Here is a 57,671-nt window from a genome sequence, read left to right on the forward strand (position 1 = left end):
TCTTTGTTTAATGGCGCTGCGTGTACCTGACTGATCACAGTGTCGGCAAGCGTATTTAGGTCGAACCGTTTCAAGGACTTTAAGCTGAGCGGGGATAAATTCCAGCTTTTCGGACGTGTCTTCACCCATTTTATGCAACTCACCCTGACAGCAATCACAGACTTTTTCCTCTTCTGGGATATCTAGAATGATCGTCTCACGAGGAAGATCTTTGGGCAGAGGTTTACGCTTAGGTTGAATGCGCTTTTTAGCCACCAAACGGTTTTCTTGTTCATCATCCACTTGCGAGTCGGGTTCAACGTCCGATGTTTCATCAAACAAATCCCCTTGACCCGGCATGACTTCGGAGCTGTTACCAAACTGTCGCTGCTGAGCTAAACGCCATTGTTCCAGAATGTTCTGATACTTAGATTGCCACTGAACAAGCTCTGAATCTTTTTGTTTAAGGGCAGAGTCTTTTTGACTGATTTCAGAGACCTTTTGATCCAACAACGCTTGCTGCTCAAGCAAGAGTTTTTTGAGTGATTTAACATCGTTTGGAAGGGGGGCTGATATCGTTTTCATAGCGATGGATTATACCAGATTCATTGTGATTAACAGTCATGATAGCGATAAATTATTTCAGGATGAGCGCCTTCTACCTCCATAGGTAGACCTTCCAACAACCAATTTAGCTGTCGGGCAGAGATGCGAATTGATAATGTATTGTCTTCAATTCCCGGCCACTTAAATGTGCCTTTTTCGAGCCGTTTGTAATGTAACCAAAAACCATTGGCAGACCATTGTAAAATTTTGAGTTTATTGCGAGTACGGCCACAAAAGACAAAGAGATGTTCAGAACAAGGCTCCAACGCCAGATCATAAGCCACTACCTCACATAAGCCATTAATGGCTTTACGCATATCGGTTGGACCACAAATCAAGGTAATAGAAACTTGGGGGGAGGATGTAAACATGAGAGATGACTCCTTGAGGAAAAGAAATCATCACTTTATGTGAATCGAAATTTGATTGTTATGTGTGGTTTGCTGGACGCTTACTTTCATAAAACTCACCTATTCTGCAATTTTTTGGGCTTGTAGCGTGTTTTTAGTAAGATTTAGGCATTAACTCTCTTATAAAAATATCAAAAAATCAATCAGTTGGGAATTTTTCAGGGACGACCAGATAGGGTTGGATAGGCGCTTACGATAGCCTAGAAGCTCTGCAAAAAGATCTGGACGAATGGATGGTCTATTACAATAATGGCCGAGCTCATCAGGGAAAAATGTGTTGCAGAAGGAGCTCACTAGATACATTACTTGATGAAAAAGCGATTTGGGTGGAAAAGAATTTAACCCAGATCTAAACTGACAGACACCGATTCAAAATAAGGTAACTGTCAGATCAGGTCTGAGCTAGAGAAGACTATTTATTGTTTTTATATACATTTAATTTTTTCTTAACATTTACAATAGTACCTAACTCAACGCCTTTTGATTTTTGAATATCAGCCACTTTAATAATCAACTCGTTAAGTCTATCCAAAGAGGCTTGGATAGACTTGTAATGAGATTCATCTAGTTTAGATGAATCCTCAAGAGTTTTTTTAGTTTCGACATTAAACTCAGATATAACTAGCTTTGCTTTTTCAATATCATGCTCATCGATTGTATGCTCTAGTTCTTTTAGCAAGTCGCTCATTTTTGCTATGTAATCAATTAGCATTTGAATCGATGCCGTTTTCATTCAATGTTTTTTCACGAACTGCATGAGGAATCTCATCCCAAGCAGACTTAATTTCCTTCATAAGATTAATAACTTCATCTACAATCGCCATATCATTTTTCAAATTGGCTTCAATTAAGCGATCCACCATATAAGTATATAAAGCATATAGGTTGTCAGCAATTTCACCTCCGATATCAAAATCTAAACTTTCTCGTAACCCAATCAGAATCCCGGATGCCTTAGATAGAAAATCACTTTTTGCTTCAGCATTTTTACTTTCTATCGTCACTTTAGCCATAACCATTTTCTCTATGGCTCCCTCCATTAATATCTGAATAACTTCATAACGGTCTGCCCCCGCTATTCTCATTTTCAGCGCTTCTTTTTGATAATTTTTAACTTTGGGATTGTACATAACTAAACCTATTGACTATATCCGTTATTCAAGAAAATTCCACATCAGAATGAAAAATAAACTCATTTTCAAAAACTAAAAGCACTCATAAAAACACTCAAGATAGTTTTTATAAGGCCAATATACTTCTGTTAGAGAAGTCTAAAGTTAAAAAACTATTTATATATTACAATCAATTCACTCTCAATATTTGATTCATAACCTTTAATTCACCCATAATGAAAATCGGGTACCATATCAAAAACTTAAACTTTTTCGTCAAGCAAGACACCTTTACCTTCAAGCTTTTCAGCGAATTCTCCTAAAGCTTTAGCTATTTCACGGAATTCTTTTGAGGGTATTTCCCTGATGAGTTCATTACTTTCTTTATCAAACACTTTGATAAAAGGAGATGAGTCACGCTCATCAAATTCAAACACTAAATTTGTAGAAGTAACCGGTATATATTGATTCAAGCGAGTCAAATTTTGTTTAAGCTCTTTAATGACCTCATCTTGATTTTCTTTTTTTTCCTCCATGATTATTTTTTCAGAACCCGATTCAATACCTTTGACTTCTTTTTGAACCAACTCTTCGACGTTCTTTTTTGAGTCGATCGGTGTTTTTAAAACACCTAGATCACTAATACCATCAATACTTTTCATACCCCCTCCAAAATTTCTAACAATTTTCAAGACGATCAACAAAAGTAACAATCTTGAATTATATTAATCTAGTAACTAAAATGTCGCATAAGGAAACTAATACATCTAACTTAGAATAGCTTAACTCATCTTTTTCAATAACTCACTTCTGAAATTGAGCACATCAAATACTACCTGCATTAGTCTTCCAATATTCTGTACACAGCCTCCTCTTTACCTAACTGTTAGGAACGGCTACGGGATACCCCTACCCAGTAACATTCCCTTCGAGGTCTCTAACCCTAGATTTCTCTATACAAGCTTATCGCCAATCGAAAACGAAACTTTAATTAAACTTGGTATTTTTTGCCCAATCAAGCAAAAAAAAACCATAGATGCGGCAAAAAAATGCCTCCCTCCAACCAAAGTAAAGCAGAGCTAAACGACGACATCTAGTTACCTCACACCCTACCCGATACAATTCAGATAAAAACTCGTTGTGAACAGTAGATATCAGACAAAGATAATGTTGAACCCTCTCTAAATACCCAAAAAAAACAAAAAAACAACCGCAATAATTACTTATTAGCATATTCATTAGTATTGGCATGTTTCATGCTTTATATAGTTGGTATGTATTTATATATAAAATAGAATGCATACAGGATTTTTAATGCCTCCGCTTTAATCATCCTTTTTTTGGCGCCTTTGTAAATACCCCATTAGACAAAGGCGCCTTCCTCTTATGCAATTAAACACTCCTCTTTAGCTACTAGTCAGTCACTATCCTCTTGTCAAAACGCGGCAGCTAAAATAAGAAAAACATTTAAGGCTAAGTTGAACTCGTTAAGTCTATTTGGAGTGCATTATAATTTTTACATGGAAACACTCAGAGAAAAGAAGGCATTCATGAAAAGTAATCAAAATAAATGGTTAATAAATTGAATGCCATGAAGCTGTGGGTTTACTTCTGAAACAATCTTTACATCACTACGCTTTGAACTGGAGCTGTCCACAGATATATCGACTACAGGAATAAAAGCATTCTGAGCAACACTAAACACCTGTCTAATTAACGAAGGTTGATTGAGCTTATTTAAGCTAATTACAAAACCGATTCGACCATTAGATAATGAAACACATGATCCGACAGGGTATTCCCCCATACTTTGAACAAATTTTTCGACTAATTTTTTATCGAAAGCCAAACCAGCTTCTTTAATCAAGCGCTCACATGCTTTAACCGGCCCCATAGAAACTTTATGCTGCTGCTCTGATGTCATTGCGTCGTAAGCATCAATAATTGCTGCCATTTTGCCATAAATAGAGATTTCGTCATCTTGCTTTCCTACAGGGTAACCTGTTCCATCAATTCTTTCATGATGATCACTAATCATTTGGTAGATTAATTTCACCAATCCATCAGAGTTTTTTACCGCACTAAGAGCAAAATCAATATGCTTACGAAATAGATCTGACTCTATTTGAGTCAACTTACTTGATTTAGAAGACAAAGCATCTGGTAATCGGAAGCGCCCAATATCAAACAACAAACCACCCAATGCGATGGCAGAAACATAAGAGTCAGACAAACCAATTACACGAGCAAAATGAACACCCAGAACTGCAGAGCTTAAAAGGTGTTGCAATAAATAAGACTCACTCTCTTTAGCATGGCGTAATGCAAGCAAAGCAAAAGGGTTCCTATCATAGGATCTAATCAATTGATTGCAATACTTTTGCAATGCAGTCACATCAAAAGGAGCACCGACTTTCATATTCTTTACCTGTTCAGTCAGTAAATCTTGACCTTCAAGTAATAACAAGTTAGCCCTCACAACCTCATCAATAAACTCAGTAGGCTTAATTCTAGATTTAATTTCAGTTTTTTTCTTAGGAAGTTCTTCAATTTGAGACTCAGGAAGAGTTTCATTTTTTAGATCAGACGCTGCAGAACGAGATGCTACTTCTTTTTTGTCTTTTCCATCATCTGCCGCCTCCTCCTTAAACGATAAAATAACGCTACGAGTATGATCATTTAGAAGTGAGCGAAAATAACGAAATAAGCTTCTACCTTGATTTGAAAGAACTCTTAATTCTTTTGTACCATACCCATCCCCTAGCTTACGAAGTCCTTTAACAGATTTACCTAAAGCAATTGAAAGACAAATTTGTAAAAGCCTCTCTTCAGCATCGTATAAACGATCCGCCACAGAAGATAAAGTTGTTTTTTCATGGAAGTAAGAATCATAAGGCATAACACCTTTGTCTAAAGCAGTTTTAACAATGTCCAACGCCATTTGACGCTTTGCAATCTGAATAATTCGGTGTCGCTTCCCGTGCTCCTTAACCAACTGTACTATTCTTTTGCTACGCTTAATTTCAGAGCCGATTTGCAAAGCATCCAAAAGTAAATCTACATCGAAATAATCGAAGGAAATATCGACACCAAAACACAGATCCGCTTTAAACAATGACATTTAAATACCTACAGCGCATTAAACAATGAAAGATTAGTGACTCTGGTAAATAAAAGCTGTGACGCATCTATCGCCTGCTGCGCTAGAGCCAATTCGGCAGATGCAGCAGGCAAATCCAAACCTGAAATCGCATTTTGGGCTGACTGATTAGTTATTTTTGAACTGGAGCTGTAATTTTCAACTTGAGAAATCGTATCCAATCCAGCCCCTATTGCCGACCTACCAATCCCTATTGCCTCTCGGGTATTACGAATACTGACAAAAGCATCCCTAAAGGCAAACTCTTTATCTTTTAATGTCAAAGAGTCATCCCTTAATGTATTAATGAAAGAGCTCATTTGATTTAGAATATTATCTCGGGCAGGAGGATTAATATCTAAAGCGACCGTACTACCAGCAGCACCATTCAACGAAACTTCCATCCCAAGAAACTTCATTGCTTGGCCAGAAACATAATTCCCAGAAGCCACCACCCCACCACCAGAATCTACAACGGAAAAAGTATCAGGTGCCCCCACAGCAGTGGTTAATGTGTATTGATTATTTGCAGGCGTAATCGCATCATAATTATCAGCTACAAAAACATCAAAAGCACCTTGATCACCGACTCTGACCCCACCTAAAGTCGCTGGGCCAGCGGTTACAGTACCAGCAAAGTCATTACGTACTTTTGCAGATTCAAAAAGCTCTTTACCAGAGTTAGACACATTAATGGTTACCGTTTCTGACAGCTGAGACTGCACCTTACCCTCATCCCCTCTAAAAACATAAGAGCCGTCTGTTTGCTTTTGAAAAGGAGGGTTATCAGAGTCAAAGCCAGCAAAGACGTATTTACCATCAGATCCTTTTGAATTCATCAAATCAGCTGATGATAAAACCAGAGACTCCAGTTCAGAGGCAATTGAATTTAAATCACTCTGATCAAAAGCCGAGTTTTCCGCTTCAATTCTAAGTATATCCATTGCGTCTAAAATATTTCTTAAACTCGCCAATGAAGCGTCTTGATATCCTAACCTATTTTTTGCGAATGTCGCATTCTCCGAGTATTGTTCTATCAATAAGTTGCTTGCTTCATACTGCAGCAGCTGACCTGCTCCAACAGGATCATCACTGGGTTTAACAATTTCCGATTGCTCTATGATCTTACGATTCACATCCAAATATCGCTCATTGGCTTTCGTTAAACCTTCAATAGACTGACGATAAATAAAATTATTGGTAATTCTCATGATCTACCTCACTGCGCTTAATAATGTTTGAAACGTGTCTCTGGCCGCTGTGATAACTTGCGCTGAAGCGGAATAAGATTGTTGAAACCTGACCAACTTAACAGCCTCTTCATCCATACTCACCGCAGAGATCTCATCCCTTCTATTTAAGCTCTGTTGCAAAACGGTATCACTGGAATCCATATTCAATTTCAATGAATGGGTTTGGCTACCAATGTTAGTCACCATCGCCGTATAACTTTGAGTATAAGACCTTCCGCCTTCAACCAAATTCTGATTTTGTAGGTCCGCCAATTTTAATCCATTAAAATTATCCCCTGATCCAGAAGAATTAAACGACATATCAAAAGAATCACCAGGAGTAGGTATAGACGAAACAGACACATCGTATCCAGCAGAGTTCAACCCAGCCTGCTCAAGTAAATTATTATAGTCAGTGATATTAGATACAGTCGCCAAAACATTCCCGCCACCATCAATCACTTCATACTCATCTGCTAACGTAAATCGAATTGATTGCGGTGCCGCTGCATCCAGACCACCACCAGCAACAAAACCAGAGGTTGCAAAATCGACATCAGTAATATCTGACAGACTAATCTCTGCGTTCGAGATATTTGTTAGCGCACTTGAAACAATAATCGGTGCATTTAATGCCAGTTGTTCACCCGTACTTGCAGCAACAGAGATACCTCCTGCGGCACCATCAGTGGGAGTAAACTGATAAAAATCGCCGTTAGCAAAGGTTACATTTGGATCTTCTTGTAGCCTAACTTCAATGCCGAGACCAGGTATTGACACATAACCATCGGCAGATGGAACCGCCGTGCTTAAATCAACACTAACGAGAACACCGTTTGCATTACCATTAGAATCAAAACCTGTTACATCAAATGTGGTTGCCGATCTCATTGTTAAACTGTAAGTATCTGTCGTTATTTCATGAGATTTTCCAGTCTCAGGGCGAATATTAACATCATGGAATAAGCTTGAATTTTCAGAGCTTTGATTGATCTGTATCGATGTTAAAGAAAGCAAATCTTTACCATACTCACCGTTATAATCTAGGCCTAATGCATTTTGAGAATTCATGCTATCAGCAAGAACGATGGCCTGCTGCCCCAAGCGTCGATCCATTTCCGTTAGCATATCATTGCGATAGTCCATTAAAGCGCCTAACTGTCCACCCAGAGACTCGTTATTCAAGCCTATCTCATAACGACCAAAATCTAATTTCAGATCAAACTCTGAAGGATTTTGCTCATTAGGAGACAGTATCAACTCTTTCGCATCATCCTGTAAAACTAATGGCTGGCCATTTTTTAATTGAAGCTCCATTAGACCATTAGAGTCATACGATAATTTCACATCGATCATCTCACTAATGCCTCTTGCCAATTCTTCTTGCTGATCTCTCAATTCATTAGCAACACGACCACCGACAGCTTCTTGAACTGAGATCTTTTCATTCAAATTAGCGATTTGACCTGCTATTTCATTGATTTCATTAATCACTGTGCCGAGTTGACCATCCACTAGATCACTTTGACTATCCACAAAACCAGCCAACTCATTAAACTGGCTCACCATATTGGTTATATTCGTATGAACGATATCTCTCGTTGCCAAATTGGTCGGCTCTGCGTTTGCCGCTTGAAGCGCAGAGAACATATTATCAAGGTAAGTATTTAAAGAAACAGACTGATCACCGACAATTTCATCAGCCGTTGTCGCCAACTGATGATATTTTTCATAATAATTATTGGCAGATGTATCCGCCCGAACCTGCTGATTTAAGAATTGATCAACTACACGATCAGTATCACGAATCGCAACACCGCCATTTAGCGTGGAAGTAAGAATCGTAGTTTGTCGATTAAACCCAGCCGTATTAACGTTCGCTGTATTCTGCCCAGTTGTAGTAATAAGGGCACTACTGGCTTGAATACCGGACAATCCAATTGAATATAAGCTTGCACTCATAACGACTCACCTCGATTTCACTTCAATTTTTTTATGCTAATAGGTTAGCAAGGATATTAAGTCTATCGGTTAGGCATGCAAAAACTTGACCAATTTATGAAAAGTACTAAATCAGATTAAAGAAGTGTTTCAAACCATTTACTAGAAAGGATACTGTCTATTTTCTGACTGTAATTAGGATCGGTGGCATACCCACCTTTTTGAAGATAAGCGGCAAACATTGCCGCATTATCGCCAACTAATAAGGCATCTTTATACCGCTCACTGGTTTGAAGAAAATTAGCATAATCATTAAAGCTTTCCGCAAAGGATTCATACGCTCTGAAAGGGGCTTTTTGCTTTTTAGCCACACCATTATCGTATTCAAGCGTTGTAACAACAGCCCTCTCTCCTCCCCAACGTGAGTCCGCTTTTATACCAAACATATTAAAACTTGCCGTTCCATCCGCCTTAGCAATAGGGAATTTCCCCCACCCTGTCTCCAAAGCCGTCTGAGCTAAAATCGCTTTAGGATTGACCCCAAGCTGTTCTCCAGCTTGCTTTGCCAATGGCCACAGCTGCTCAACAAACGCTTCGGGTGACTCAAATATCACATTTTTTACAGGAACAGGAGCGTATTGAGCAGAGCTATTCGCAGCGACATTCCCTATAGGTTGGTTATTTGAAACACTCTCTGCCTCGATGCGCTCAGACTTGTCCAATAAACGCCGACTCGCCTCTTGAGCCAACAATTGGATTTTAGCCAAGTCTTGAGTCGCTATATTTTGCAGTAACTCCGTATCTCCCCCAGAAGAATCAAACTGAGCAATACCAGACGTACCACGTCCTTCAAATTGCCTAATCAACGCATCAGCCAACCCAACACCACCAGATTTCGCCATTGATTGTGCCATTTGAGAATCTAACATTTCTTCATATTGACGAGTTTGATTACTAGAAAACAAATCACTCCCACCAATCAGCTCATTAGAACTGCGCATGTTTTTTAGTAGCATCCCAATAAAAATTGACTCAAACTCTTGAGCAACTTTTTTCAACGCAGCCCCAGGGTCCTTTTGAGCTTGCGTTTTCAATGCTGCCAATGAAGAGAAATCAGCATAAAAATCATTTGAATTAATTTTATTCATAACTTCTCACCACCTAAATATTATGCATCCAACTCAGTTAAACAAACATCATATTACAACCAAATCAGCATTCAATGCACCCGCTTGCTTTAACCCTTCAAGTATCGCCATTACATCACCAGGGGCCGCACCCACTTGATTAACCGCCCTTACAATGTCATTGAGAGAAGCACCTGGGTCAAATAGAAACATATGACCACTGTCTTCATCAACCGTGATTTCGGTTCTTGGAGCAAGAATCGTCTCCCCTCCAGCCAATGCGTTGGGTTGACCGATTTCTGGATTCTCTTTAATTGTTACCGTAAGACTACCGTGAGTCACGGCTGCTGGGGTTACTGTTACATTTTGACCAATTATAATGGTTCCCGTACGAGAGTTAATCACAATTTTAGCTCGCTCTTTTCCAAGCTCGACTTCTAAGTTTTCTAAAATTGATAAGAAAGCCACTCGTTGGCTAGGGTCTCTCGGGGCAGAGACACGTATAGACGTAGCATCTAACGTTTGAGCAACACTCGGCCCTAGTAAGTTATTAATGCGATCCGTCACATGCTTGGCTGTCGTAAAATCAGGTCGATGCAAATTAAAAGTCAACGTATCACCACGATTAAAGCTACTTGGCACAACTCTTTCAACCGAGGCGCCATTTGGAATACGACCTACTGTAGGTATATTAACTGATAGCCTAGAACCATCCGCACCTTGCACACCCAACCCACCAACAACTAAGTTGCCCTGAGCAATAGCATAAACCTCACCATCAGCCCCTTTCAGAGTAGACAACAACAATGTGCCCCCCCTTAAACTGCTCGAATTGCCTATAGAAGATGCCGTCACATCAATATTCTGCCCCGGTTTTGAAAAAGCAGGCAATGTTGCAGTTAAAGAAACCGCAGCCACATTATCTGAATCTGTTGACACTCCTTCCGGCAAAGTAATACCAAATTGGGACAACATACTGGCAAAACTCTGCTCAGTGAACGCAGTGCTGTCTCCAGTGCCGTTTAACCCAATAACCAAACCATATCCAAACAATTTATTATCACGAACTCCTTCCACAGAAGTGATGTCTTTTAATCTTTCTGCATAAGAAAAGCTAGAAACAATCAACAATAGAAAAATAAATAACGATCTCATAACATCAGCCTAAGTAGATTTCGTTAGAACGGCATCCAGCTTGAATTAACAAACCGACTTAACCACCCCTGTTTGCTTCCTTCAGCAAGCTCACCCGTACCGGAGTAAGCAATCCTTGCATCCGCCAAGCGAGTTGAGCTGATTGTATTATCAGCACCAATATCAGCATCTCTAACCAACCCAGAGACCCTTATATATTCTTGACCCCGATTAAGTGTAATCCATTTCTCACCACGAACAGCAAGCAACCCATTTGGATAAATATTGTAAACAGTAACCGTAATACTTCCTGACAAACTGTTGCTTTGGTTCGCATCCGCGCTACCAGAAAAATCTGTAGAGGTACTAGGTAAGTTTGTATCCAGACCGATAGGAACCCCTAATAAGGTTGGATTCGTAATAGTAGAAGAAGACGATTTAGATAAACTGGACGCATTCGATTTGGTTGATCGAGTACTTTCACTCAAATTAACAGTAAGAATATCACCAATTTGCCTTGCTTTTTTATCACCAAAAAAGATGTCCCCCATCCCAGCCTGATAAATACTACCATCCGCCCTATTATTCGCCTGAATACGCTCCTGAATAACTGGCGCATAAAATGGATCATCTGATGTTGGGGTGGGTTCTACGACAGCACAACCAACTAAAAACACCATAAAAACAGTTAACGTAAACAGTTTCATAATACCACCTAATCTCACCTTAGAGCTGCTGAGTAACAAAACCAAGCATAGAGTCTGCCGTCGAAATTACTTTAGAATTCATTTCGTACGCTCTTTGAGTTGTTATCAAATTAACCAGTTCTTCAACAGAATTCACGTTAGATGCTTCCAACATCCCTTGTCGCAGCCCCCCCAATGAATCCTCTCCAGGAACACCAACAATCGGCGCACCACTGGCATTGGTTTCGGTAAATAAGTTTTGACCAATAGCAGTAAGGCCCGATGAATTGATAAAGCCTGCAATATTTATCGCTCCAACTTCTTCCGTATCAGTTTGACCCGCTCTTAACACCGAAACAACGCCATCATCACCTATAGTAATCTCAACTACGTCTGGATCAATCGTCACAGCAGGCTCAAGCAGTAAACCATTCGGAGTAACAATTTGCCCATCACTGTTTAACTGAAAACTACCATCTCTTGTATAACCAACAGTTCCGTCAGGTTGCAAAACTTGAAAAAAGCCGTCACCTTGAATTGCAACATCAAGCTGACGATCAGTCACATTATAGTCACCTTCTGAAAAATCTTTCTGCGTCGCTGTGACTCGCACACCTGACCCAATCTGCAAACCCGACGGCAACTCATTGTTTTGAGAACTTAATCCTCCAGGTTGTCTCACCGTATGGTACAAAAGATCTTCAAATACAGCCCTATCTTTCTTAAAGCCAACAGTAGATATGTTTGCCAAGTTATTTGAAACAACAGACAATTGCTTATCCATTGCACTTAAGCCTGTTCTACTAATCCAGAGCGCTGAATGCATACTATTACCTTCTTATTAATTTATCTAAAACAATACGGCGATAATTTATTTTGTGCTTATTTTGCTGCTATTTTAACCATTACGCTGCAATATGCGTGCCGCAGCATTTTCATTATTTCTAACCGTATCCATAACTTTGATATTAAGCTCAAAACGCCGAGATAAATTCATTATATGAGTCATCTCTTCAACCGCATTAACATTACTGCCTTCGATAAACCCCGATATTATTTTTGCATCAGGGCTCTGATCAAATACTTGACCATCCTTCCCATATATCAAACCACTGCTCCCCTTTTCCAATTGCTTTGTATCCGGAGAAACCAGTTTAACTTGATTAATCACAGCAATTTCAGCCAAGGTTCCACCCTGAGGAACAATCGAAATCGTACCGTCATCACCAAAATTAATCTGATCTAGAGGAGGCAGAAAAATTGGCCCATCATTCCCCATAACAGGCAATCCTGTTGCGGTTACAAGTTGGCCAGAGGATGTAATTTGAAGGTTACCCGCACGAGTATAAGACTCACGCCCTAATTCATCTTGAACGGTAATAAAACCTTTATCTTGGATGGCTATATCCAGATTACGATCTGTTTGAATCAATCCACCCGATTCAAAACGCGTACCAGGATTTTCTGTCATTGCATACACACGAGAAGGAAAGTGCTCGCCATTAATTTGCATTGAACGCGCTTGTTCAAAATCAGAACGAAAACCTGTTGTACTGACATTTGCCAAATTATTAGCATGGACCGTTTGAGCGTGCATAGTCTGTTTGCCACCGCTCATGGCAAGGTAGAGTGCTCTATCCATTCAACATACCCTCAAAAAAAAGAATCTATACAGACAATACAATAAGTATGCCAGTATAGATTCTTTTAGAAAGGTAGCTTATTAATGCACATAGAACGACATCAAGCTAAAGAAGATCAATTAAAAAATCGATCTAAATAATCATTATAAGTTAATAATCGTCTGAGTTACCGTGTTTTCTGTCTCTAGGGTTTTCGAGTTTGCCTGATAGTTCCTTTGAGCTTCGATCAACGCAACCAATTCAGAAGTTAAGTCCACATTCGACTCCTCAAGAGCACCGCCTCGAATACTACCAAGCGTCCCAGTGTTCGCTCGGCCAACGTTTGCCGCCCCAGAGCTAGAGCTTGCCGCCCACGCCGTATTCCCCACAGGACTTAAGCCATCTGTATTGTCAAACGTTGCCAAAGCCACTTGCCCCAAAATTGCAGTTTGTTGATTAGTATAAGTTGCCAACAAAGAACCGTCCTCATCAAAAGACACTCCTTGCAACTCACCCGCAGCAAAACCATCCTGCTCAAATTCATCATTACTGTCCAATGCATATTGAGTTGAACCAGTCAGATCCACAGGAATCTCTGCAGTTGGATCAGTAGGATCAAAACCTGTAATAGAAAGCTGAACAGGAGACGATATTGCAAATGGTGGAAACCCTTCAAACGTTCCCGACAAATTACCCGACACATCAAACGTTACCACAGTATCTTCAGGTACAAAACGAGTTGGAAGCCCTGTAACGGGGTCATTAAACGTTTGCCTTCCATCAACCGTTACTTTTAGTTCATACGTGTTTGCTTCGCCTTGCTGAATAAAATAATAACCAAGCGTATGGACATCTCCTAAAGCATCATAAATATTTTTTGTATTTCCATAATTGTAACTTGAAGGATCAGCTGGATCGAAAGCATTCCTACTAACATTCGATGGTTCAATCACATTTGCAACAACCAAGGAATCAGCAATGGCGATACCATTTAAATTACCTGCCAAGGAAAAATTCGCCTGATTCAGAGCAGCAACATCTGAAACCTGAGGTAAATTTGTGCCAGAATAAAGAACCTGAGACCCACCAGGCTGTACCACCCCAAGAGCATCTCGATAGCCATCCTCACCATTAAAAGTAATAAATTGATCCGTAAGCCATTCCGCTCCACTATCATCAGTCGGAGAACCATCAACCGTCGCGTACACCTGATACGTGTTCGGCAACTCTGATTTAGCATAATAATAAGTGACTATATGATTTTGCGGTGGAACCTGACCATCAGCAACTGTCTGTGTTTGAGTATAATTAAACGTTTCAGGATCAGTCGGATCGAATACATCAACTATAAACGCAGGCACATCATCCGATCTAAAATCCAACTGGACCTCAATAGCCACCTCAGCAGTAGCCTGCGGCGCAATACGCTCTGTTGGTACAATAAGATCCTCAAGATTACCCCCGACAATACCATCTACAGCATTATAACCTTGTACATTCGCGCCATCATTAGTAACCAAGAAACCCTCTTCGTCCAACTTAAAGTCACCAGCCCGAGTGTATATCTGAGTACCACCTTCATCCAAAACAAAAAAGCCATTCCCATCAACTGCCAAATCTAGGTTACTACCTGTATCCGAAATATTACCCGGGGCAAATTGCTGAGCCACATTATTGACACTGACACCCGAACCAATGGCATTATTGCTCCCTGCACCAACCACACTGGTATTATAAAGATCACCAAACTCCACTCGGGAACGCTTAAAGCCAGTTGTATCGGAGTTTGCAATGTTATTACCTGTAGCGCTCAAAAAATCTGCAGAAGCCTTGATACCTGAAAGTGCTGTATTAAATCCCATAACGCCCTCCGATTAACCTATTATTTCCAATCCACCTGTCAGGCTAATTTTGCCATGACCAGCTACATTAAGCTCAGTGCCATTCGCACCATTAATTGTGACCCCCTGAATTCGCGCAGGGAGCAGAGTACTTAAATCCAAAGTATCACCATCAAACGTTTTTCCAGTTGCTGAGAAAGTATAATTGCCAGACGGCAATGAATTGCCATCCTTATCTCTACCATCCCATTTAAATTCTTTTGAGGTTAGTTCAAACTCATTAACCACACTCCCATCTGCATTAGATATTTTCAAGGTGGTCCCCTGAACATCGTCAGGTATGCCCACTCTCAAAGAAACATCACCACCCTCAACAAGCTCTGCCGAATTCTGAGCCACAAACACAGATTTACCCACCAGCGTTGACGCTCCAAGAGCCTGACTGGATGTTAAAGACGCAGCCATAGCTTCGATACGCGTTGAAATGGTCGTCAACTGCTCAACCTGATTAAATTGAGACATTTGAGCAACCATGTCATTTGTATCTTGAGGAGCAGTAGGGTCTTGATTTTTTAGCTGCTCAATATAAAGAGTCATAAAGACATCTTGATCCCCAATGTTCGCTTTTTCAACTGCAGTTTGCTCATCTACCCCAGAGCTTTTCTTAGCTTTATCGGTGCCATATTGAGCAATTAAACTACTAAAACCACTGTTTATTTCAGACATACATCACCCCTAAGACTGACCAAGTGTCAAGACTTTCTGCATCATGCTTTTAGCCGAATTCATAATCTCAACATTCGTCTGAAAAGACCGAGAAGCCGACATCATATCCGCCATCTCTTCGACTGGATTTACATTCGGGTAAAAAACAAAACCCGTTTCATTTGCCATAGGATGATCAGGCTCATATCTAGGCTGCAAAGGGGCGTCAGATTCAACAATACCCTTTATTTGCACCCCAATCCCAGCACCCATCCCATCATCATTTACATTGTTCCAACCATGAGACTTCATAGACTCATCAAACATTTCAGCGAAAACAGGCTTACGAGCACGATACGTCTGATCGACAGAGCTTGAAACACTGTCCACGTTCGCAATATTACTTGCTACTGTATTTAGACGAACAGACTGAGCACTCATTGCCGACCCAGCAATGGCAAAAATATTATTTAAAGACATTACTAACGCCCTCCTGATAGAGCTTTTTTCATACCGCTAATTTTTCGATCCAGAAACAAAAAACTAGTATCGAACTGCAAAGAGTTTTGAGCAAACTCAGCTTGCTCTCTTTGCATATCAACCGTATTACCATCCAAAGATGGCTGACTAGGCGTACGATACAAAAGAGCGTCCGCATCAATAGAAGTAAATCCTGAGGTCTGAGAAAGATGCTTTTCATTCGTTACGTCCATTGATAATTGACTGCGCATAGATTGACTCATCATTGACTCAAAACTAATATCACGAGCTTTATAATTAGGTGTATCTGAATTGGCTATATTATTCGCCAATACAGCAGAGCGAGCACTTCGAAATAACAACGCTTTATCATGCCCTGCAAGCGCACCTTCAAATGTAATCGCCATCTACACACCCCAAAAATCAAACAATTAATAACCCTAATAGAAACTAAGCAAAATGGATGCCAAAAAAATAAAACATTGAATATCAATAAGATAGAAGAAATAGAAAACAGAGACGGCAAAAAGCGGCAATAAAACAACAAAGGCAAAAACAAAAAAGGAGTATTAAGAAGGTAATTAGCTAAAACACTAAAGAAAAGAAAACCAGAAGATAAAAACAGGACCGACCCGCTAAAGAAGGTCCTTTATACAATTCATTTAACACGATAGACAATACCAGGGTGGCACTGAACAATTTCAAACATAGAAGACAGACCACTTAACGCTTCCGACCCCCCTAAAAACAAATACCCACCAGGATTAAGTGATTTATGCATTCTGGTCAATATATCCAGCTTCAAGTTAGGGGAAAAATAAATAAGAACGTTTCGACAGAAAATAACATCGAACTTCCCTAGGCTTGAATATGAATCAATAAGGTTCAAATAACGAAAATCAACACGACTACGTATAGGCGCTTTTATTTTCCATGATCCAGAATCTAATTTATCAAAGTAGCGTTTTTTCAAATCATCACTGAGACCACGAACAATTGCAAGACTGTCGTATTCAGCTTGTTTAGCATGCTCCAAAATATTAGTACAAATGTCTGTAGCTATAATTTTCTCACCCGATCTTAACTTACCTGGACACGAGGACTTATATTCATCGATTACCATACTTATTGAGTATGGCTCTTGTCCAGTTGATGACGCGGCAGACCAAATCCTAAGAGGGTGACTAGAAAACTCCGGTAGAATTTTTTCTTTCAATATCTTAAAAGGATGAATATCACGAAACCACAAAGTCTCATTCGTTGTCATGGCATTAATCACTTCTTCTTCTAATGCCCCATCACTTCTTTCCAATAATGAAACTAGATCTTCTAACCTATCAATTTCTTCTCTTTCTAGCAGCTTACCTAACCGACTGGCAACTAAGTATTGTTTATTATCACTCAACATAATGCCACATACTTTTTCTAAGTATTGCTGAAACTTTGCATACCCCTGTGGCGTTATTACGTCTGTACTGCTCAACATTATTGCTCCAAATAAGCATACTAATCAGGTTAAGTAAGTGCTCTATAACCGCCGAACTATTCAGGCTCTTTTGCCTGTACGGTTTCTATTGCTAAACGAGCTAACTCATCAGGCTGGAATTTCGCAAGGAAACCATCGGCACCCACCTTTTTCACCATAGCCTCATTAAACACACCACTTAATGAAGTGTGTAAAAGAATAAATAGATCACTCAATCTACTGTCATTCCGTATTTGAGTAGTTAAAGTGTAACCATCCATTTCAGGCATTTCGATATCTGATATAATCATTGAAAACTCTGTGGTTACATCACCGCCTTCATCAGCAATACTCAAAAGATACTCTAGAGCCTCACGACCATCACACAACACAGTCGTTGCAAAACCAACGTCTTCCATGCATCGTTTGATTTGTTTACGAGCCACACTCGAATCATCAACAATAAGAATATGGTACTGTTTCGCATTTTCCTGCACCGAGTCTGTGACAATTCCCACAGAGATGTCTTGTTTTGTCGGTGCTACTTCAGAAAGAATTTGCTCAACATCAATAATTTCTACCATCTCTTTTTCAACCTGACAAACAGCGGTCAAATAATTATCATGAGACAATCCTTTTGGAGGTGGCTGAATATCGCTCCAATTCATGTTAACAATTCGTTCGACTCCTTTGACCAAAAAACCCTGAATTCGACGATTGTATTCTGTAATGATGACAAAGCATTCGCTTATATTTTCAATTGGTCGATCACCCGTAGCAAGGCCTAGATCAAGTATCGGGATTGTGCCTCCACGAATATGGGCAACACCTCGAACTACAGGACTACTGTGAGGCATCGTTGTCAGCTTTGGACACTGCAACACTTCTTTTACTTTAAAAACGTTAATTCCGTATATTTGCTTCCCATTCAAACGAAACAACAACAACTCCAGACGGTTCTCACCAACAAGTTGAGTACGCTGGTTAACTGTATCGAGAACTCCGGCCATAACTAAATCTCCTATGAACCTTACTATGTCGCCAAGGCGAACCTCAAAAAAATATGTAAATATCACCCAATCATAGAGTGATATTTGTTATTTTACTAATACCTTATGCAAGCTTAGAGTCAAAATCGCGAGATATTTATCTATTATGAATAAAAATCTATTTTTTCGAGCATTAATACTATGCACTTTGCCTTCTGTTTGTCATGCAACCAATCTTCAAGACTATATTATTAATTTCATTGAACAAAATGAAAAACCTCGTTTAGCCACGCTTTATCCTAAGGCAGAAATACATATTGAATTAGGAAACCGAGCGAATTTTAGCTACTTGCCAAGTTGTCCAAAAGACAAACTGTCCATTTCTAATTCTCGCCGTGACGCTCAAAAAAGAACGACATACACAGTTCAATGCATTACACCAACATGGAAAATTTTTATTCCAGTGAATCAACAAATATTATTGAGCGCTTACACCGCAATTACACCCATATCAAGAAAACAACCAATAACAACAAACAACACTGACTTAATAAAGGTGGATATCACCAAATTACGAGGGGACATTTATAGTCAAGACAACCCACCATATGGGCTTATTGCCTCACGAAACATTAATATCAACACAGTCATAACAGACAAAATAACAGAACTACCAATAATAATAAAAAAAGGCTCTCGAATCGTGATAAAAGCCCAAAGTAGCACTATCAGTATAAAGATGAACGGAGAATCACTTGAAAATGGGGTGTTAGGCCAGCAAATTCGAGTGAAAAACACCAGTTCTGGTCGAATTGTGTACGGAAAAGTTGTATCCAGCAACGAGATTCTTGTAAACTATTGAAACGAGCAAAAAGAAATCGCCATTTAGAGTATTTTTTATAAAAATGTCTAAAGTTTATATATAGACGGTCGATAAGTGGAGTAGGTGGCAAAATTCAGAGCAGGTAAGCATCATGGCAATTAATCTTGGTAATATCTTAAATCAGTCAAATGTCAGTAAAAATGATCGTTTGCAAAAATCTTCAGGAGAAACTGAAGGTGTCAAATCAAAAGTACCTTCTAATAAAGAAACATTAGCAGAAGACACAGTAAAGTTAAGTGGCACTGCTCAAGTATTAAAAAATCAGGAAGAGAAAATATCGAATCTTCCTGACATTGATATGGATAAAGTGGAAGAAATCAAACAGGCTCTAGCCGCTGGCGAATATAAAATCGACACGCAAAAGCTAGCAAGCAACATGCAAAGTATTGATGCTCTATTTTCGTAATAAAAATTAGCCTTAATTAAGGAAAAGTAATTCTTCTTATGGTACCTGTTGAACCTATATTTGCTCGCAACAAAGAACTACTCGATTCATTATCAACACTACTAGATAATGAGCGAGACGCACTTGCCAAACTTAGTTCTGAAGCCATATTAGAAATTGCAGCACAAAAACGTGCAATTTTAGATGAATTAGACGCTTTAAATACTAAAAGACATTCGTTATTGATAAAATTTGGAATCATTAATCAAAAGCAACCAGAAGAAGGCCAGTTTAAGGAGTGGTTACATACTCAACATAAGGATGTGAAATTAATCGAGCTCGTTAGCCTATGCGAAAAGCTCCTAGAAACCTGTAAAGAAAAAAATCACACTAACGAGCAAATACTGAATATCGCTCAAAAGCGTAACAAATCTTTCCTAGAAATACTCAAGGGTTCAGACAAAAAAAGTCGCATATACACGGCAAAAGGCAGCACTAGACCAATCAATAGTAAACACACGATTGGCAAAGCATAACCGACCTCTTTAAACATGTCACAATAACATTACCTTCATTTCAAATATGAAAATAACGCTTTGATTTGCCGATCAATAAAAAATAAGGTATAAAACCACCTGCTTTCGAATTGATGGTTAAAAGCACCAATAATCTATTAATTTTAAAATTATCAATACTAAAAAACTCTCATGTCTCCATAGGTAAACAGGATATACCTGCCGCCTCCTAAGCGGCTATTCCAGGTTCGAGTCCTGGTGGGGGCACCATCTTTTTTACAAAATTTTTTTATATGATTGAACTAGTTAATAGAGACTGGGTCTGACGTTATATAGTTAAAAAATGGTTTAGTTTATATATTTATGCTCGATACCTTACTCAGTTGGTCGCACAACCCCTACATCATTATGCTAGGGATCATTTTTATCTCCTACTTATTAGAAGATGCCGCGATTGTTGGTGCAGCGCTTTTGTCTGTTGAGGGAACCTTACCTATTCATTTAGGTATACTTGCTGTATTTATTGGCATTGCGTCTGGAGACATCATTTTATTTTACATTGGCCGATATAGCCATAAATTTAAATGGGTCCAGCTACGCCTAGCTCATCCAAAAGTAATAACAATCCAAAAAAAATTACAAAAAAATGCGTTTTTAAATGTATTTCTTATTCGGTTTTTACCCGGCCTGAGAGGTACGGGGTATCTAGTATGTGGAGCATTGCATATTAAACCCATGACATTTTTCTTCTCTGTTGGGCTAGCCACATTACTCTGGTCAATTGTAGTCTATACCTCTGTTTTTGCTTTGGGCGATGCACTATGGTTAGAAGGCGCTTTGTGGCGTTGGGTCCTAGCGCCTCTTTTAATTGTTGTTATTATGCTAATAAATAAAGTAATTAATACTTATCTTCTGGAGGAACGCTCCGTTTGAACATTCGAAAAGTCCCCTTGCCGCAAGGTATAAATGAAGGCATGCCACCTCTTGAACTTACAGAGAAGCCTGTTTCTTTTTTTGAATTCTGGCCTGCTTGGGCGATGTATGCTCCAGTCATTATTCAATGTGTTGGATTGAGTATAAAATACAGAAGTATCGGTTTGCCGTTAATTTCAAACCCTAAAATACCATTGAGTGGCATGGTCGGTGAATCTAAAGCCGACATATTAGATCAACCCAAAAAAGAAGTTCGATCTTTTCTCTGTGAATATGTGACTTCTACAAAAAAAGAGAATCTGACATCGAAAGAAAGCACAAAGCTCTTGCTTGATCAATATTTTGACAAAGGCCTGTCCTTACCTGCTGTAGCGAAACCAGATCTTGGATGCAGAGGTGTTGGTGTTCGATTAATTGAAAACGAACAAGAGCTATCAGATTACATTGAGCTTTTTCCTGAAAATGCACGTTTTTTACTGCAAGAAAAATCCAAGTACCAAGCCGAAGCAGGAATTTTTTATATTCGCTACCCTGGAGAGAGAAAAGGAAAAATTACCTCCATCACACTAAAGTACACCCCCTGGGTTGTTGGTGATGGTGTACAAACACTTAAAGAGCTTATTTTAGCAGACCCACGAGCAGGGCTTCTTTCTCACATTTACCTACCAAGACACAAAGAAAATCATGACAAAGTGATCCCTGAAGGAGAGGCTGTACGAATTGCCTTTGCAGGCAGCCACAGTGGCGGTAGTATATTTCGTGACGGTAATCGCTACATTACTGAAGCACTCACACAGTCATTAGATACTTTTTTTGATGGTATGCCAGAGTTTCATTTTGGTCGTCTCGATGTCAAGTTTAAACATATTGATGAACTCATGGACGGTAAAAACTTTCAAATCCTTGAAATCAACGGTGCAAGCAGTGAAGCCACTCATATATGGGATAGCAAAACAAAATTTCCAGATGCAATTAAGGCATTATTATTTCAATATCGAACTTTATTCGAAATTGGACATCTAAATCGAAAAGCGGGTTACCAAACACCGTCTTTGCTATCATTGTATCGCGCTTGGCGAGAAGAAAAGAGTTGGGTAGTTGATTACCCATCAATGGATTAATATATGAAAACGACATCAGAGTTCAGCCCTTTTTTACTTCCTAGAACAAAATCTATGAAGTGGTTTGCTCCGATATTAGAGAATATAACGGGGCTAAAACGACTGCATCAGCATTACTTAATGCGCCCTAAAAACTCAGATACCAACACCTTTTTAACCCACACTCTTGACGCCCTTGGTATCAGTTTCCATTCATCTGGAGAACCTCTAAACACAATACCTAGCAGCGGGCCTTTACTTATTGTCGCAAATCACCCTTTAGGGGGCGTAGAAGGCGTCATTCTCGCTAAAATGCTTATGGAATATCGTCCTGATATTAAAGTGATGGCCAACCTCTTCCTTAAACGCATTCCAGAATTAGACAACTTATTTATTGGTGTTGATGTCTTCGAAACAAAGGAAGCCCGTAGAACCAATATGAAAGCAATTAAGGAAGCAGGGCAACACCTAACAACAGGGGGAGCATTGCTTATTTTCCCCGCAGGTGAAGTATCTACATTTGATGAAAACAGCAACTACCTTCAAGATAAAGAATGGGGGAGGCTTGTAGGTCGATTAGCACGCTCCAGTAAAGCAACATGTTTGCCCATTTTTATAGAAGGTCAAAACTCCCCTTTCTTTTACAAAGTAGGGAAAATTCATCCTCGATTCAGAACTGCTTTACTTGGCCGCGAATTATTAAATAAAAAGAACAAATCAATTGGAGTGCGCTGTGGTTCAGTCATAGAGCCCAATGAAATCGCGAAAATGGACAACGATCAAGACATCACAAACTATTTACGCTTGAACACCTATTTATTAGAGCAAAATCACTTAAAACAAAGTGGTACAACACTCACAGGATCCTATCGACTACTCACGCCTATTTTAAAGGACATCAAAACAGATATTTTGAATCAAGAGATTCAAACTCTACCCGCTACGTCTATCCTTGTAGAACAAAAACAGTTCAATGTCTTTATCGCAAGCGCCCATGAAATCCCTAATATTTTAAAGCAGATCGGTGTCATCCGAGAACGTAACTTTAGAGAGGTGGGTGAAGGTACAGGAAGAGAAATTGATATTGATCAGTTTGATGATGTGTACTTACACCTCTTTATTTGGGATAAAGATCAACAGGCAATTGCAGGGGCTTACAGGCTAGGTCTAGTAGATTCTCTTGTACAAAAGTCAGGCATTCACGGTTTATACAGTCGCACCCTCTTTAAGTTTGACCAAGCATTCTTAGACACACAACCAAACGCAATAGAAATGGGACGATCTGTTATTGATAAACCTTATCAAAAAAACCTGTCTCCTCTTATGCTTCTATGGAAAGGCATTGCCACTTTTATTTCTCGCAATCCCAAATACACGACGCTTTTTGGCCCAGTCAGCATCAGTGGTGAATACAAAGAGCTGACACATCAATTAATCGTCAGCAGCCTTACCGCCCATTTTTACGATTCAAACCGATCAAAGCTAGTGGAAGCAACTCACCCTATTCCAATTGCGAGTAAACCTTTTTGGTCTGTAAACTTACTTTCAGGGCTTGCCGACATCCAACTTTTATCAAACGTTGTTTCTCGCCTTGAAAACGGGGCAGGCGTCCCTGTATTAATTCGCCAATATTTATCTCTTCAGGGCCGTTTTATTAGTTTCAATGTTGATCCAGACTTTAATCAAACAGTAGATGGGCTTATCACTGTTGATCTAACCCAACTATCGGAAAGAGTATTAGGGAAATACATGGGCAGAGAATCCGCAGAAAGCTATCTAGAGTTCCATAACACAAACACACAACGGCCTGACACTCAGGAGGAGACATGATACCTGTTATAAAAGGTAACATAGAAACCATTAATCAAGCTTTGGCTTTACTTGACACAATTGATAACAAAGCGTACTGCCATATAAGTGCACCTTACATTAATAGCAGTATAGGTCAACATGTTCGACATATTATCGATAATTATTTAGTTATCGTGAATGGCGTGTCCCAAGCACACATTAACTATAATATTCGACGTCGTGGCGCGGCTGTTGAATCCTGTATTGAAACAGCAAAAAAAGAATTAAACGACATTCAGACTTGGCTACACACTATAGAGAGTAACGCTCTAATGACTTCAGTGACCATTTTTTCAGAAGTTTGTTTAGAACAGGAACAATCAGACCATTTAGTATCAAGCCTTCATAGGGAGCTCATATTTGTTGCTAGCCATTGCATACATCATATGGCACTTATTGGCGTTGCCGTGAAATTACAAAATATAGAAACACCAAAACATTTCGGCTTGGCTCCAGCGACCGCGACTTATGTACGTCAGCAAGAGTCTCAAGGTGCAGCTAACTCCTAATTATGTGTACGATAAGCTGGCTATACAATCATCAAGGTTACCAAATATTTTTCAATAGAGACGAACAACGCCGACGCGAAAAAGCACACCCTCCTGAAGTATTTCAATCGAAGCTAAATAACAGCCACTACATTATGCCTGTTGACCCTCAAGGGAATGGATCTTGGATGGGAGTAACCTCTGACGGCGTATCCATATGTTTACTCAACTATTATCAAGGCAACTTACCTAAAGGGCAGCTCACCAGTCGAGGAATGCTCGTTAGAAACTTACTTGAATTAACGTCTTATAAAAAAGTAGAACAATACCTAAACACTATGGATTGTATGCAATATGCACCATTTACATTGCTTATTTTTTCCCGATCTAAAAGCCATCCTTTAAGCGTATGTTGGGATGGGCAGACAACGCTTAAAAACATTCAGGCCACCTCGCCATTTACTTCTTCTGGTGTCGACTTCCCTTCCGTTTCAAATCACCGACAAGAAAGTTATGCAAAACTTCTAAAGCATAATAATGGAACAGTAGACGATCATCTATTACTTAAACTCCACAGATCTCACTTACCTGAAAGATCAATGAACTCTGTTTGTATGCACAGAGGGGATGCAAAAACCGTCAGCTTAAGTCACATCAAGATCGATCAACACCAAGCGGATTACACGTATTGGGATGGGTCACCTTGCGCAACGGCAAAAGTTCATAAACAAAGATGTAAAATTTCAGAACGAATAGAAGACTAACACTTCGCCCTGAATCTTTTACAAGACCCAAGGCGAAATAAAAGCTTACTCAGCGTCAATAACAGTAAAACTATGGGTAATTTCAACACCACCGCGTTCAAGCATTAAAGACGCGGAGCAATACTCTTCAGCCGATAACTTCACAGCACGCTCAACTATTTTTTCTTTTAACTTACGGCCTGTTACTACAAACGTAATATGAATTTTGGTAAAAACAGCAGGTATAGCATCCGACCTTTCTGCATCAATTTCAGCGACACAAGAAACCACATCTTGACGCGACTTTTGTAAAATTTTCACCACATCATAAGACGTACAACCACCAAGACCAGCTAAGATCAACTCCATTGGTCGAGCGCCTTTTTCTTGATTACCATCGATTTCTATTTGAAAACCAGAACCCGTTTGTGCCGTAAAATGCACATCTTCTTGCCAAGCCACACTTGCTTTCATATTCAATTCTCTACTCTCAAATTTAAAAACGTTAACGTTTGAGATAAGATACTTTCAAGCATCTTTATCACAATAAAATATTAGTTTTTGAATAGCTCTGCTAACTTTTCACCAGGCTGATCCGCCCTCATAAAAGCCTCACCAACAAGAAACGCATTCACATTTTTTGCTCTCATGGCTGCCACATCATCCATAGTGTGAATACCACTTTCTGTTACGATAAAGCGCTCATCAGGGATGCTATCGAGTAAATCAAATGTATTATTTAAACTCAAATCAAACGTATGTAGATCTCGGTTATTAATCCCCAAAAGCTCACTCTTTGAATACTCTAACGCCAACTCAAGCTCTGCGCGGTTATGGACTTCAACCAACACATCCAAACCCAGCTCGCGTGATAACTTATCTAAACTAAATAACGCTTCACCTGATAAACATGCCACAATCAAAAGAACGCAATCAGCCCCAATTGCACGGGCTTCATAGACCTGATAGGGATCGACAATAAAGTCTTTTCGAATAACAGGAAGCTCGCAAGCATTCCGTGCTTCAATAAGATAATTTTCGTGTCCTTGAAAAAAATCTTTGTCCGTCAATACAGACAAGCACGCTGCGCCACCTTGTTCATAAGATTGAGCAATTTCATTAGGTATAAAGTTATCTCTTAAAACACCTTTGCTCGGAGACGCTTTTTTTATCTCAGCAATAACACCCGGTTCACCATTGGCCACTTTCGCTTTTAACGCCTTGGCAAACCCTCTAACGGGGTTGTTTTTATTTGCAGCAAGAGCAGACGCCTTAATGTCATCAAGAGAGATATGTTTTTTTCTTTCTGATATTTCTTCGTGCTTTCGAGCAACAATTTTTTTCAATATCGTTGGAGTTTCAACTTGCATAGTAGACCTTATCTATTTATTCGAACACACATTAAAAACAACGAGTAAAACTCGCAAGTGCAGAGAACTTTTCTGTCGCTAATCCACCACCCATCACATCCTCAGCCATGGATACCCCTTCATAAAAAGAAGACGCAACACCGGACACATAGATCGCCGCACCTGCGTTCAAAGAAACAATATCACGGGCAGGGTTTACCTTACCTTTACCAGCTAATGCTTGTTTAACAAGAACAAGACTGGCTTCTGCATCCTCAACTTGTAATGTGTCAATTGATTGGCGAGGAATATCATAATCTTCAGGTACAATCTCATACTCAGTAATGACACCGTCTTTTAACTCTGCAACAAATGTTGGCTCAGCAATGCTTATTTCATCTAAGCCATCTTGAGAATGCACAACCATAACGTGTTTACTGCCTAAACGCTGTAACACTTCAGCCATAGGTCGAACCCATTGCTTATCAAACACACCCAATACTTGATTTGTTACCGTTGCAGGGTTGGTTAATGGCCCTAACAAATTAAAAATTGTGCGTACTGCCATTTCTTTGCGCGGCCCTATAGCGTGTTTCATAGCAGAATGGTGATTAGGAGCAAACATAAACCCTAAACCCACCTCATCGACACATCGTGAAACTTGCTCTGGTGTTAGATTTAAATTAATACCTGCATGCTCAAGTAAATCCGCACTGCCCGATTTTGAAGAAATAGAACGATTGCCATGTTTTGCAACATAAGCACCTGCAGCGGCCGCTACAAACGCCGTCGCAGTCGACACATTAAACAACTTGCCACCATCACCACCTGTACCGCAAGTATCCACTAAATGCGCTTGATCAATGACCACTTTACTTGAAAGCTCACGCATCACCTGTGCGGCCGCCGTAATCTCATCAACGGTTTCGCCTTTCATTCGTAAACCAATAAGAAAGCCGCCAATCTGAGCCTGACTCGCCTCACCCGTCATAATAATACGCATCACTGCGCTCATTTCTTCTATTGTAAGATTTTGCTTATCGATGACTGTGGCAATGGCCGTTTGAATGTTCATCAACAACTCCTATTGAATCAAGTAAAAAGTTACCGATATTCTACACTCCTGCATCTTTACTGTCTGTAGCATAGAAAGTGCAGTAATTACGAACTCTAAATATTAAGTAACATAGATATACCTTATAAGGTTGAGTCTACAAGCCGTTCCAACTGCTTTGGTAAACACACTCGTGTTAAATCAAAGTTCTGCTGAATCGTTTGACGTACTTGCTGTCGAATAGACATCATATCTTCAGGATGGGACAACACCCAATTGACACATGCTGACCGTTCTTCGGTATACAAAAATGGGCAAACCATTCCGACCATTTTCAATGACATCTTCTACAGACTCAATACGAGACGCAATAACTGGAGCAGCACAGCTCATCACTTCTAACATGGATCAAGAAAGTACGAAGGGATAAGTCAAATAGGTGTGGGCTTTACTTAACTGCAAAGCGACCAAAAACACATAATAAGATACAAACCTTGCACTTTCTTAGCGTCACCAATCTCTCCCGATTGAACATAGAGATCCCATGATACAATTAGATCCATAGAGACGAGAAAATCGATCGAGCTTCTAGTTTGTCGAAGATCTTTATCAAACATTTCAACTAGCGATAATCGTTGTGACAGTGGCTCTGTTTTTAATTGGCATCATACAAAAAGGATAACTACGATAATACAAAGGCAAGTAGCACCCAACCCAGCTTTCGATGCTTTAAAGGCTTATCGATATAACATGATCAAACACATTTCCTCCATATTATAAATTGAGTGAACACCACTGGGATAATTTTCCCAGAACATCACGCATTAGGTTCTCTGCTTTCTCAGGTGAATCCGACTCCACATAACAACGCAATTCAGGCGCATTTCCTGAAGGCCTAATATGAACAACATCCGCATTTTTTAATGTTAATCGTAAGCCATCTAAAGAATTACTCTCTTGCAATTCTGATGCTAAATGCAGATCAGTAAAAGCCAAACTAGGATCAGAAAACCATTTCTTCAATAAATTATTCATACGGTTTACATCAATATTTTGCAATCGATCACTTGCCGTATGTCGTGTAAGAAGCTTTGAAACCAAACTTGATACAGATACTTTTTCTAATCGTGATTTTGCCAATACAGCAAGCGCAGGCAGAATGGCGTCGCGCGTTGGTAAAGCCGCTAGAGGATTACCGCCTAAATACAGCCCCTCACCACATAAAAAACCTCCATTCGCTTCAAAGCCTGCAACAGAAGCATAACCTTGAGCTAAAGATTCCATTCCAGCAATCACATAGGGCGATCCGATACGTGTTCGTTCTATTTTTTCAAAACCAACGCTATCGACAGAAGTATTAGAGTTAATCGGTAACGATACCACACGTGCCAATACCGCTTGGGCACACAAAATCCCTAATACGTCGCCTTTAAGCCAAACGCCATTTTCATCTGATAATAACGGTCTATCCCCATCACCATCCGTTGAAAAAACAGCATCCAATTGATGCGTTTGAATCCAATCAAGCGCCTTCTTCTTATCAATATCAGACACGGCTTCTGTATCAATTGGAACAAACGAATCTGACCGTCCTAGAGAAATCACCGTAGCACCAAGCGACTCAAAAACCTCACGATTGAGATCACGTCCAGCCGCAGAATGTTCATAAATACCAATTTTAAAACCTTTAAAAAGAGTATTCGAAAATGCTGTTATATAACGGTTCACATAATTTTCTTTCGCCAGCGACAATTCATTTAATTTAATGGCGGAAAAAGCAGGCAATGTCGTTGCATCTGATAAAATCAACAACTCATCGGCTTTGGTTATTTCACCATCCGGCCGATAAAACTTGATGCCATTACGGTCAAACGGAATATGACTGCCCGTTATCATGATTGCAGGCATTTCATCTGACATCGCCTGTAAAGCTAAGGCTGGAGTAGGCAATACACCATAAAATAATACATCGTACCCAAGAGCAGACAATGCCCCTGCACATGCTTGTGCCATAAAAAGGCTGGAAGGCCTCCTATCCATTGCCAAGGCCACTTTTTTAAATGAATACTCTTGCCTCATTGCATTCACAAACGAAACAGAAAACGCAGCACACACGTCCTCTGTAAATTGCGTATTCAACCCGCGAGCTCCGCTTGTTCCAAAAGAAATACCACTTTCTTTAATAATTCTACTTATCATCTTTACTCACTTGAATTCAAGTCACAAAAAACGGATATACATGTAATTGTCGAACCAAATAAAGCCCCATATCGGAGCCAAGGTCGATTCTTATTGCCCCCGTGAATTCAGGACCATCAATTAAAAACGACAAAATCACTTCACCCGCCAACACATTCACTGTAAACATATTATCAACATGAAATTCAGAGTGTGCTTTGGTAATGTAATACAACCAAACAACACCTGAGCAAGGTGTTTTTAACGTCACCCAAAACCAATAACGTTGAGAGTACAACTTTACTCCCATCGGACTATTATACGGATTAATGTAAGAGGCTAAAGAATCGTTGATAGCGGGCATAGGGTCTTCTACCATTGTTAGTTTTGGGGTAAAAAGGTTCAACCACCTCTTTTGGATCGTCAATGATTCCAAGTTGTCGTACACGCCAAAAGTTTACAGATAGGCTTCTTTGGTCAGTTCCGCAAACATCATAACCTTGTTCTAGAAGGTGCTGCGCTAAATACGCGCCATCCTAACCCGTAATCCCCATCAATATTGCTTTCATCCGTTGCATTTTCCCCATTATTAAAGCTCTTATCCACTTTATTCGCAGTAAACACATTCAAATGGCGATCGGAAATAATCGGCCAATTATGATCCATTAGCCATTTTTCACGCTCCACTAGCAGGGAATCGTAGCCATGTGCTTTTATACGCCCAATAAAAGTACTTAAAAATTGCGCTATATTCTCTGAGTCATATCCATTTAGAGAGTGTGTAACATCCCTTACTTCATCAAAAATAGGCGCTGGGGTCGTTGCAACATGTTTACAACTAATAATTGCATTTCGCACGGCGCCACTACACGATTCAAGCGTAAATTGATAAGGTAAGATAATAACGTCACAACCTGACAATTTTTCTTCGCATTCTTCACTTGGCAAAAAATCAGAATACCAATCCACATTATTTTTTACATTCAAGTCTTCTATTAGTTTTTCACAACGTTCTTTTTCATAAAAAGAAGTACCATCAGGACGCACCGCATTCACTAATCTTAATCGACTACCAACAGGTATGGTTTGTTGCTGTAACGCAGAAGAAAACCCTTTTATTAAAATGTCAATTCCCTTATGAGGCATTAAAAAACCAAAACTCCCAACAACAAATGGCTTATCATTAATTTGATTATTACTACCATCTTCTAATAGAGGGTATTTTACACCATGAGGCATAAGCATCACATTATCCACCAGACCTAACCGCTTTAACGTATTTAGATCATCAAGCGCATGAACAAAAATCCGTTCAAAAAAACTTAGGCATTTGACCGCAATTTGCAAATTATTCTTGTCATAAGAAAGTAATGGTCGAGTCGTATGGAGAGTGATATAAATGGATTTACCTTGTTGACGCTGAAACTCAACCCCTCGAACAAGCTTATGAGTCAGACCATAAAAAGCAAAATGGTGTTGTAACCATATCACCCCACCTTCAATCTTACGATCCAAAAGGTCAGGACCATCTCCTCCATATACCCAACTGTCTACAAACTCTAGTTCGTTATCCAGCTCATTAGGAATTACTCGCCTTTTTAAAGGATGATGAATTCGTATAGTAGGCTTTTCAGGTAACATTGAATAAATCAAGGATTGACTGTATTCCGCAATTCCGCATTCCTCACCCCATGTAGAAAACAAATCAACTTGAGGCTTTAAATCACTTTTATAAAGTTGACCTATCGAGTCCTTTTGATCGATTGCCTTTTTTTGCTGATATTGCTGAATTTCCCAAATGCCTAGAAAAAACCGTTGCGTTGCATTTTTGTCAAAAAATATTTTTTTAACATTTTGATAAAGTTTTTCTGATTTCTCTTTGACCGATGAATCACCTTCTTTAATTTTAGCAGACAATAAAGTCAGTGCTTCTGCCAGTTTAGGTACGCTCACTTCCGCCCATACAGACTGCCCACCATTCACATGCGTGTCAGCCTTTGAAAAACGATAATCAAGAAGGTGAGCATTCTCTTGGTTCACAAAATCCATGTGTGCACCATACCCAGTAACAACTAAAGGTTTTTTATATATTCCAGCCTCAATTGCGGGCAAATTCAATCCCTCACCCCTAGTGGGCAGTACAACAGCATCAGCACCTTGATACAATAACGCCATTTCATCCGCACTCATATCACACTCAATAATCTCGACTCTTGCTTGCAAATGAGGACGTACACATTGCTGTAACCAGAAATGGATTTGATTATGAGGATTAGGGAATGTTTTAATCACTAAAGAAATGGATTCATCTTGCTCTGCAGCTTGGTCAAAAGCGTCCAAAAGCAGATCGACCCCTTTCCTAGGAAAGCAAGATGAGACATGCAAAAACGTTACTTTATTAGACTCTTGCGATTTCGTGACTAATTTTTTGTCAGAAAAGGGATAGGCCTCAAGAGGAAGTGGAACCACTTGAATCGGTATGGTACAGCCACTGTCTATTAATACTTTTTTAACAAACCAAGTTGTGACCAAAACACCATTGTATTGCTCATTCAGTTGATCAATGATCTCCTGAGAAACGTTAGACTCTTCCCAAAAGAACAAAGCAATGGAGACTTCATCATCTAAGTGAGGGGTAATAAGAGGGTAATGATGGTAAATAGAAACATTTCCATTGGAGCCAAGCAAAGCGTTTTTTTTACTTTTTAAAAAATGATTCAAATAGTCAACTTCGCTCCGGCCTTTTGGTGTATCAAAAACCCTAGGTGCAATTTGCCCCTCATAGGGCTGAATTTGCCAATCTATCTCAGGAAAATCAGAAGTGCATCGATTCAGAATATGACGATTCACTGACGCCAAACTATAACTGCCATTAAAATGCCCTGTTAACCGAATGCTTTTGATATCTTGAATAACGCTTAACTCGTCATTTTTTGCCATAAGAGAATCAATATCGGCAGAATGGCTCACTGATGTAATTGCTTCTAAAATATCCTCATAATCTTCGAGATTTCCGGAGTTTCTTTTAATTGGCGTAACATTGTGCGGTACAAATGCGAGTAAACGCTGCAAGCGATGTTTAAAAAAAGGCAGTCGATTTAAGATTATCAAGGCAAAAGAACGCAACCATGGAACCCCCATTAGTACCCTAATAACACTCACAATGTGCTCTCTAAGCTTTTGTTGAACTAAAGAGGAAATATCTTGTTTTTTATTCAGTAACGGCATTATGACTTATTTCCAACAGCGCTATTCATATATGTGTTTTTCATTTTGCATTGATGAAAGAATAAAATGGCACCATTGCCATAACATTTTCAATAACATTAACATTCTGTAGAGACCTTTATTCTCTGAATTTAGGCGTTTATTCGCCTGTGAAATATTTTTAGGTTCGACAGACGTTTAAAATACGGTTTTTCTCAAACTCTTCCCAACAATCAGAAACATACCCCAACAAATCATCATTAAAGGCTTTTACAGAAAATCGCTCCGCATTATTAGCACACGCATCACTGCTCCAGTCACGCGATTCAAAAACGTTAATGGCGTCTATGATTGACTTCACACTCGATTCATTAAAAAACAAACCGGTTTCACCATCAATAATGGTTTCTGTCACAGCTCCTCGACCAAAAGCAATAACGGGCGTTCCGACCGATTGAGCTTCAATTGGTAAAATTCCAAAATCTTCTTCTGCTGCAAATATTAGAGCTCTAGCTTTAGCCAAATATTGATATAACGCATCATCATCTTGAAAACCCAAATAGCAAATGCATTCCTTTTCTTTTGATGTCAATCTGTCTATTTGTTTTTCCAAACGAGCCCTTTCAGGCCCTTCACCTATAATAATTAACTTACGACCACCCATTTTAGCCAACGCATCTGCAATGAGGGGAATTCGTTTATAGGGAACCAGTCTAGACGCGGCCACATAATAGTCCTCTTTATCTACAAAGGGGACAAAATATTGATTTACAATATGAGTAGAAACAGGAGGGTAAACAACTTTGCTACGACGGCGATAACACTTATGAATGCGTCGGCCGATATATTTAGAAATCGCAATGATATGATCTGGTCTTAAGCCACTCTGAACATCCCATTTTCGTAAACGATGCAAACTATAACGCATCAGCCACTCTGACAACACATTAGGTTTGCTTTGTGCTAAATATTCCCCTTGTAAATCCCAAGCGTAGCGCATAGGAGAGTAACAATAGCTTAGGTGAAGCGTGTCAGGGCCTGTAATAACACCTTTCGCTACCGCATGACTGGATGAAATCACCAAATCAAACTTAGACAAATCGAACTGCTCAACAGCAAACGGCATTAAAGGCAAATAGTGACGATAACACTTTTTTCCAAATGGCATTTTCTGAATAAAAGAAGTATGAATGGTTTTTCCATTTAATGCAGAGGGTAAAGGTGATTCAAATGAATTGACCATAGTGAAAACTTCAGCATGAGGCCAAATCGTCAACATTTGCTCTAGCACTTTTTCAGCACCAGACCACGCGACCAACCAATCATGGACAATAGCGACATTTAATTCTGTTGAAGTAACATCTCTTCTACTCAATACTCCTCCTGAACAATCCGTAAAATAATACTGAAGTAGAACATACTTACAATAAAAACGATCACCAGAATGATGATACTAATGTAAAGAATGCTAACATACTTTAAAAAATGGTTTCTATTAATGTACTGCAATACTCTTTTATCGAATTAAAAAGTTCGCTAATAAATCATGACCGGACTGAGTTAAAATTGATTCAGGGTGAAATTGCACCCCCTCTACCATCAATGTTTTATGACGCAATCCCATAATTTCATCTAAGTGCCCATTTTCGTCCAGAGTCCATGCCGTTACTTCCAAACATTCGGGTAACGAGTCCTGTGAGACAACCAAAGAGTGATAGCGAGTCGCAATATGTGGGTTTGGCAATCCTGAAAAGACAGAGTTATTTTTATGGTAAACACTGGAGGTTTTTCCGTGCATCACTTTTTTAGCGCGTATAACATCACCACCGAAGACTTGCCCTATGCTTTGGTGTCCCAAACAAATACCTAATATTGGTATCTTACCTGCAAAATGACGGATAACATCCAGTGAGATACCCGCTTCAGTCGGCGTACAAGGGCCTGGAGAAATAACTAAATGAGTCGGTGCAAGTAACTCAATATCCTCAATAGTGATTTCATCATTTCGATACACAACAACCTCTTTCCCTAACTCACGTATGTATTGCACTAGGTTATAGGTAAAGGAATCATAATTGTCTAACATGAGTAACATTTAAAACATAAACCTTTGATTTTACTTATAAAATAATAAATTAAATAGTTTTTCTGCCCCCTTCCCTTACCCTTTCGACAAAACCGTTATCATTTTTACGACTCTGAAACAGAAAGAAGGTCTATTATCGCAGCGATTATACCCACGAAAACCATAGCGGTACATCAAACCAATCACGAAACTATATCAATCATATTTTCAATCATCTTGATAATCGATTCCTATTTGTCTTTTTCTAGATTTTGAACAACGATATTAAACCGATATAATATTTCACATATTTTTTCATCGTACTCATTGTCTAAATACTCAAGAGGCACACTTAACAACCGCTCCATATTTCGCAGGGTCTCAAGGCTCGGTTTATTCCCCCAACTCCCACGCTTTTATCATCCATGCGAGAAAGGAACATTTCTTTCCGTGTTTTACGACGTTTGTTGTTGAATTCGCTGTCGGCAAAAATGAGTGGGTGTGACATAACGAAGACTCGAAGGGGTAAATAGGAATTTACTCATGTTAAGGACGTATTCGCATATTCCCTAAACAACGCAATATTTCTTTTAATACAAGGCCTTATTTACGTATTCAGGTTGCATTTAATACACTCATCATCATAACCTGTAGCATAACAACGCCGAAAACGACCATTAAATTCACTCATGAGGAGCAAAACTATGCAAAATAATATTGCCGAATTGGTCGACACCCTCATTGAAGAAGATTTATCCAAAAAAGACATTAATCGAGCCATATCTGATTTGGAGCCAGAAGAGGTTGCTTTAGCATTAGAATCCTTACCACTTGATCAACGGATGCAAGTTTGGGAAACAATTGAAGAAGACGATCGTCTGGACATTTTTGTTGAACTTCGTGGAGAAGCTCGCAAACTCATGCTACGAGAGTTAAGTGAGAACCATATTGAACTTCTATTCAAAGATATGGAAGCCGATGATCTCTTAGAAATTGACGATACATTACCTGATAAATTAGTAGACATTGCGCTTAAGCGCATGAGCAAAAAACAACAAGAATACTACCAACAAGCCAATACGTACGGTGATGAAGAAGTGGGTCACTGGATTGATCATGATATATTGGTTGCCTCTCAAAGCATTAAGGTCTCAGAAGCACTGAGATTATTGAAAAAAGAAATCTCAGAATACAGTGATGTTATTTATCTCGTTAACCGAACAGGTCGCTGGACGGGTTGCGTAAAATTTCACAGTCTCATTGCTGCCCAACCTCATATAAATGTCTCTGAACTCATGGAAGAGGATTATCCGTCACTTACAGCATCAACTGACGTCGTACAAAGTGCCGAAACAGTCGAGCGATCCAGCCATATTGCACTGCCCGTTCTTGATGAGAATCAAATATTATTAGGACGATTTGATATTGGATCGGCAATGGAAATACTAAGAGAAACCTATGAAGGGCAATTAATGTCCACAGCAGGTTTGAACGAAGAGTCCGATCTCTTCGCGCCAGTAAAACGCAGTGCTCGTACACGCGGGATGTGGCTCGGTTTGAATTTACTAACCGCCTTTCTCGCCTCTGCTTTTATTGGTATTTTTGAAGCCACTCTACAACAAGTCGTGGCACTTGCAGTACTGATGCCAGTTGTTGCATCAATGGGCGGTATCGCAGGGAGTCAAACACTCACACTGATTGTTCGAGGTTTAGCACTCGGTCAAATCACCCGCAGTAATTTATTCTCACTGTTGGATAAAGAGTTAAGAATTGGGGGATTAAATGGTATTGTTTGGGCCATTGTTATTGGTGTCATTTCCGCTTGGTGGTTTGATAGCTTTGCTCTTGGCATTGTTATTGGTCTAGCCATCATTGTTAATATTACAATAGCGGCACTATCTGGCGTATTAATTCCAGTATTATTAGACAAGCTAAACCTTGATCCAGCTCTATCTGGCTCTGTTATTCTAACAACCGTTACTGACATTGTTGGATTTGTCGCATTTTTAGGGCTCGGAACGTTACTACTCATCTAAACCGCCATAAATTCAATTACTTTTTATAATGAGAACCATGAAATGACTTGGGAACAACTACAAGAATTCGTTGGCTTGGGACAAAGCGAAATACACTGGATCACCAAAATATTTTTCGCTGTCTTCGCCACACTAATTCTTAACTTTTTAGTTAATCGCGCATTTATTCGCCTCGATAAACAATTAGAACGCACCTCCACTCATTGGGACAATGCTTTAATAAACGCAGCCCATAAACCGATTACTTCCTGTATTTGGTTGGTCGGCTTCGTACTAGCCGCAGAGATATCTGAAGAAGAGCTGGCCCCAAAAGTAATACATGCAATTCATAATATCCGCCAGATTGGCTTGATTGTGTTAATTACATGGTTTGTAAATCGACTGATTAAAAACAGTGAGCACATTCTAGTTTCTTCAAAGAAAATGAAAAAGCCGATGGACTTAACAACAGCATCGGCGGTCAGTAAACTATTAAGAATATCTATCATTATCACCAGCTTATTGGTGATTCTACAAACTCTAGGCTACAGTGTTTCAGGCGTCCTCGCTTTTGGTGGCGTTGGCGGCATTGCCGTTGGGTTTGCTGCAAAAGATTTATTAGCCAATTTTTTTGGCGGTTTAATGGTGTATTTGGATCGCCCGTTTTCAGTCGGAGATTGGGTTCGATCACCGGATAAAGAGATTGAAGGTACGGTTGAAAATATTGGTTGGAGACAAACACGTATTAGGACTTTCGATAAGCGACCTCTCTATGTACCCAACTCGACTTTTTCTGTCATTTCAGTTGAAAACCCCTCTCGTATGACCCATCGTAGAATCTATGAAACCGTTGGCATTCGCTACGATGACGCAGCTAAAATCACCAACATAATAAAAGACGTTAAGACCATGTTACATGAGCATGAAGAAATAGATGAAACTCAAACGTTGATCGTCAATTTCAACCAATTTAGTGAATCGTCGCTAGATTTCTTTATTTATACTTTTACCAAAACCGTGAATTGGATTCATTATCACGAAGTTAAGCAAGACGTTTTATTACGCGTGATAGATATCGTCACCTATCACAATGCAGAAATGGCGTTTCCAACTCAAACACTTCATATTGCACCTAATGAAAATACTTTAAGCATACCGACAGAGAAAAACAGTCTCTAAAAACACACACTTCCATCAAAAAAGCACCTTTTTCTTAGTGAACAAGGTGTTTTTCTAAATGGGACAAAGCTCTAATTCAGATTAAGTAAACAGTTCCGTAAAATCATCTGCTATAAAATCCGCTCCCAAAGACGGTAAATCAACACCTTGATGATACCCATAGGTCAGCAACATGCTTTTAAAACCCGCCTCTTTTGCCGCTTGATGATCCGTAATAGAGTCACCAATCATCAGGCAATTTTGAGGTTCGGCATCCAATGCTTCACAACAATGCAGCAAAGGCATCGGAGAAGGTTTCTTTTCTTCCAATGTGTCACCACCAATTAACCAAGAAAAGTAATCACTGATCTCAAAGTGAGTCAAAATAGGACGAATAAACACACTGGGTTTATTGGTCACTAAAGCCATTGGCACACCCGCTCTTTTAAAGGTTTTTAATAATTGAATGGCATTTGGGTATAACGTGGTTTTGGCAGTAAGATTGTCTCGATAGTGTAATAGAAAATCCCGATAGCATTGCTCCATTAAATCACTTGATACATCAGCCCACTGCATTGCTTGCTCTATCAGCTTTGCCGCCCCAAAACCAACCCACGTTCTTACTCGATCTTCACCTGCAGTCTCAGCACCCGCATTAACTAATGCATAATCAATGGCCTGAGCCAGATCGGGAACACTGTCCACCAAGGTTCCATCAAGGTCGATGCACACTAATTCAGGCCAACCCTCAAACCACTGATCTAATTTTGCAGGTGTTCTCATGATATAACCGTTTCTAACGCAGTGCGCATTTCATCAATCGCTTGTCTGTAGTCAGGCTTACCAAAAATCGCCGAACCCGCAACAAACGTATCTGCACCAGCTTGTGCAATTTCAGCAATGTTCTCTTGGGTCACACCACCATCTACTTCTAAACGAATGTTGTAACCACTGGCATCAATCATCGCACGAGCTTCTTTTAATTTATCCAACGTTTCAGGAATGAATTTTTGACCGCCAAAACCCGGATTAACCGACATCAGCATCACCATGTCTAATTTATCCATAACGTGTTTCATATGATGTAATGGCGTTGCTGGATTAAAAACCAACCCTGCTTTACAGCCACTTTCTTTAATCAGCTGCAAAGAGCGATCTATATGCTCAGACGCTTCTGGATGAAATGTAATATAACTTGCTCCAGCAGCAGCAAAGTCCGCTATCATACGGTCAACAGGTTTTACCATAAGGTGAACATCAATCTCCGCAGTAACACCATATTCACGAAGCGCTTTACAGACCATAGGTCCAATCGTTAAATTGGGTACATAATGATTGTCCATCACATCGAAATGGATCATATCTGCCCCATCGGCTAGAACTTGGTCAACTTCTGCTCCAAGCCGAGCAAAGTCAGCCGCTAAAATAGAAGGGGCAATGATAAAATCATTCATAGTAAACTCCGAAATCAATTTGGGCTAAGAAAGTGAATCACATTCTAACAAGGCAAGTCAGATAAGTATTTATGATCGCGATTAAAAAAAGCAGCTTTTTTCTCTCCATACTTTTATTAGTGGGCAGCTCCATGGCAATTTTCGCTGCCGATGAAGAAAGTGATACCCCTACGCCCGCAACTGCCACACCGCCTGCATCCAATTCACGTGAAGCCATCCCTTTATTAGGCCCCCAAGAATTGCGAATTAAGGCACTGATGGATTCCATCTCGATTAACCGTGCCCATGAAATTGAGATAATCGAATCCCCTAACGACCGATTTTTATCACTCTTTCGCGAATCTACGGCAGGAGAGCCTCAAGGCTGCATAATGCTAATACACGGCGATAATGAACACCCAGATTGGCCTCAGGTTATTAGCCCAATCCGCAATACATTGATCGAAAACAGTTGGTGTACTCTATCCATTGAAATACCCGACACAACAAAGCGTTTTGAATTGCCCACATTACCAACAATCAATAACACTCAAGAAAACACAACAAATCAGACAGAGCAAGAAACGAAATCACTGCCTAATGAAGAAATCATTTACAGCCGAATGGATTCTGCAAGACAACACTTAAGCGACAAAGGATATCGAAGAGTTATATTTTTGGGGCATGGAACAGGAGCCGCTTACGCGCTTAAATATGTGGTTGACCAAGGCATTTCTGGCAGCGCATTAGCAATAATTGACCCCTTCACGCCACTGCCTTTTAACGATTTTGAAATGGCGAATCTCATTGAATCACTGCGTTTACCTGTTCTAGATTACTACTTTAATAGCAACATCAAACAATATAGAGCCGCTCAGTATCGAATGTCGGCATCCAAAAAAAGATTGTCTACAGCCAATGCTTATATTCAAATCAAAGCACCACCAGATAGACGTTATGATTCAATAAGTGAAAAACGTCTGACTCAACGGGTTTGGGGGTTTTTAAAGCAAAATACACATCAAATGACCCAAACCAGACCTCTGCCTACCCTTGAAAAGGGTCTGTTTAGTGAAGACCCTATAAAAAAATAGTCATAGCTAAGTGGGGGTTATTACAGTCAATGATTCCTGAACTGGCATATTATCTATTTACGCTCTTTTTTAATTAATTCGTAAGCCGCTTGTATCTCTTGAGTCCTTTCTTTAGCGATAGTAAGCATTTCTTCAGGTAAGCCTTGAGCGGCTAATTTATCAGGATGATTTTGACTCATCAGTTTGCGATAGGCTTTTTTAATCTCACCATCACTCATATCAGGCGTTGCACCAAGTGCTTCATACGCGGAGTTCAATAGCTCTTTCGGATTAACGTGGCCACCAGCTCGACCCTGATTAAATTGCGCCTGTTGTTTAATTTGAATGTGTAGGGCTTCAAATTCAGCCACACTGATTCCTAAATGAGCACAGACTTGAGAGACAAACGATTTTTCTTCGACACTAAAATGACCATCCGCATACGCAGAAACCAATAAGACCTCTATCAATTGCCTTGTTAAAATACTTCTAGGGCCAATCACTTGTTGGAAATGATTTAGCACACTAACAAGATCAAAATTAGCAGACTTACCTTCATTAAATAATCGTTTTGCTTCTTTCTGAATCGCAGAAGGAAGCCCCATACGCTGCATGATGGCTTCAGCGATTTGAATTTCAGAGGCAGAAACGTGTCCGTCAACCTTAGCCAAGCGCCCCATCAATAGAAACAACGTTTGAAAAAATACCGACTGTTGTTGTTTAAGACTTTCTCGGTTGGCTTTTGTTAGAAAAACCATGGGGGTTCGTGCGCGATCGACCCCATGCCCAATAATCAATCCAATAATAAGACCAAATACATCAAACAACCAATACCCTAATACAGCGCCAACTATTTTCCACATTATAAAATTTCTCCAGTAATCGGTAGCCCCCACAGGCTTGATTAGATTATCATTTAGCTATTTTTAACCCCCAATAAGGGAAAGACACCATTAATGGGATATTTACCTCAGAACATCAGTATAACGCGCTTAGGCCGTTTTTTTCCCAGCTATACGCTAATTTTTCAAGGTCTTTTCATTATACCTCAGGTAAGCGCGGCAGAATGGGATTGGCGACCAAATGAAGCATTAACACTACAACAACGCTCAACAGTGAGCCAGTACTGCCATGGTGACTATATCGATGCTTGGCAGCCAAGTAACAATGGTAATACACATCTAAGTGCAGATCTTATTTATAAAACCCCCGACGGTACGTTATTTTTAGAAGGCGGAGCACAGCTTATACAGCCACGCCAATCTTTGAAAGCTGACAATATTCAAGGTAAACAAGGTGAATTCTATCAAGCAGAGGGCAATGTAGAAGTACGCTCTAAAGGGCAATTAATTCTCAGTCAAAAAACATTTCTAGCCGACCCTAAATCTAACCTAACAACTCAGTTTGATGAAGCCCGCTTTTTACACCATAAAACCGGGGCCAGAGGGCAAGCCAAATCTCTCGCAAAAGACCCTAAAGGCTTAATTTTTGTAGAAGAAGGTTTTTATACCACCTGCGAACCAGGCAACGGCAGTTGGAAACTATACGGGGCATCCATAGTTTTAGACCCCAATAGCGGTTTTGGCACAGCTAAACACGTTCAAATTAAAGTAGACGATTACTCTATATTTTATCTGCCTTGGCTACGCTTCCCTCTAGATAACAACAGACACACGGGGTTCTTATTTCCTGATGTAAGTTACTCAAACGGACAAGGGCTAGGTATTGCAGCACCGTTTTACTGGAACATCGCACCAGAGTACGACGCCACCATCACGCCTCACTTTATTGAAAATGAAGGTGAAGGGCTTGATGTCGAGTTAAGACATTTATCCAAAACTGGGCTGACTCAGTTTGAAGAAGCGAACTTTTTTCACCAAGCTAAAGGTCGACAAACCGCTCGAAAACTCACTTCTACTCAAAAAATAAATGATCAGTTCCAAGCTGGCGTTATTTTCGAGCAAGTAAACTCAGACGACGATTTCCCAACGCAGACAAACATAACGTTAGAAGATAAAGACCATTACGAAAGGTTGGCATACCTCAACTTTAACAATGGCAATTTAAGCGCAAAAGCTGCTATAAAAACCTATCAGACACCGCTTGCAAACGTCGATAAACCATTTGAATGGCGCCCTCGACTAGATGCATCCTATCGCTATTCAAATACCTATCTTGACTTTAAACCTAACGTACAATACACCGATTTCTATGACCCAGACGAAAGTGAAACGGATGGCCAAAGACGCGTATTGAATCAGACTCTTTCATTAAATTTACAAAACCAATGGGGGAAATTTTCTCCTGGTGTGTTACAACAATACCGTTCGTACGATTTGCATGATTACGGCAGCGACTCAGGCAGATCAGCGAATTTAAATCACTTATCCTATTTTATTGATACTGAGATTGCCTTTGACAGAAACATTCAAATTGGCTCCAATTTATGGAGGCAAACACTCGAACCTAAGCTGAGTTATCTCAACGCTCCATTTAAGAATCAAGATAACTTTCCAAACTTTGATACGAGCGAACCAGTACTACTCTATGATAATGCGTTTTCCCACCAGCGCTTTAGTGGCAATGATCGGATAGGTGACACAGAGCAATTCACTTTAGGACTTGAAAGTTATATTTATGACGCCAACAATCAAGAACGGTGGGGGGTTAAACTAGGCCAAGTCTTCTATGTAGAAGATAGAAAAATAGATATAGATGGCTCGTCAACCAGTGACCTTGATAAAAGCAGTACCAGTTCACTACTGGGATTTATATCTTATAAAGAATCGGATTATTTGAACATTACCGCTAATGCCAACTACGATCCAAATATTGATCTACTCGACCTTGGGCAATTTTCTATAAAATTAAAATCAGATAATGGCATTGTCGTAAAAAGCAGTTATTTGAAAACCGTTGATAAAAAATCGAGAGACATTGACTTAGAACAAATTGACTTTCAGACGATTGTCCCTCTCAACAACAATTGGCATTTTCTTTACCAACACACTTACGATTGGTTAGAAAAAGAAGAGACTAAAAATGTCGCTGGATTCGGTTTTGAAAACTGCTGTTTAAAACTGGCCCTTAGTTATCAAAGATCGCGTGATGACGACAATCAATTCGATAGCGGCATCTTTTTACAATTTATTTTACGCAGTTTAAGTGGCGTTGGAAGTGCAAACAACACTGAAAGCATTGCTACAGAATACTGGAACGATGGAAAAACTGGATACTAAACATGACAAAAATACTTCCTATTTTAGGCACTTTAATTTTACTCTCGCCTTTTAATACAAGCTTAGCTGCCCCTGTAAAAATAAATGGCATTGCAGCAATCATTGACTCTGAAGCCATCCTAGAAAGCGATATTGAGACGCGTTTTAGAATTATTCGTGATCGTGTCCCCAATGGCATTTATAATGCCGATGTTAGGAGGCAAATCCTCAACTCTATGATCGATGAATTTGTTCAAGCCAATTATGCAAACAGAGTCGGCATTCGAGTCAGTTCGTCTGATGTAGATCGGGCAGTATTGAGTGTGGCATCCAAGTTAGGGACAGATTTGACTGGTTTTAAGTCCGTATTGCAACAACAAGGCATTGAATACAAGCGCTATAGAGCTCAGATAAAAAATGAAATACTTATGTCGAATGTTAAAAAACAAGTCGTCAGAGAACGTATCAAAATCACTGAACAAGAGATAAATGACTTTCTCGAGTCCTCTGAGAGCCTTGCACAAACAAAAGACGAAGTGCGTTTACGTCACTTACTTGTCCGCTCAAAAAACGTACTCCAAGCAAAAAACAAAATTCAAGACATCGCCAGTCAAATTCAATCTGAAGAGGATTTTATACGATTTTCCATTAGCCAATCTGACGGCCCTTCTGCCGTGAGAGGCGGTGATCTAGGATGGAAACCACTGAATCAGCTACCTTCGCTTTTTGTTAGAGAACTCACTACAGGTAAAGGGCCTTTTTATGGCCCGATTCAAAGTAATGCGGGGTTTCATTTATTATGGCTTGTCGATAAACGAGTCCCTGCTGTGGAATTACAACAACAAACAAAAGCACGCCACATCCTAATAAAACCAAACGCGATTAGAAACGTTCAACAGAGTCAAGAGTTCGCCTCAACCCTATACAGAAGACTACAACAGGGTGAAGATTTTGCCGCATTAGCAAAAGAATACAGCGAAGATGAAGGCTCTGCACTCAAAGGAGGAGATCTAGATTGGGTTGCGGCAGGCACGATGGTTTCCCAATTTGAACAAATGATGCAACAAACACCCGTAGGTCAATACAGCAAACCCTTCAGAAGTAATTTTGGTTGGCATATTGTTCAAGTTGATGGTCGCCGTAATGCTGACGTAAGCGAGAAGATTAAAAAAGAAAATGCAGAAAAAGCGCTTATAGCTCAAAAACAAGATCTTGTTTTAAGTAATTGGCTTGATGAATTAAAGAATCAAGCATTTATTGACATTAAATAATTTATTGGGCCAACTAAATGACGTTACCTATTATTGCCATTACCTCAGGGGAACCAGCAGGTATTGGCCCCGACATTATTATCAGTGCATTACAAAAAACATTATTAGGTCGCATCATCGTTATCGCTGACCCAACACTGTTAGCGGACAGGGCAACAGCACTTGGACTGAATGTGAACATTCACATTATCCAAGATGTAAACACACTGCCAGAACACACTGCGGGCAATATCTACGTACTGCCACTAGCATTGTCGAAAAACGTCATCGCCGGGACACTTGACGTGTCAAATGCACCCTATGTGCTAGAAACGCTTAAAATTGCTGGTGAAGGCTGTGTTAATGGAACGTTTGATGCGATTGTAACGCCTCCAGTTCACAAAGGCGTTTTATGCGATACTGGTGTTCACTTCAGCGGACATACTGAATATTTCCAGCAGCTCACAAAGTCTGATCAAGTGGTTATGATGCTCGCAACTCCCTCTTTACGCGTTGCACTTGCAACAACACATCTACCGTTAAAAGACGTCTCAGGTGCCATCACACAGGACAGTCTTATCGAAGTAACACGAGCACTCAATAAAGACTTAACGGATAAATTTGCTATCAGTCAGCCTAGAATTTTAGTCTGCGGTCTAAATCCTCACGCAGGAGAAGGCGGACATTTAGGAAACGAGGAAATAGACACCATCATTCCGGTATTAAATACACTAAGAAATGAAGGAATGGATCTTGTCGGCCCACTACCAGCAGACACCCTCTTCACTCCAAAATATTTAGAGAATTGCGATTGTGTCCTCGCAATGTATCACGACCAAGGGTTACCTGTGTTAAAATACCAAGGATTCGGTAACGCGGTAAATATTACCCTAGGCTTGCCCATTATTCGTGCTTCCGTTGATCATGGCACAGCACTCGATCTTGCTGGCAGCGGAGATGCAAGTCATGGCAGCCTTGAAGTTGCTATAAATTACGCCATCGAAATGGCCAATAACTCAAAAAAGTTTCCTAAATGAGCAAACCACAAGCACACAAAGCAAGAAAACGTTTCGGACAAAACTTCCTACATGATTATGGCGTTATTCGACGAATAGTCGCTTGCATAGCACCAAAAGAAGGCCAAAGATTAGTTGAAATTGGGCCAGGTAAAGGTGCACTAACCGAAGGTGTTATCAGCATTACAAAAAAAATGGACGTCGTTGAGTTAGATCGCGACTTAATCCCTATCTTAAAAGTGAATTTATTCCGTTACCCAGATTTAAGAATTCATGAAGCCGACGCAATGAAGTTCGACTTCTCATCTTTAGCTCAAAATGGGCCAATTCGAGTTGTAGGCAACCTACCTTATAATATTTCGACGCCACTTATATTCCACCTTTTAAGCCAAGCAAACATTATTGAAGACATGCACTTCATGCTACAAAAAGAAGTTGTTGATCGCTTAGCAGCAAGACCGGGAGACAATTTATATGGTCGTTTAAGTGTCATGACCCAATATTATTGCCAAGTTGAAGCTCTTTTTATTGTTGGCCCTGAATCCTTTGATCCACCACCCAAAGTAGACTCTGCCATTGTCAGAATGACACCGCATAAAGAATTACCTCATGTGGCACACGACATAAATTTACTAGAAAGCACCGTACGAATGGGCTTTCAGCAACGTAGAAAAACCCTTCGAAATAATTTCAAAGGCATTTTAAACGATCTGGATTTTGAACAACTAAACATCGACCCGACACTTAGACCTGAAAGGCTGGATGTTGGCGATTACGTTCGTATTACAAATCATATAGAAAGTAAAGGGCTGTAAGATGATCAATCACGTTACTGTCTTAGTCACAACTCACTATCTGAAAGATCAGTCTTTTCCTGAAGAGCAACGTTTTGTATTCTCTTATCATGTCACAATTAAAAACCAAGGAGAACAAGCCGCTAGATTGCTTGCTAGACATTGGGTTATTACTGATGGCAATGAAAAAGTACAAGAAGTAAAAGGCCAGGGAGTTATTGGAGAAACGCCGATACTACAACCAGGAGAGAAGTTTGAATACAGCAGTGCTGCTATTCTACAAACCGCGGTAGGTATAATGCAAGGAAACTATAAAATGATTGCCGAAGACGGAACAGAATTTCTTGCCGTCATCGACCCATTTACTCTTGCCGTACCCTATCAAGTACATTAAGAGGCGCTTATGGCAACCTACGCAATTGGCGATCTGCAAGGGTGCTTAACACCTTTGCTAAAACTACTGGATATCATTCAGTATAACCCCGACCAAGACCAACTCTGGTTTGCTGGCGATCTGATCAATAGAGGCCCAGAGTCACTCGCTACACTGCGTTTTATTTATTCATTAAGGGATAAAGTAAAGGTCGTACTGGGTAATCATGACTTACATTTGCTTGCCTTGTCTCGTGGGTTTGGCCGCCTAAAGCGCAGCGATACGCTAAAAGAGATCCTAAATGCACCAGATAGAGACCAACTGCTCGACTGGTTACAGTCTCAACCTCTTTGTCATTTTGATAAAGAACTGAATACCGTGATGGTACATGCAGGCATTCCTCCATGCTGGAATTTGGAACAAGCGCTGCAACACTCTAAAGAAGTTGAAAGTACTCTAAAAAGTGACCACGCAGACGATTTTTTTAGCATCATGTACGGAAATAAATCACATAAATGGGATGACAGCCTCACAGGAATGGAGCGACTAAGAGTCATCGTCAATTATCTAACCAGAATGCGATTTTGTACCGATTCAGGCCGACTTGATTTAAAATCCAAAGAAGGCCCAAGCACAGCGTTAGCAAATTATGCACCTTGGTTCAGCTATCCTTCAAAGCTCCCACAAGATTGCCAAGTTGTATTTGGTCACTGGGCAGCACTTGAAGGAAAGGTGAATTACCCTAATATACATGCTTTAGATACAGGTTGTGTTTGGGGAGGCAGTTTAACCGCCATTCGCCTCGATGACCGACTTTTATTCAGCACACCATGCCCACTGTAAAGGATCGAATAATGACTTATAAGTGCATCGATATTAACGACGCGTTACCCCTTATCCAAAACGATGCTCAAATCGTAGACATTCGTGATAACGTCAGCTTCCAAACAGGCCATATAAATAATGCCATCAATCTAAACAATGACAATATTGCCGCTTACATAGAAGAAGCCAATAAAGATGTACCACTTATTGTCTGTTGTTACCATGGGAACAGCAGTAAGAATGCAGCCGCTTTTTTAACCGATCAAGGCTTTCAAGAAGTCTATTCACTCAATGGTGGTTTTGGCCAATGGAGTGCCGTTTTCCCTGATCAATGCTCGCAAGCCTAACCTGCTATTAAGAATGATGACATGCCTAAACACACCGTATACTTAGTTGGAGGCGCAGTCCGTGATGAGTTACTCGGGCTTAATGTCGTAGATAAAGATTGGTTGGTTACTGGTGCAACCCCTGGCGACTTACTCTCAGAAGGCTATACACAAGTAGGTAAACAATTTCCTGTTTTTTTACACCCAAAAACCAAAGAAGAGTACGCTCTTGCACGGACAGAAAAGAAGCAAGGGGTTGGCTATACTGGGTTTATGTGCGATTTTTCACCCGACATTTCCCTAGAAGACGATTTACTACGACGTGATTTAACCATAAACGCCATAGCGAAAGATGAGTGGGGAAAGATCCATGACCCTTTTAATGGCCAAAGTGATATAAAAAATAGAATTTTCCGTCACGTTTCCAATGCCTTTATTGAAGACCCATTACGTGTCTTACGTGTGGCTCGATTTGCCGCTCGATTTGCCCAATTTGATTTTAGTATAGCCCCTGAAACACTTGAGCTTATGCGTGAAATTAGCCAATCGGGAGAGTTGCTAACGTTACCAAAAGAACGTGTGTGGAAAGAGCTCGAAAAAGCATTACAAACATCAGACCCCGACTGTTTTTTTTCCATATTGCATCAATGCGATGCGCTTAACACCTTATTTCCTGAACTGTCATGGCCGATAAACAATCAATCATGGGAAAATTTTTCCCATTCAGCACCTTTTCAAAAATGGGCCTACTTATGCTCTGAATCTCATCCAGACTCGATAAAAACCTTACAAAGCAAGTCAAAAGTTCCCAAGCAATTTGCAAATTTAGCCTTACAAGTAAGTGAATTCATTCACGACTACACACTTCCATTATCCGTAACTGAATGGGAAGAATGGCTAACACGGACATCTGCAATTAAACGTCCTCAACCTTATCTATTAATAATCGAAGTACTTTCAGACATAACCAAAAGTAATTTAAATGACTGGCAGGAACTTAGAACGCAAGTGGCTGGCATCAGCAGCAACCAGTTAATAAAACAAGGGTTTATCGGAGCGGAACTGGGTAAGGAAATGAAGAAAGCAAGACAAGATGCTTTGAAAGCTCTTAATAGCCCATTGATACGGCACGAAGAAGCTTAAAGTACACGACAAGATTTAAAGAGTTAGTTAACCGTTTTTATGACATGCCGTTAACCAACTCTTTATAGTAAATGGCTATGTGGTCGGCTTTTGACGGTAAATTTTCACGCCTACCGCATTTGCCGATGGAACAGCCCCTGGCTTTCTCAACGCCATGGTCAATGCATTAATATGAAAGTCGTTTAACAACGCTCTACATAGACGCTCCGCTAACGTTTCAATCAGCTCAAATACATTCTCTTCACAGTATGATGTGATGTAATTTGAAATGGCTTCGTAATCCAATGTTTTACTCAAATCATCGGTTGCAGCAGGAAGGCGATTATCATGTTCCATCTCTAGGTCAAACACCAAAGCCTGCTTGATTTTCTTTTCCCAATCGTAAACACCGATCACGGCCTCGGTCTTTAAACCTTCAATAAATACTGTGTCTTTCATTTTGCCCCCTATACTGGTGGTAAATCGGATAATGGCCAACGAGTACGAATCGTCAAGTTTAATGGAGAGGATTGCCCTGCCAATAAACGCTGGGCACCTGCATAAGCAATCATGGCGCCATTATCAGTACAAAACTCTGGTCGGGCATAAAACACACTCCCCTTCATTTTAGCTAACTGTTTTTCCAATTGAGAACGTAAACGAGTATTGGCACTCACACCACCTGCAATAACCAACTGAGTCAGCGACTCTTGCTCTAGTGCTCGACGGCATTTGATGACCAGCGTATCTACAACTGCTTGCTCAAATGCCAATGCTGCATCCGCTTTAAACTGTTCATCACAAGACTCATTATCCAAAGCAGCATGAACAGCCGTTAAAAATGCTGTTTTCAATCCACTAAAGCTGAAATCCAAACCCGGTCGATCGGTCATAGGTCTGGGGAATTTCAAGCCAGAGTCAGTACGCCCAGATTTTGCTAAAGCAGCAATATACGGCCCTCCAGGATAAGGCAAACCAATCATTTTTGCCGCCTTATCAAACGCTTCTCCAGCGGCATCGTCTAATGATTGACCTAATAATCGATACTGACCAATGTCATCGACTCTCACTAGTTGTGTATGACCTCCCGATACTAGCAGAGCAATAAAAGGCATTTTAGGTTGGCGCTCTTCCAACATAGGAGCTAATAAATGCCCTTCCATGTGATGCACACCTAAAGCAGGAATGTTTAATGCGTAGGCCAAAGAGCGCCCAATTGTCGCACCAGCCATAAGCGCACCAGCCAAACCTGGCCCACTGGTAAAAGCAATACCTTGCAGTGCTTGCTTTGGCATACCAGCCTCAAGCAATACTTCGTCAATTAAAGGCAAAGTTTTTCGAATGTGATCACGTGATGCTAATTCTGGCACTACACCACCGTATTCCGCATGCTTTTCAATTTGAGAATAAATTTTATGGGATAATAAACCGTTATCTGTATCATAAATTGCAATCCCAGTTTCATCACAAGAGGTCTCTAAACCTAGTACTATCATTTACATAAATCTCTTTGGAACATGTTGACTATATTGTATATGAAAACCACATAAAATATGCCCTCATAACGAAACTTAGCTCCTTGTTTTGTTTTTCTATAGACTTCCGTCTAGCGGGACTCTATAATGTCGCACGTTTTAAATTATGAATTAAAAGGCAGGTGATCTTTTTTTGTTCCGATACGGAATCGGACAGCTCAATTGAACAATATGATCAATCTCTTTCATGTTCAGTTTCTAGCATGAGCAGATTAAAAAATTAGGGTGAAAGATCACTTCGATCACAGGGTGCTCTTATCTTTTGAAAGCACCGCAAAATACAGGTATTATGCCTGTGTTTTTGTGAACACAAAAATTCATAACATTAATTATTTAAAGGTAAATACATGCCAGCTGTAAAAGTTAAAGATAACGAACCATTTGACATTGCTCTACGTCGTTTCAAACGTTCTTGCGAAAAAGCAGGCGTTTTGGCTGAAGTTCGTCGTCGCGAATGCTACGAAAAACCAACTACTCTGCGTAAACGTGCTGCAGCTGCTGCAGTTAAACGTCATGCGAAGAAAGTTTCTCGTGAACAGCGTAAATTTCAACGTTTGTACTAGGACGGTTACTTTCTAATTCAATTTAAATTGAATTAGAAATGTCCTCAAACGTCAGTTTATTTTGATTTATTCAAAATAAACCAAGAAAACGGCCAGTATTTTTACTTGCCGTTTTTTTTGTTTTCAACAACCACAACTCAGGGCCCTAAACATGTCAGCACTTAAAAAGACCATATCTGATCAGTTAAAAGCTTCTATGCGCGCTAAAGAAAAAGCACGTGTAACACTAATTCGTACAATCATGTCAGAGTTCAAAAAAATTGAAGTGGATGAGCGCACTGAAGTAAATGATGCGCGTGCACTAGCCGTACTAGACAAAATGCTAAAACAACGTAAAGACTCCGTTCAACAATTTACTGACGCAGGCCGCGTCGACCTTGTAGAGGTTGAAGAAGCAGAAATGGCGATCATTCGTGAATTCTTACCTCAGCCACTAACAGAAGAAGAAACTGAAAACTTAGTAAAAGCGGCCATTAGCGAAACAGGCGCGACAAGCATGCAACAAATGGGGGCAGTCATGACCATAGTAAAACCTCAAGTCCAAGGTCGTGCAGACGTTTCACAAGTAAGCAAACTTGTAAAAAAACTTTTGAATTAGTCATATAAGGTATTTCACATGGCGGGCCGTATTCCAGATCAATTTATTGACGAACTCCTTGCGCGAACGGACATTACAGATGTGGTCGCGTCCCGTATAAGCTTAAAAAAAACAGGGCAAAATTACAGCGCACTTTGCCCATTTCATAACGAGAAATCGCCATCATTCAGCCTCAACCCAAACAAACAGTTTTACTATTGCTTTGGCTGTGGTGCTGGTGGCAACGCCATCTCTTTTTTAATGGAACACGACCATTTAGATTTTGTTGAGTCCATTGAGCTGTTAGCAAAAGACGCAGGCTTGGAAGTCCCCAGAGAACAAGGCACTCCAGATCGCTACGAACAAAACGCAGGCTTGCTAAACATCCTCACGGAAAGCGCCACCTTCTTCCAAAAACAATTAACAACACATCCAGAAAAAAACAAGATAAAACAATATTTAGCAGAAGATAGAGGACTTTCAGGTCAAATAGCCAAAGTATTCGGTTTAGGATTCGCACCTCCTGGCTGGGATAATCTATTAAAAAACCTAGAACAAAAAGCCGAAACCCAAGAACACCTTTTTCAAGCAGGAATGCTAATTGAAAAGAAAGATAATGCAGGGCATTTTTACGATCGATTCCGTGATCGCGTTATGTTTCCAATTCGAGACTCACGAGGTCGAGTCATTGCGTTTGGTGGTAGAGCATTTGGCGATGAAAAACCCAAATATCTGAATTCACCAGAAACCCCTATATTCCACAAAAGCCAAGAACTTTACGGACTATATGAAGCAAAGCAAAACACCCCTACACTAGACCACATCATAGTAGTTGAAGGCTACATGGATGTTATCGTATTAGCCCAACACGGTATCACCTATTCTGTTGCAACACTAGGCACATCAATTAATAGCCAACATATTCAAAAACTTTTCAAATTGGTTAGTAAAATCACTCTTTGTTTTGATGGGGACAAAGCAGGTCGTTCCGCCGCTATCAGAGGACTTGAGGCCAGTTTAAGCGTTATGCAGGATCAAAAGCAGGTACGCTTCCTTTTTCTTCCTGAAGGAGAAGACCCCGACTCCCTCATAAGAAAAGAAGGAAAGGAACTCTTTTTAAATCGGCTCGATGACTCATCCTCTTTGGCACACGTACTTTTCAAACACGCTCGTCAAGACGTTACACTTTCCGACGAAGAGGGGGAAGCTCAATTTGCACAAAACGCCATGCACTACATCCAGCAAATGCCCGAATGCACTCTAAAGTCCGTGCTCATTAAACAACTGACAGAACAATCAGGCATTGACTCGAAATCGCTTTCCATCACTACCCAGAAACCAAAGTATCAAGTTCAGACTCAACCACAAGCCCCACATGAAAATCATATGAGTAATGGGGCCATTTACCATAACGAATCACCTGCACATTATACCGATGCTTCAGGTGAATCCTACACTCCAACACCATCGACACCCTACTCCAAGAAAAACAAAAAACAATTCAAACCCTTCAAAGATGAAGCGTCATTCAATTTTCCAAAACAGGCTTTTTTAAAACCTCTATCGCAAATTGACAATGCCACCTTATGCTTATTATTACACCCGCATACAGCACAAGAACTTGATGTAAGCGATCCCTTACTTCGCCAACCCAATCCAGAGATTCAAACTTTTGGAAAAGTATGGCGCTATTTTAATAAACACCCAGAAAGAAACGCAGGTCATTTATTAGGCTATTGGATAAATAGCACCGATTACGATTCAATTTTATATTTATTAAACCATCCTGATGCTCACACAAAGCTTCAAATTAGCAATGCAAAACAAGAGGTTAAGGATGTAATCAATAGCATGGAAGAAAAACTTGGTCTCAATGCCAGTAGCCAGAGGTTGAAAAATCAAGGAAAAGAGACCATAAAGGATAGTGAAGGTCGTACAGAGCTCCTTCAATGGATGGAGCAAATGCGCAAGAAGAAGCGTCTTTAAATTGCTCATTTCTTTATATTAAACAATAAAGAATCTAGATAAGGCTGTTTGTTCTTGCTATAATGCGCGGCTTGCTATTTTCCCAACGAATTTCAAACGATAGGTTGTCGAATGCCAGACACTCAACAGTCGCGTCTCAAAGAGCTGATCGCCAAAGGTAAGGAACAAGGCTACTTAACCTTTTCCCAAGTAAACGACCACCTTCCTGATGACCTTTCTGACCCAGAACAAGTCGAAGAAATCATTGCCATGATCAATGACATGGGCATAGTGGTTTCAGAATATGCTCCAGATAAAGATAGCCTTATCATGGAAGAAGGCGATTCTACCGATGAAGCGGCTGCAGAAGAAGCTGCTGCTGCACTTGCTGCCGTAGAAGGCGATGTAACTCGAACAACCGATCCTGTACGCATGTACATGCGTGAAATGGGCACGGTTGAACTGCTGACCAGAGCAGGCGAAATTGCTATTGCTAAGCGTATCGAAGAAGGTACTCGTGAAGTCATGTCGTCTGTTTCTTATTACCCTGGTGCCGTAGATGTATTACTTAATACATACGCAAGGGTAAAAGAAGAAGAAGGTCGTTTAAGCGATATCTTCAGTGGCTTTATTGATGGTGATGGCGAAGAATTAATATTTGATGATCCCATTGTCGAAGAGCCTGAAGAAGACGAGGAAGAAGAAGCTGAAGAGGACACAGCTGAAGGCGATACTGATGAAGAAGAAACAGAAAGCGGCCCAGATCCTGAAGAAACCGCTCGTCGTTTCAATGAAATCAGTCGTGTTTACGCTGAATTAAAAGCACTTCTTGAAACTCGTGATCGACAAGACCCTCTTGTTAAAGAAAAACAAGAAGAACTGAGCTTAAATTTCGCTCCTATCAAACTTGTACCAAAAATGTTTGATGAGCTAGTGTATCGCGTTCGTTCTCGCATGGATAAAGTACGGGACCAAGAACGCAATATTATGCACGTCTGCGTACGCAAATCAGGCATGCCTAGAACCGAGTTTTTGAAACGCTTCCCAGGAAACGAAACCAATGCAGATTGGTTCTCTGAGCAAGTTAATTCAGGCGCTAACTACGCGAGTAAACTGCTTGAAAATGAAGCTGAGTTTATGCGAAGCCAGCGTAAACTTCGCAACATTGCGAAAGACAGCGGCCTAACCATTGCTCAGTTGAAAGAAATCAATCGTCGAATTTCCATTGGTGAGACTCGTGCTCGTCGTGCGAAAAAAGAAATGGTTGAAGCCAACTTACGATTGGTAATTTCGATTGCTAAAAAATACACAAACCGTGGCCTACAGTTTTTGGATTTAATTCAAGAAGGTAACATTGGTTTGATGAAAGCGGTTGATAAATTTGAATATCGTCGTGGTTATAAATTCTCCACCTACGCTACCTGGTGGATTCGTCAGGCAATCACTCGCTCCATAGCAGATCAAGCAAGAACAATACGTATTCCTGTTCATATGATTGAAACCATCAATAAGTTGAACCGAATCTCTCGCCAAATGCTGCAAGAAATGGGACGTGAAGCAACACCTGAAGAATTAGCTGTACGAATGGATATGCCTGAAGATAAAATTCGTAAGGTATTGAAAATAGCTAAAGAGCCAATTTCAATGGAAACACCTATCGGTGATGATGAAGATTCTCATCTAGGTGACTTTATTGAAGATGATGGCGCAGAATCTCCAATTGATACAGCAACCATTGAGGGTCTACGCGAGGCGACTACATCTGTTCTATCAGGTCTAACTGCCCGTGAAGCAAAAGTCCTTCGCATGCGTTTCGGTATTGATATGAACACAGATCATACACTTGAAGAAGTAGGCAAGCAGTTTGATGTGACACGTGAACGTATTCGTCAAATTGAAGCGAAAGCATTGCGTAAACTTCGCCACCCAAGCCGTTCTGAGCATTTACGCAGTTTCCTTGATGAATAATCAAGCTCTCTAAACTGTGTAAAATAAAAACCGTTACGATTTTATATCTTAACGGTTTTTTTTCATTCCTGAAAAATTACAGATAAACAACAAATAACTCCCTACACAACACACAAACCTGTCATAAACTTACTTCATACTATAAAAACAAACGAATGAAGGCAAAGAGAAACAAATTTCTTTAATATTAATTTAGAGCACCCTTCATCCTATCACTCAACATAAAGGTTCGTTAATTATCTATAACAGCACTTGTATTTAAACGTTTTTAAATCTCTACAGGAGTATACATTATGGGAAAAATATACGTACTGGATACCAACGTTCTACTACATGACCCACTGGCTATTTTTGCATTTGGAAAGCACAAAGTGGTCATTCCAATGACAGTACTAGAAGAATTAGACGTTATTAAGGATCGTCGAGACAAAGACGTCAGTCGCGAAGCTAGAATGGCCATCAATACTATTGATCGTATTGTCGGAAATGCTGCCCCAAAGCAATTGCTTGAAGGGGTACCTATCATCGCGCAACCAACTAAGGATAAGACCACTCAAGTAAGCCAAGGTGCCCTTGCCATTTATCCGGATCAAAAAATTGCTAAAATAGATAATGTTCCTTTTCTCAACAGCAACCATGATCATGCAAATGATAATCGCATAATTAACGTTGCATTAAGTCTTCAGGCTACCCACCCTAGAGAACGAATCTATTTAGTAACTAAAGATATCAATATGAGGATAAAGGCCAAAGGGTCAGGACTGGAGCGCGTTGAAGACTATCGTAAAGATAAAGTACTTGATGACGTTGATTTATTAAGTAAAGGCTACACACACTTTGAAGGCAGTTTTTGGGAGAAAATAGAAAAAGTTAAAACTGAACAACACGTACGACACACTATTCACACCATTCCAAAACATGAAATTGATCCTTTATATCCCAATATGTTTCTGATTGACGACATGGAGTTCGTCGGATTTGTTTGTAATATAGACGAAGAATACGCCTATATACTCGATATCAACAAGCAAAGTTTAATGCATCAAAGCTTCTGGGGAATCAATCCACGCAATCTTGAACAAGCCATGGCCTTTTACCTATTACGTCATGAAAATTCAGATTTAATGATTATGACAGGACCAGCAGGATCAGGAAAAACCTTATTAGCACTGGCTTATGCCTTACAAGTGACAATGGAGGAAAAGCGTTTTAATAAAATCATTGTCGCACGCTCCACCCCA

General features: G+C 40.0%; 57 protein-coding genes, 1 tRNA gene and 1 pseudogene (1 of these 59 running past the window's edge). 26 read left to right on the top strand and 33 right to left on the bottom strand.

Annotated elements, in window-relative coordinates; translation table 11 throughout:
- Together ACMUMJ_RS06015 and tnpB are read right to left on the bottom strand one after the other, a co-directional pair.
- A partial coding sequence (locus ACMUMJ_RS06015) for an IS66 family transposase zinc-finger binding domain-containing protein (RefSeq protein WP_414677898.1) occupies positions 1–564 on the bottom strand: 564 nt, incomplete at its 3' end.
- Positions 565–593: 29 nt separating this feature from the next.
- Entirely contained in the window at positions 594–956 is a 363-nt protein-coding gene (tnpB, locus tag ACMUMJ_RS06020; protein ID WP_414677899.1) for an IS66 family insertion sequence element accessory protein TnpB, read from the bottom strand.
- Positions 957–1,186: 230 nt separating this feature from the next.
- Between tnpB and ACMUMJ_RS06025 the strand changes: the two are divergent.
- A pseudogene (locus tag ACMUMJ_RS06025) lies at positions 1,187–1,348 on the top strand (IS481 family transposase); the annotation flags it as partial.
- A 59-nt stretch (positions 1,349–1,407) separates the two neighbouring features.
- Here the strand turns inward: ACMUMJ_RS06025 and ACMUMJ_RS06030 are convergent.
- From ACMUMJ_RS06030 to ACMUMJ_RS06110, 17 genes are all read right to left on the bottom strand, one after another.
- The gene (locus ACMUMJ_RS06030) at positions 1,408–1,728 is read right to left on the bottom strand and encodes a hypothetical protein (protein WP_414677900.1); all 321 of its coding nucleotides are present in this window, start codon (positions 1,726–1,728) and stop codon (positions 1,408–1,410) included.
- On the bottom strand, positions 1,697–2,125 hold the full coding sequence (fliS, locus tag ACMUMJ_RS06035; protein WP_414677901.1) for a flagellar export chaperone FliS: 429 nt from the start codon (positions 2,123–2,125) through the stop codon (positions 1,697–1,699). Before fliS ends, ACMUMJ_RS06030 begins: the two co-directional genes overlap by 32 nt.
- A 245-nt stretch (positions 2,126–2,370) precedes the next feature.
- On the bottom strand, positions 2,371–2,769 hold the full coding sequence (locus ACMUMJ_RS06040; RefSeq protein WP_414677902.1) for a flagellar protein FlaG: 399 nt from the start codon (positions 2,767–2,769) through the stop codon (positions 2,371–2,373).
- An 899-nt stretch (positions 2,770–3,668) separates the two neighbouring features.
- The gene (locus tag ACMUMJ_RS06045) at positions 3,669–5,228 is read right to left on the bottom strand and encodes an HD-GYP domain-containing protein (protein ID WP_414677903.1); all 1,560 of its coding nucleotides are present in this window, start codon (positions 5,226–5,228) and stop codon (positions 3,669–3,671) included.
- Positions 5,229–5,236: 8 nt separating this feature from the next.
- On the bottom strand, positions 5,237–6,457 hold the full coding sequence (gene flgL, locus ACMUMJ_RS06050; RefSeq protein ID WP_414677904.1) for a flagellar hook-associated protein FlgL: 1,221 nt from the start codon (positions 6,455–6,457) through the stop codon (positions 5,237–5,239).
- A 3-nt stretch (positions 6,458–6,460) separates the two neighbouring features.
- Positions 6,461–8,440 carry a flagellar hook-associated protein FlgK gene (gene flgK, locus ACMUMJ_RS06055; protein ID WP_414677905.1) on the bottom strand — a complete coding sequence of 660 codons (1,980 nt, stop codon included), beginning with the start codon at positions 8,438–8,440 and terminating at the stop codon, positions 6,461–6,463.
- A 116-nt stretch (positions 8,441–8,556) separates the two neighbouring features.
- Positions 8,557–9,567: a flagellar assembly peptidoglycan hydrolase FlgJ gene (flgJ, locus tag ACMUMJ_RS06060; RefSeq protein WP_414677906.1), complete on the bottom strand. Its 1,011-nt coding sequence runs from the start codon at positions 9,565–9,567 to the stop codon at positions 8,557–8,559.
- 48 nt (positions 9,568–9,615) lie between these two features.
- Positions 9,616–10,701: a flagellar basal body P-ring protein FlgI gene (locus tag ACMUMJ_RS06065; RefSeq protein WP_414677907.1), complete on the bottom strand. Its 1,086-nt coding sequence runs from the start codon at positions 10,699–10,701 to the stop codon at positions 9,616–9,618.
- 23 nt (positions 10,702–10,724) lie between these two features.
- Positions 10,725–11,387, bottom strand: a complete 663-nt coding sequence (flgH, locus tag ACMUMJ_RS06070; RefSeq protein ID WP_414677908.1) for a flagellar basal body L-ring protein FlgH — start codon at positions 11,385–11,387, stop codon at positions 10,725–10,727.
- A gap of 19 nt (positions 11,388–11,406) precedes the next feature.
- On the bottom strand, positions 11,407–12,192 hold the full coding sequence (gene flgG, locus ACMUMJ_RS06075) for a flagellar basal-body rod protein FlgG (protein WP_414677909.1): 786 nt from the start codon (positions 12,190–12,192) through the stop codon (positions 11,407–11,409).
- Positions 12,193–12,264: 72 nt separating this feature from the next.
- Positions 12,265–13,008: a flagellar basal-body rod protein FlgF gene (gene flgF / locus ACMUMJ_RS06080; protein WP_414677910.1), complete on the bottom strand. Its 744-nt coding sequence runs from the start codon at positions 13,006–13,008 to the stop codon at positions 12,265–12,267.
- Positions 13,009–13,152: 144 nt separating this feature from the next.
- The gene (locus ACMUMJ_RS06085) at positions 13,153–14,850 is read right to left on the bottom strand and encodes a flagellar hook protein FlgE (protein WP_414677911.1); all 1,698 of its coding nucleotides are present in this window, start codon (positions 14,848–14,850) and stop codon (positions 13,153–13,155) included.
- A 12-nt stretch (positions 14,851–14,862) separates the two neighbouring features.
- Positions 14,863–15,555: a flagellar hook assembly protein FlgD gene (locus ACMUMJ_RS06090; RefSeq protein WP_414677912.1), complete on the bottom strand. Its 693-nt coding sequence runs from the start codon at positions 15,553–15,555 to the stop codon at positions 14,863–14,865.
- Between the two features lie 9 nt (positions 15,556–15,564).
- A complete protein-coding gene (gene flgC / locus ACMUMJ_RS06095) occupies positions 15,565–16,014 on the bottom strand; it encodes a flagellar basal body rod protein FlgC (protein WP_414677913.1) in 450 nt (149 codons plus the stop codon).
- Between the two features lie 2 nt (positions 16,015–16,016).
- A complete protein-coding gene (gene flgB, locus ACMUMJ_RS06100; RefSeq protein ID WP_414677914.1) occupies positions 16,017–16,421 on the bottom strand; it encodes a flagellar basal body rod protein FlgB in 405 nt (134 codons plus the stop codon).
- A 251-nt stretch (positions 16,422–16,672) separates the two neighbouring features.
- The gene (locus tag ACMUMJ_RS06105) at positions 16,673–17,500 is read right to left on the bottom strand and encodes a CheR family methyltransferase (protein ID WP_414677915.1); all 828 of its coding nucleotides are present in this window, start codon (positions 17,498–17,500) and stop codon (positions 16,673–16,675) included.
- A gap of 56 nt (positions 17,501–17,556) precedes the next feature.
- Positions 17,557–18,489, bottom strand: coding sequence for a chemotaxis protein CheV (locus tag ACMUMJ_RS06110; RefSeq protein ID WP_414677916.1), 933 nt, complete (start codon positions 18,487–18,489; stop codon positions 17,557–17,559).
- 145 nt (positions 18,490–18,634) lie between these two features.
- Between ACMUMJ_RS06110 and flgA the strand changes: the two genes are divergently transcribed.
- The 9 genes from flgA to ACMUMJ_RS06155 all read left to right on the top strand — a co-directional run bounded on the left by flgA (position 18,635) and on the right by ACMUMJ_RS06155 (position 25,387).
- Positions 18,635–19,330: a flagellar basal body P-ring formation chaperone FlgA gene (gene flgA, locus ACMUMJ_RS06115; RefSeq protein ID WP_414677917.1), complete on the top strand. Its 696-nt coding sequence runs from the start codon at positions 18,635–18,637 to the stop codon at positions 19,328–19,330.
- A gap of 112 nt (positions 19,331–19,442) precedes the next feature.
- Positions 19,443–19,757: a flagellar biosynthesis anti-sigma factor FlgM gene (flgM, locus tag ACMUMJ_RS06120; RefSeq protein ID WP_414677918.1), complete on the top strand. Its 315-nt coding sequence runs from the start codon at positions 19,443–19,445 to the stop codon at positions 19,755–19,757.
- A 38-nt stretch (positions 19,758–19,795) separates the two neighbouring features.
- On the top strand, positions 19,796–20,272 hold the full coding sequence (locus ACMUMJ_RS06125) for a flagellar protein FlgN (protein ID WP_414677919.1): 477 nt from the start codon (positions 19,796–19,798) through the stop codon (positions 20,270–20,272).
- A gap of 173 nt (positions 20,273–20,445) precedes the next feature.
- Positions 20,446–20,521: transfer RNA gene (locus ACMUMJ_RS06130), tRNA-Arg, on the top strand.
- A 93-nt stretch (positions 20,522–20,614) separates the two neighbouring features.
- Positions 20,615–21,184, top strand: a complete 570-nt coding sequence (locus tag ACMUMJ_RS06135) for a DedA family protein (RefSeq protein WP_414677920.1) — start codon at positions 20,615–20,617, stop codon at positions 21,182–21,184.
- Positions 21,181–22,305 carry a D-alanine--D-alanine ligase gene (locus ACMUMJ_RS06140; RefSeq protein ID WP_414677921.1) on the top strand — a complete coding sequence of 375 codons (1,125 nt, stop codon included), beginning with the start codon at positions 21,181–21,183 and terminating at the stop codon, positions 22,303–22,305. The genes ACMUMJ_RS06135 and ACMUMJ_RS06140 overlap by 4 nt, the downstream gene beginning before the upstream one ends.
- 3 nt (positions 22,306–22,308) lie before the next feature.
- Entirely contained in the window at positions 22,309–24,114 is a 1,806-nt protein-coding gene (locus ACMUMJ_RS06145; RefSeq protein WP_414677922.1) for a bifunctional lysophospholipid acyltransferase family protein/GNAT family N-acetyltransferase, read from the top strand.
- Positions 24,111–24,644, top strand: a complete 534-nt coding sequence (locus ACMUMJ_RS06150) for a DinB family protein (RefSeq protein WP_414677923.1) — start codon at positions 24,111–24,113, stop codon at positions 24,642–24,644. Before ACMUMJ_RS06145 ends, ACMUMJ_RS06150 begins: the two co-directional genes overlap by 4 nt.
- A gap of 2 nt (positions 24,645–24,646) precedes the next feature.
- Positions 24,647–25,387, top strand: coding sequence for an NRDE family protein (locus tag ACMUMJ_RS06155; RefSeq protein ID WP_414677924.1), 741 nt, complete (start codon positions 24,647–24,649; stop codon positions 25,385–25,387).
- Between the two features lie 45 nt (positions 25,388–25,432).
- Here the strand turns inward: ACMUMJ_RS06155 and ACMUMJ_RS06160 are convergent, their stop codons facing one another.
- From ACMUMJ_RS06160 to ACMUMJ_RS06200, 9 genes are all read right to left on the bottom strand, one after another.
- Positions 25,433–25,840, bottom strand: coding sequence for an OsmC family protein (locus ACMUMJ_RS06160; protein ID WP_414677925.1), 408 nt, complete (start codon positions 25,838–25,840; stop codon positions 25,433–25,435).
- 80 nt (positions 25,841–25,920) lie between these two features.
- Positions 25,921–26,736 (bottom strand): indole-3-glycerol phosphate synthase TrpC, encoded by an 816-nt coding sequence (gene trpC / locus ACMUMJ_RS06165; RefSeq protein WP_414677926.1) that lies wholly within the window; start codon positions 26,734–26,736, stop codon positions 25,921–25,923.
- Between the two features lie 31 nt (positions 26,737–26,767).
- Positions 26,768–27,790, bottom strand: a complete 1,023-nt coding sequence (trpD, locus tag ACMUMJ_RS06170) for an anthranilate phosphoribosyltransferase (protein WP_414677927.1) — start codon at positions 27,788–27,790, stop codon at positions 26,768–26,770.
- A gap of 122 nt (positions 27,791–27,912) precedes the next feature.
- A complete protein-coding gene (locus ACMUMJ_RS06175) occupies positions 27,913–28,113 on the bottom strand; it encodes a hypothetical protein (protein ID WP_414677928.1) in 201 nt (66 codons plus the stop codon).
- A 430-nt stretch (positions 28,114–28,543) separates the two neighbouring features.
- Positions 28,544–29,968, bottom strand: coding sequence for a phosphomannomutase (locus ACMUMJ_RS06180; protein ID WP_414677929.1), 1,425 nt, complete (start codon positions 29,966–29,968; stop codon positions 28,544–28,546).
- 16 nt (positions 29,969–29,984) lie between these two features.
- On the bottom strand, positions 29,985–30,353 hold the full coding sequence (locus ACMUMJ_RS06185; RefSeq protein ID WP_414677931.1) for a hypothetical protein: 369 nt from the start codon (positions 30,351–30,353) through the stop codon (positions 29,985–29,987).
- An 86-nt stretch (positions 30,354–30,439) separates the two neighbouring features.
- A complete protein-coding gene (locus ACMUMJ_RS06190) occupies positions 30,440–33,175 on the bottom strand; it encodes a glycosyltransferase family 4 protein (protein ID WP_414677932.1) in 2,736 nt (911 codons plus the stop codon).
- A 160-nt stretch (positions 33,176–33,335) separates the two neighbouring features.
- Positions 33,336–34,529, bottom strand: coding sequence for a glycosyltransferase (locus ACMUMJ_RS06195; protein ID WP_414677933.1), 1,194 nt, complete (start codon positions 34,527–34,529; stop codon positions 33,336–33,338).
- A 141-nt stretch (positions 34,530–34,670) separates the two neighbouring features.
- Positions 34,671–35,249 (bottom strand): anthranilate synthase component II, encoded by a 579-nt coding sequence (locus tag ACMUMJ_RS06200; protein ID WP_414677934.1) that lies wholly within the window; start codon positions 35,247–35,249, stop codon positions 34,671–34,673.
- A gap of 674 nt (positions 35,250–35,923) precedes the next feature.
- Here ACMUMJ_RS06200 and mgtE point away from each other — a divergent pair.
- Positions 35,924–37,255 carry a magnesium transporter gene (gene mgtE / locus ACMUMJ_RS06205; protein ID WP_414677935.1) on the top strand — a complete coding sequence of 444 codons (1,332 nt, stop codon included), beginning with the start codon at positions 35,924–35,926 and terminating at the stop codon, positions 37,253–37,255.
- Between the two features lie 42 nt (positions 37,256–37,297).
- Positions 37,298–38,413, top strand: a complete 1,116-nt coding sequence (locus ACMUMJ_RS06210) for a mechanosensitive ion channel family protein (RefSeq protein WP_414677936.1) — start codon at positions 37,298–37,300, stop codon at positions 38,411–38,413.
- 81 nt (positions 38,414–38,494) lie between these two features.
- Here ACMUMJ_RS06210 and ACMUMJ_RS06215 read toward each other — a convergent pair whose 3' ends face one another.
- Together ACMUMJ_RS06215 and rpe are read right to left on the bottom strand one after the other, a co-directional pair.
- Positions 38,495–39,175 (bottom strand): phosphoglycolate phosphatase, encoded by a 681-nt coding sequence (locus tag ACMUMJ_RS06215; protein ID WP_414677937.1) that lies wholly within the window; start codon positions 39,173–39,175, stop codon positions 38,495–38,497.
- Positions 39,172–39,846 carry a ribulose-phosphate 3-epimerase gene (gene rpe, locus ACMUMJ_RS06220; RefSeq protein ID WP_414677938.1) on the bottom strand — a complete coding sequence of 225 codons (675 nt, stop codon included), beginning with the start codon at positions 39,844–39,846 and terminating at the stop codon, positions 39,172–39,174. Before rpe ends, ACMUMJ_RS06215 begins: the two co-directional genes overlap by 4 nt.
- A 71-nt stretch (positions 39,847–39,917) precedes the next feature.
- Here rpe and ACMUMJ_RS06225 point away from each other — a divergent pair, with 71 nt between their 5' ends.
- The gene (locus tag ACMUMJ_RS06225; protein ID WP_414677939.1) at positions 39,918–40,919 is read left to right on the top strand and encodes a DUF3530 family protein; all 1,002 of its coding nucleotides are present in this window, start codon (positions 39,918–39,920) and stop codon (positions 40,917–40,919) included.
- A 53-nt stretch (positions 40,920–40,972) separates the two neighbouring features.
- On the opposite strand, the gene djlA is transcribed toward ACMUMJ_RS06225, so the two are convergent.
- Positions 40,973–41,761: a co-chaperone DjlA gene (gene djlA / locus ACMUMJ_RS06230; protein WP_414677940.1), complete on the bottom strand. Its 789-nt coding sequence runs from the start codon at positions 41,759–41,761 to the stop codon at positions 40,973–40,975.
- 93 nt (positions 41,762–41,854) lie between these two features.
- Between djlA and lptD the strand changes: the two genes are divergently transcribed.
- From lptD to ACMUMJ_RS06270, 8 genes are read left to right on the top strand one after another with little or no spacing between them, the layout of a single operon-like run.
- On the top strand, positions 41,855–44,137 hold the full coding sequence (gene lptD, locus ACMUMJ_RS06235; protein ID WP_414677941.1) for an LPS-assembly protein LptD: 2,283 nt from the start codon (positions 41,855–41,857) through the stop codon (positions 44,135–44,137).
- A gap of 2 nt (positions 44,138–44,139) precedes the next feature.
- Entirely contained in the window at positions 44,140–45,387 is a 1,248-nt protein-coding gene (locus tag ACMUMJ_RS06240) for a peptidylprolyl isomerase (protein ID WP_414677942.1), read from the top strand.
- A gap of 17 nt (positions 45,388–45,404) precedes the next feature.
- Positions 45,405–46,403, top strand: a complete 999-nt coding sequence (gene pdxA, locus ACMUMJ_RS06245) for a 4-hydroxythreonine-4-phosphate dehydrogenase PdxA (RefSeq protein WP_414677943.1) — start codon at positions 45,405–45,407, stop codon at positions 46,401–46,403.
- Positions 46,400–47,197 carry a 16S rRNA (adenine(1518)-N(6)/adenine(1519)-N(6))-dimethyltransferase RsmA gene (gene rsmA / locus ACMUMJ_RS06250; RefSeq protein WP_414677944.1) on the top strand — a complete coding sequence of 266 codons (798 nt, stop codon included), beginning with the start codon at positions 46,400–46,402 and terminating at the stop codon, positions 47,195–47,197. The genes pdxA and rsmA overlap by 4 nt, the downstream gene beginning before the upstream one ends.
- 1 nt (position 47,198) lies before the next feature.
- Positions 47,199–47,570: a Co2+/Mg2+ efflux facilitator ApaG/CorD gene (gene apaG / locus ACMUMJ_RS06255; RefSeq protein ID WP_414677945.1), complete on the top strand. Its 372-nt coding sequence runs from the start codon at positions 47,199–47,201 to the stop codon at positions 47,568–47,570.
- A gap of 9 nt (positions 47,571–47,579) precedes the next feature.
- The gene (locus tag ACMUMJ_RS06260; RefSeq protein WP_414677947.1) at positions 47,580–48,392 is read left to right on the top strand and encodes a symmetrical bis(5'-nucleosyl)-tetraphosphatase; all 813 of its coding nucleotides are present in this window, start codon (positions 47,580–47,582) and stop codon (positions 48,390–48,392) included.
- Positions 48,393–48,403: 11 nt separating this feature from the next.
- Positions 48,404–48,721 carry a thiosulfate sulfurtransferase GlpE gene (gene glpE / locus ACMUMJ_RS06265; RefSeq protein ID WP_414677948.1) on the top strand — a complete coding sequence of 106 codons (318 nt, stop codon included), beginning with the start codon at positions 48,404–48,406 and terminating at the stop codon, positions 48,719–48,721.
- Between the two features lie 21 nt (positions 48,722–48,742).
- On the top strand, positions 48,743–49,843 hold the full coding sequence (locus ACMUMJ_RS06270) for a tRNA nucleotidyltransferase/poly(A) polymerase-related protein (RefSeq protein WP_414677949.1): 1,101 nt from the start codon (positions 48,743–48,745) through the stop codon (positions 49,841–49,843).
- Positions 49,844–49,918: 75 nt separating this feature from the next.
- Here ACMUMJ_RS06270 and folB read toward each other — a convergent pair whose 3' ends face one another.
- Entirely contained in the window at positions 49,919–50,281 is a 363-nt protein-coding gene (folB, locus tag ACMUMJ_RS06275; protein WP_414677950.1) for a dihydroneopterin aldolase, read from the bottom strand.
- An 8-nt stretch (positions 50,282–50,289) separates the two neighbouring features.
- Complete coding sequence (tsaD, locus tag ACMUMJ_RS06280) at positions 50,290–51,318, bottom strand: tRNA (adenosine(37)-N6)-threonylcarbamoyltransferase complex transferase subunit TsaD (RefSeq protein WP_414677951.1); 1,029 nt, start codon at positions 51,316–51,318, stop codon at positions 50,290–50,292.
- A 386-nt stretch (positions 51,319–51,704) separates the two neighbouring features.
- Between tsaD and rpsU the strand changes: the two genes are divergently transcribed.
- The 5 genes from rpsU to ACMUMJ_RS06305 all read left to right on the top strand — a co-directional run.
- Complete coding sequence (gene rpsU, locus ACMUMJ_RS06285) at positions 51,705–51,920, top strand: 30S ribosomal protein S21 (RefSeq protein WP_191601055.1); 216 nt, start codon at positions 51,705–51,707, stop codon at positions 51,918–51,920.
- A gap of 151 nt (positions 51,921–52,071) precedes the next feature.
- Positions 52,072–52,518, top strand: a complete 447-nt coding sequence (locus ACMUMJ_RS06290; protein ID WP_414677952.1) for a GatB/YqeY domain-containing protein — start codon at positions 52,072–52,074, stop codon at positions 52,516–52,518.
- A gap of 18 nt (positions 52,519–52,536) precedes the next feature.
- The gene (dnaG, locus tag ACMUMJ_RS06295; protein WP_414677953.1) at positions 52,537–54,483 is read left to right on the top strand and encodes a DNA primase; all 1,947 of its coding nucleotides are present in this window, start codon (positions 52,537–52,539) and stop codon (positions 54,481–54,483) included.
- 111 nt (positions 54,484–54,594) lie between these two features.
- Positions 54,595–56,430 carry an RNA polymerase sigma factor RpoD gene (gene rpoD, locus ACMUMJ_RS06300; RefSeq protein ID WP_414677954.1) on the top strand — a complete coding sequence of 612 codons (1,836 nt, stop codon included), beginning with the start codon at positions 54,595–54,597 and terminating at the stop codon, positions 56,428–56,430.
- A gap of 293 nt (positions 56,431–56,723) precedes the next feature.
- Positions 56,724–57,671, top strand: the 5' portion of a protein-coding gene (locus ACMUMJ_RS06305; RefSeq protein ID WP_414677955.1) for a PhoH family protein. Its footprint extends 453 nt past the window's final position; 948 of the gene's 1,401 nt are visible here — the first part of the coding sequence; the start codon lies at positions 56,724–56,726; the stop codon falls past the right edge of the window.

The organism is Marinomonas phycocola, assembly GCF_047525455.1.
Taxonomy (GTDB): Bacteria; Pseudomonadota; Gammaproteobacteria; order Pseudomonadales; family Marinomonadaceae; genus Marinomonas.

Excerpts from the sequence above, each read along its gene's own strand:
- ACMUMJ_RS06215 (WP_414677937.1), bottom strand. The coding sequence starts at position 39,175 with ATGAGAACACCTGCAAAATTAGATCAGTGGTTTGAGGGTTGGCCTGAA.
- ACMUMJ_RS06270 (WP_414677949.1), top strand. The coding sequence starts at position 48,743 with ATGCCTAAACACACCGTATACTTAGTTGGAGGCGCAGTCCGTGATGAG.
- djlA (WP_414677940.1), bottom strand. The coding sequence starts at position 41,761 with ATGTGGAAAATAGTTGGCGCTGTATTAGGGTATTGGTTGTTTGATGTA.
- ACMUMJ_RS06125 (WP_414677919.1), top strand. The coding sequence starts at position 19,796 with ATGGTACCTGTTGAACCTATATTTGCTCGCAACAAAGAACTACTCGAT.
- ACMUMJ_RS06030 (WP_414677900.1), bottom strand. The coding sequence starts at position 1,728 with ATGAAAACGGCATCGATTCAAATGCTAATTGATTACATAGCAAAAATG.
- flgM (WP_414677918.1), top strand. The coding sequence starts at position 19,443 with ATGGCAATTAATCTTGGTAATATCTTAAATCAGTCAAATGTCAGTAAA.
- rsmA (WP_414677944.1), top strand. The coding sequence starts at position 46,400 with ATGAGCAAACCACAAGCACACAAAGCAAGAAAACGTTTCGGACAAAAC.
- ACMUMJ_RS06040 (WP_414677902.1), bottom strand. The coding sequence starts at position 2,769 with ATGAAAAGTATTGATGGTATTAGTGATCTAGGTGTTTTAAAAACACCG.
- tnpB (WP_414677899.1), bottom strand. The coding sequence starts at position 956 with ATGTTTACATCCTCCCCCCAAGTTTCTATTACCTTGATTTGTGGTCCA.
- lptD (WP_414677941.1), top strand. The coding sequence starts at position 41,855 with ATGGGATATTTACCTCAGAACATCAGTATAACGCGCTTAGGCCGTTTT.
- rpoD (WP_414677954.1), top strand. The coding sequence starts at position 54,595 with ATGCCAGACACTCAACAGTCGCGTCTCAAAGAGCTGATCGCCAAAGGT.
- ACMUMJ_RS06065 (WP_414677907.1), bottom strand. The coding sequence starts at position 10,701 with ATGAGATCGTTATTTATTTTTCTATTGTTGATTGTTTCTAGCTTTTCT.
- ACMUMJ_RS06210 (WP_414677936.1), top strand. The coding sequence starts at position 37,298 with ATGACTTGGGAACAACTACAAGAATTCGTTGGCTTGGGACAAAGCGAA.
- pdxA (WP_414677943.1), top strand. The coding sequence starts at position 45,405 with ATGACGTTACCTATTATTGCCATTACCTCAGGGGAACCAGCAGGTATT.
- ACMUMJ_RS06240 (WP_414677942.1), top strand. The coding sequence starts at position 44,140 with ATGACAAAAATACTTCCTATTTTAGGCACTTTAATTTTACTCTCGCCT.
- ACMUMJ_RS06160 (WP_414677925.1), bottom strand. The coding sequence starts at position 25,840 with ATGAAAGCAAGTGTGGCTTGGCAAGAAGATGTGCATTTTACGGCACAA.
- ACMUMJ_RS06260 (WP_414677947.1), top strand. The coding sequence starts at position 47,580 with ATGGCAACCTACGCAATTGGCGATCTGCAAGGGTGCTTAACACCTTTG.
- flgA (WP_414677917.1), top strand. The coding sequence starts at position 18,635 with ATGAATAAAAATCTATTTTTTCGAGCATTAATACTATGCACTTTGCCT.
- flgK (WP_414677905.1), bottom strand. The coding sequence starts at position 8,440 with ATGAGTGCAAGCTTATATTCAATTGGATTGTCCGGTATTCAAGCCAGT.
- trpD (WP_414677927.1), bottom strand. The coding sequence starts at position 27,790 with ATGAACATTCAAACGGCCATTGCCACAGTCATCGATAAGCAAAATCTT.
- ACMUMJ_RS06090 (WP_414677912.1), bottom strand. The coding sequence starts at position 15,555 with ATGTCTGAAATAAACAGTGGTTTTAGTAGTTTAATTGCTCAATATGGC.
- ACMUMJ_RS06110 (WP_414677916.1), bottom strand. The coding sequence starts at position 18,489 with ATGGCCGGAGTTCTCGATACAGTTAACCAGCGTACTCAACTTGTTGGT.
- ACMUMJ_RS06135 (WP_414677920.1), top strand. The coding sequence starts at position 20,615 with ATGCTCGATACCTTACTCAGTTGGTCGCACAACCCCTACATCATTATG.
- flgB (WP_414677914.1), bottom strand. The coding sequence starts at position 16,421 with ATGGCGATTACATTTGAAGGTGCGCTTGCAGGGCATGATAAAGCGTTG.
- ACMUMJ_RS06150 (WP_414677923.1), top strand. The coding sequence starts at position 24,111 with ATGATACCTGTTATAAAAGGTAACATAGAAACCATTAATCAAGCTTTG.
- ACMUMJ_RS06290 (WP_414677952.1), top strand. The coding sequence starts at position 52,072 with ATGTCAGCACTTAAAAAGACCATATCTGATCAGTTAAAAGCTTCTATG.
- ACMUMJ_RS06225 (WP_414677939.1), top strand. The coding sequence starts at position 39,918 with ATGATCGCGATTAAAAAAAGCAGCTTTTTTCTCTCCATACTTTTATTA.
- flgJ (WP_414677906.1), bottom strand. The coding sequence starts at position 9,567 with ATGAATAAAATTAATTCAAATGATTTTTATGCTGATTTCTCTTCATTG.
- ACMUMJ_RS06190 (WP_414677932.1), bottom strand. The coding sequence starts at position 33,175 with ATGCCGTTACTGAATAAAAAACAAGATATTTCCTCTTTAGTTCAACAA.
- flgF (WP_414677910.1), bottom strand. The coding sequence starts at position 13,008 with ATGGATAGAGCACTCTACCTTGCCATGAGCGGTGGCAAACAGACTATG.
- rpsU (WP_191601055.1), top strand. The coding sequence starts at position 51,705 with ATGCCAGCTGTAAAAGTTAAAGATAACGAACCATTTGACATTGCTCTA.
- tsaD (WP_414677951.1), bottom strand. The coding sequence starts at position 51,318 with ATGATAGTACTAGGTTTAGAGACCTCTTGTGATGAAACTGGGATTGCA.
- glpE (WP_414677948.1), top strand. The coding sequence starts at position 48,404 with ATGACTTATAAGTGCATCGATATTAACGACGCGTTACCCCTTATCCAA.
- ACMUMJ_RS06155 (WP_414677924.1), top strand. The coding sequence starts at position 24,647 with ATGTGTACGATAAGCTGGCTATACAATCATCAAGGTTACCAAATATTT.
- trpC (WP_414677926.1), bottom strand. The coding sequence starts at position 26,736 with ATGCAAGTTGAAACTCCAACGATATTGAAAAAAATTGTTGCTCGAAAG.
- flgH (WP_414677908.1), bottom strand. The coding sequence starts at position 11,387 with ATGAAACTGTTTACGTTAACTGTTTTTATGGTGTTTTTAGTTGGTTGT.
- fliS (WP_414677901.1), bottom strand. The coding sequence starts at position 2,125 with ATGTACAATCCCAAAGTTAAAAATTATCAAAAAGAAGCGCTGAAAATG.
- ACMUMJ_RS06145 (WP_414677922.1), top strand. The coding sequence starts at position 22,309 with ATGAAAACGACATCAGAGTTCAGCCCTTTTTTACTTCCTAGAACAAAA.
- mgtE (WP_414677935.1), top strand. The coding sequence starts at position 35,924 with ATGCAAAATAATATTGCCGAATTGGTCGACACCCTCATTGAAGAAGAT.
- flgG (WP_414677909.1), bottom strand. The coding sequence starts at position 12,192 with ATGCATTCAGCGCTCTGGATTAGTAGAACAGGCTTAAGTGCAATGGAT.
- ACMUMJ_RS06105 (WP_414677915.1), bottom strand. The coding sequence starts at position 17,500 with ATGTTGAGCAGTACAGACGTAATAACGCCACAGGGGTATGCAAAGTTT.
- flgC (WP_414677913.1), bottom strand. The coding sequence starts at position 16,014 with ATGTCTTTAAATAATATTTTTGCCATTGCTGGGTCGGCAATGAGTGCT.
- ACMUMJ_RS06180 (WP_414677929.1), bottom strand. The coding sequence starts at position 29,968 with ATGATAAGTAGAATTATTAAAGAAAGTGGTATTTCTTTTGGAACAAGC.
- apaG (WP_414677945.1), top strand. The coding sequence starts at position 47,199 with ATGATCAATCACGTTACTGTCTTAGTCACAACTCACTATCTGAAAGAT.
- flgL (WP_414677904.1), bottom strand. The coding sequence starts at position 6,457 with ATGAGAATTACCAATAATTTTATTTATCGTCAGTCTATTGAAGGTTTA.
- ACMUMJ_RS06085 (WP_414677911.1), bottom strand. The coding sequence starts at position 14,850 with ATGGGATTTAATACAGCACTTTCAGGTATCAAGGCTTCTGCAGATTTT.
- folB (WP_414677950.1), bottom strand. The coding sequence starts at position 50,281 with ATGAAAGACACAGTATTTATTGAAGGTTTAAAGACCGAGGCCGTGATC.
- rpe (WP_414677938.1), bottom strand. The coding sequence starts at position 39,846 with ATGAATGATTTTATCATTGCCCCTTCTATTTTAGCGGCTGACTTTGCT.
- ACMUMJ_RS06200 (WP_414677934.1), bottom strand. The coding sequence starts at position 35,249 with ATGTTACTCATGTTAGACAATTATGATTCCTTTACCTATAACCTAGTG.
- dnaG (WP_414677953.1), top strand. The coding sequence starts at position 52,537 with ATGGCGGGCCGTATTCCAGATCAATTTATTGACGAACTCCTTGCGCGA.
- ACMUMJ_RS06175 (WP_414677928.1), bottom strand. The coding sequence starts at position 28,113 with ATGTCATTGAAAATGGTCGGAATGGTTTGCCCATTTTTGTATACCGAA.
- ACMUMJ_RS06045 (WP_414677903.1), bottom strand. The coding sequence starts at position 5,228 with ATGTCATTGTTTAAAGCGGATCTGTGTTTTGGTGTCGATATTTCCTTC.